We start from the raw sequence: 57,671 nt of genomic DNA, 5'->3' as shown, positions 1-57,671 counted from the left end.
CAGACCCGGGCCGGCAGCCGCCCTGCGGTGCGCCGCGCGGGTTCGTCCGGCGGGCTCGCGCAGCGCCTGGCCGCGCTGAGCCCAGCAGAACGCCTGACGGCGCTCTCGGACCTCGTACGCGCCACCGCGGCCACGGTCCTCGGCTTCGCGGACGGGTCGGCGATCGACCGGCAACGCCAGTTCCAGGAACTCGGCTTCGACTCCCTGACGGCCGTCGAGTTCCGCAACCAGCTCACGGCGGCCACCGGGCTGCCGCTCCCGGCCACGCTCATCTTCGACTACCCGACCGCTGAGACGGTGGCGGAGTTCCTGGCGGACGAACTGTTCGGCGGGCAGGCGGCGCAGGCCGTCGTGGCGGCCACCGTGGTCGACGAGCCGATCGCGATCGTGGGAATGGCCTGTCGCTATCCCGGCGGCGTGCTGTCGCCGGAGGACCTGTGGACGCTGGTCGCACAGGCCCAGGACGCCATCGGGGACTTCCCCGCCGACCGCGGCTGGGACGTCGAAGGAGTGTACGGGCCGGAGCCCGGCACGCCGGGGAAGACCTACACCCGCCAGGGCGGGTTCCTGTATGACGCGGCTGAGTTCGATCCGGGGTTTTTCGGGATTTCGCCGCGTGAGGCGTTGGCGATGGATCCGCAGCAGCGGTTGTTGCTGGAGGCGTCGTGGGAGGCGGTTGAGCGGGCGGGGATTGATCCGGTGGGGTTGCGGGGGAGTCGGACGGGTGTGTTTGCGGGGGTGATGTATCACGATTATGGGTTGGGGACGCCGGCGAATACCAGTGGTGGGAGTTTGGTGTCGGGCCGGGTGTCGTACACGTTGGGGCTTGAGGGTCCGGCGGTGACGGTGGATACGGCGTGTTCGTCGTCGTTGGTGGCGTTGCATTGGGCGGCGCAGGCGTTGCGGTCGGGTGAGTGTGATCTGGCGTTGGCCGGTGGTGTGACGGTGATGTCGACGCCGGGGATGTTCATTGAGTTTTCGCGGCAGCGGGGGTTGGCTGCGGATGGGCGGTGTAAGGCGTTCTCGGCTGGTGCTGATGGCACGGGGTGGGGTGAGGGCGTTGGTGTGTTGTTGGTGGAGCGGTTGTCGGATGCTCGCCGTAACGGTCATCGGGTGCTGGCGGTGGTGCGGGGGAGTGCGGTCAATCAGGATGGTGCGAGTAACGGGATCACGGCTCCGAATGGTCCTTCGCAGCAGCGGGTGATCCGGCAGGCTTTGGCGAACGCCGGCTTGTCGGTCGCCGACGTGGACGTGGTGGAGGCGCACGGCACCGGTACGAAGCTCGGTGACCCGATCGAGGCGCAGGCCATTCTCGCCACGTACGGGCAGGACCGGGAGCAGCCGCTCTGGCTGGGGTCGCTGAAGTCGAACATCGGTCACACGCAGGCCGCCGCCGGTGTGGGCGGGGTCATCAAGATGGTCATGGCGCTGCGCAACGGCATGCTTCCCCAAACCCTGCACGCCGACGAGCCTTCTCCGCACGTGGACTGGTCTGCGGGTGCGGTGAAGCTGCTGACCGAGGCGCAGCCGTGGCAGGAGAACGGGCATGCTCGCCGGGCCGCTGTGTCGTCGTTCGGGATCAGTGGCACGAACGCTCACGTGATCATCGAGCAGGGCCCGGTCACGGAGCCGGAATCGGAACGTCCTGGCGAGCGGCCGGTCGTGCCGCTGCTGGTGTCGGCGAAGAGCCCGGAGGCGCTTGAGGCGCAGGCCGACCGGCTCGCGTCGTGGATCACGGCGCGGCCGGAGCTCGACCCGGCGGATGTGGCGTGGTCGCTGGCGGCGGGCCGGGCGGTGCTGGAGCAGCGTGCGGTGGTGGTGGGTGCTGATCGGGACGAGTTGGTGGCTGGGTTGCGGGCGCTGGCCGGCGATCCCTCCGCTGGGATCTCGGGTGGTGGTTCTGGCGGGAAGCTGGCGTTGTTGTTCGCGGGTCAGGGTAGCCAGCGCATCGGTATGGGGGTTTCCCTCGTCGAGGCGTTCCCGGTGTTCGCGGAGGCGCTGGATGAGATCTGCCGGGTGTTCGAGCCGTTGTTGCCGCATTCGTTGCGTGAGGTGATGTTCGCCGATCCGGACGGTGTGTTGAACGAGACGGGGATGACGCAGCCTGCTCTGTTCGCCTTCGAGGTGGCGCTGTACCGGCTGATCGAGTCGTTGGGTGTGCGGGCGGATGTGCTGGTGGGGCATTCGATCGGGGAGATCGCCGCTGCTCATGTGGCGGGGGTGTTCTCGTTGGAGGGTGCGTGCACGCTGGTGGCTGCTCGTGCTCGGTTGATGCAGGCGTTGCCTTCGGGTGGGGCGATGCTGGCCGTCGCGGCGCCTGAGGCGGAGGTTCTGCCGCTTTTGGCTGGTCGTGAGGACCGGGTGGGGATCGCGGCGGTGAACGGTCCGGCTGCGGTGGTGGTGTCTGGTGATGAGGCGGCGATCGCGGAGATCGAGGGCCGGGCGCAGGTGCGGACGCGCAGGTTGCGGGTGTCGCATGCGTTCCATTCGCCGTTGATGGAGCCGATGCTGGCCGACTTCGCGGAGGCGATCAGCGGGGTCACGTTCTGCGAGCCGAGCCTGCCGATCGTCTCCAACGTGACGGGGCGTCTGGCCGTGCCTGGTCAGCTGACTGACCCTGCTTACTGGGTGGAGCATGTGCGTGGCGCGGTGCGGTTCGCGGATGGGGTGACGGCTGCTGAAGCGACCTGCTTCTTGGAGGTGGGTCCGGATGGGGTGCTGACGGGGCTGGCGCAGCAGAGTGTTGAGGACGCGGTGTTCGTTCCGGCTGTCCGTAAGGACCGGGACGAGGTCCGCGCGCTGGTCGAGGCGCTGGGCCGGCTGCACGTTGAGGGTGTCGCCGTGGACTGGACGGCGGCGCTGGCCCCGGGCCGGCTGGTGGATCTGCCGACGTATGCGTTCCAGCATGAGCGGTTCTGGGTGCCGGCGGTTCTGGAGGCGCAGGACGTGGGCGCGGCCGGGCTGGGCGCCATCGACCATCCGTTGTGGAGCGCGGTGACGGAGGTCGCCGGTGGGGAGTCGGTGGTCTTCTCGGGCCGGTTGTCGCTTGACGGGCAGGCGTGGCTGGTTGATCACCAGGTGGATGGCCGGGTGGTGGTGCCGGGGGCGGCGCTGGTGGAGCTGGCGTTGCGGGCCGGTCAGGAGCTGGGGTGTGCGCGGCTGGTCGAGTTGACCATGCAGGCGCCGTTGGTGGTGCCTGGTGGGCCGGGGGTGGATGTCCAGCTGGTGGCCGGTCCGTGTGACGACGGTGGTGGCCGCCAGGTGGGCCTGTACTCGCGTGAGGGCCAGGCCGAGTGGACGCTGCACGCACAGGGGGTGCTGGCTGAGGAGGGTGAGCAGCCGGTTCCGGTTGCGGGGCAGTGGCCGCCGGCCGGTGCCCGGCCGATCGATGTCGAGCATCTGTATGACGACATGGCGGCGATCGGGCTGGAGTACGGGCCGCTGTTCCAGGGGCTGGTGGCCGCCTGGCAGCACGACGGCACGGTCTACGCCGAGATCGCACTGCCCGAGCAGGGGCACGCCGATGCGGGACGGTTCGGGTTGCACCCGGCGCTGCTGGACGCGTCGCTGCATGCCGCAGCCCTGGGCGATCTGGTGCCGAGAGCGGAAGGGCGGCCGTATCTGCCGTTCGCCTGGAGCGGCGTGTCGCTGCACGCGGCGGGCGCGACCGGCCTGCGGGTCAAGGTCACCCGCGGCTCCTCCGAGACCAGCATCACGTTGAGCATCACCGACGAGACCGGCACCCCCGTGGCCGAGATCGACACGCTGACCCTGCGCGCCCTGTCCACCGAACTCACGGCGGGCAATCTGACGTCCCTGCACCAGCTCGAGTGGACCGCGGCCCCGGCCGCCACCGAGCAGGACGCGGCCCGGTGGGTCGTGCTGGGGACCGACGACCTGGGCACGGGGGCGGGGGTCCACCCGGATCTGGCCTCCATCGACGCGGCGGACGTCCCGGACGCGGTCGTGACCCGCTGCGCGGGTGCGGACCTGCACGCCACGACCCACGCGGCGCTGGCCCTGGTGCAGGAGTGGCTGGCTGACGAGCGCCTGGCGTCGTCGCAGCTGGTGATCGTCACCCGCCAGGCCGTCGCGGCGGCCGGGGACGACGTTCCCGACCCGGCGCAGGCGGCGGTGTGGGGCCTGGTGCGGGCCGTGCAGTCGGAGCAGCCCGGCCGGGTCGTGCTCCTGGACGCCGGCGCCGAGCGGCCGGACGCCGACAGCGAGCGGCAGGACATCAACAGCGAGTGGCTGGACGCCGAGACGGTGGGCCGGGCGCTGGCGACCGGCGAATCCGAGATCGCCGTCCGGGACGGCAGGCTCCTGACACCGAAGTTGAGCCGCGCGACGGACCTGGAGCAGCACGAGCCGGTGTTCGGCGCGGACGGCACGGTGCTGATCACGGGCGGCACGGGCGGGCTGGGCGCGCTGGTGGCCCGTCACCTGGTGACCGAGCACGACGTACGGCACCTGCTGCTGGTCAGCCGGCGCGGCCCGGACGCGCCCGGCGCGGCCGAACTGGCGACCGAGCTGTCCGAGCTGGGCGCCGAGGTGAACGTGGCGGCCTGCGACGTGGCCGACCGCGAGGCGCTCGCCCGGGTGCTGGAGAGTGTGGACGAGCTGGTGGGCGTGGTGCACACGGCCGGCGTCCTGGACGACGGCGTCATCGCCGCCCAGACCGCCGACCGCCTGGACGCCGTACTCCGGCCCAAGGCCGATGCCGCCTGGCACCTGCACGAGCTCACGCAGCATCTCGATCTGAGAGCGTTCGTGTTGTTCTCCTCGCTGGCCGGGGTGCTGGGCACCGCGGGCCAGGCCAACTACGCCGCGGCCAACGCCTACCTGGACGCCCTGGCGCACCACCGCGCGGCGCGGGACCTGGCGGCCACCTCGCTGGCCTGGGGTCTCTGGACGACCAGCGGCATGGCGGGCGAGCTCAACGCAGCGGACCTGCGCCGCATGGAGCGCGCGGGCGTGCGGCCGCTACCCACCGAGGAGGGGCTGGCGCTCTTCGACCTCGGCGTGCGCTCCGGCCGTCCAGTGCTGGTCCCGGCGAAGTTCACCAAGGCCAGGAACCGCACCAGACCCCGCCGTACGCGGCCGGGCCAGGGGCTGGCGGAACGGCTCGCCACGATGGAACCGGCCCGGATCGAGGCGACCCTGTCCGAGGTCGTCAGGGGCCAGGTGGCCGCGGTGCTCGGGTTCGCCGACGAGTCGGCGATCGAGCCGCAACGCCAGTTCCAGGAGCTCGGCTTCGACTCGCTGACCGCGGTGGAGCTGCGCAACCAGCTCAACACCGCCACCGGCCTGCAACTCCCGGCCACGCTCATCTTCGACTATCCGACTCCCCACGACCTGACGCGGTTCGTCCTGGAGCAGCTCTTCCCGGCCGTCGCGGCGGGCACAGCCGAGCCCGCCGACCCACGCAGCGACGCCGAGGTGCGGCAGCTCCTGACGACCATCCCGATCGAACGACTGCGTGCGGCCGGGTTGCTGGACAGCCTCTTCCGCCTGGCCGGCCCGGAGGACGAGGAGACGAACGGCAGGACCGAGGAGATCGACAGCATGGACGCCGACCTCCTGATTCAGCTCGCCCTTGAAGGCGGGAGTTCCTAGTCAAAAGGGAAATGATCATGACTCTGGTTACCACTTGGACGACGCTCAAAGAATCCGGCTCGGGAAACCTCGTCCTCTGCGTCGACTTCACGGAGACCGGCCGGGCGGAGGCCGGCTTCCCGGACCTGCTGGCGAAGATGGACTACGACGGGACGTTCTGGCACGTTTCCCCGCCCGCCGTGACACCTGGCTCGGGTGTCGACGGCGCCGCCTACGTGCGTTCGTGGATGGAACCCCTCAAGGCGAGCGGCCGGAAGGTGCACGCGGTGATGGGCTACTGCATCGGCGCCGTCTACGCGGCCGAGCTCGTGGACCTGCTAGAGAAGGAGCAGGGTGAGGCGCCCCGGCTGATCGTCTTCGACCCGGAGCCCACCAGCCTGGAGAACATCTACTTCCAGTTCGGCAAGGTCTTCGGCATCCTCTCCTCGATCCTCAACGAGGAGGACGTCGCCGAGACCCGCGAGGCCATGGACCGTCCGCTCCAGCAGGAGGGCGTCACGGTCGAGGGCTACGCCGCCGAGCTGTACGCGAAGTTCCGCGACGTCGGGCACCGCGCGTTCGAAAGAGCCGGGCTCGACCCGGAGTACTCGGAAGAGATGTGGGGCACGTTCAGCGCCTTCCTGTCCTTCCTCACCTACGCCGACACCCTGGATCCCTGGGAGGGGTGGCGGCGCGCCACCGCGGTGAGCTCGAACAACCCGAACAACGGCCTGAACCGGCTGCGCGAGTCCGGCCGCGGCCCCGTCGTGGCCGAGGAGCTCAGGTTCGACAAGGGGCACGACGTGTTGCTCACCGACGACGAGATCGCCAGGGCCGTCACCAAGCTGCTGGAGAGATGATCATGGAGCAGATGCTGGGCCGGCGCGCCACCCGCAAGGAGCAGGCGCTGTGGTTGCTGGAAGAGCTCGTCCCCGGCGCCGGGGTGAACAACCTGGCCGTGGCGTTCAGCGTGACGGGCCGGGCGCGGCGCGACCTCATGCTGGAAGCGGTCAACCGCGTGGTGCACCGCCACGAGATCCTGCGCACGGTGTTCAGGATCGAGCCCGAGGGCATGGCGCGTGAGGTCGTGCCCCCGGAGCGGGCCGTGCTGCGGTTCGAGGAGGCCGGCTGGGACGACACGCGCGAGTGGCTGAGGGAGTTCGTCGCGCGGCCGTTCGAGCCGGGCGGCGAGTTGCTGGTGCGCGCCGCGGTCCTGGAAGAGGACGCGGGCGAGGTCTACTGCCTGGCCGTCCACCACTCGATCTTCGACGGGCTGTCGACGGCGCTGCTGACGAACGAGCTCGTCACCCTCTACGACGCGCTGGTGGCGGGAGAGTCGCCGGCGCGCGACGTCGTACCGGCCTGGGAGGAGCCGGAGCCCGACCCGCGCAGCGGCGCGTTCTGGCGCGACAAGCTGGACGGGTTCCACGCCGGCGACCTCGACCTGTGGTGCGAGCAGGCCGAGACCTCCCAGACGACCCTCGTGGGCGACGTGATCAACTGGGAGCTGTCGCCCGCCGCGCGCGACGCGGCCCGGCGGATGCAGCGCGAGCTGCGGGCGCCCGAGTCGGTCATCCTCCTGGCCGCGTACGGCGTGCTGCTGGCCGCCCACGGCGCCGGCCCCGACCTCACGATCGGCTCGCCCGTCAGCGTGCGCACGCCCGAGGCGGCCGCCCGGATCGGCTACCACATCAACGTGCTCACCCTGCGCACGCGGGTCCACTGGGCGAGCACCTTCCGCACGCACGCGCGCAACACCCGCCGCACGTTCATGGAGGCCATGTCGCACGCCGACTACCCGGTGGACGACCTGCTGGAGATCGTGCCCCGCGACGGCTGGCGCAACAACCTGTTCCGGCACACGTTCAACTACGTGCCCGCCGACCTGACGGCCGGGTTCACGCTGGGCGGCCTGCCGGCCGAGCAGCTGGTGATCGAGAACGGCTTCAGCAAGTTCGACCTGGAGTTCTTCGTCACCTCCACCCCGGACAGCATCAAGATCAGGACCGCGTTCTGCGTGGACGTGCTCGACCGGTCCGACGTGGAGCTGCTGCTGGCCCGCTACGACGAGCTGCTCGTCACGCTCGCCGAGCAGCCCGACCTGCCGCTCGCGGACATCCCCGTCTGGTGCTACCAGGACCGCGCGGCCATCGAGATGGCCAACGCCACCGAGCACACCGTGACGCCCGCGACCGTGCTGGAGAAGATCGCCCGCAAGGTGTCCGCCGCGCCGCCTGAGGACGTCGTGGCCGTGGTGGACGGCGACCGGCAGGTCGGCCTGCGCCGGTTGTGGGCCGCCGCCGAGGCCACCCGCGACGCGCTCCAGGCAGCAGGGGTGAGCAGGGGCGACGTCGTCGCGCTGCTCGCGCGGCGCTCGCCCGAGCTGGCCGCGGCGGCGCTCGGCGTGTGGCTGGCCGGGGCGGCGTACCTGCCGCTCGAACCCGACCACCCGCAGCAGCGCCTCGACTACCAGCTCGACGACGCCGGCGCGGCCGTGGTCCTCGCGGGCGACGGCATCACCGTCTCCGGCGAGCGCACGGTCCTCCCGCTCGTGTCCGTCGACGCGGTCACGCCGGTGTCCGGGCAGGTGTCGTCGTTCAGCCCCGTCCGGCCCGAGGACTGCGCGTACCTCATCTACACCAGCGGCTCGACCGGGCTCCCCAAGGGCACCCTGATCGACCACTACAGCCTGGCCAACCTGATCGCGCACTTCGCCCACCAGCTGTCGGCGGGGCCGCGCGACACCGTGCTCTGGCTGACCACGTTCAGCTTCGACATCTCCGCGCTGGAGTTGTTCCTGCCCCTGACGACGGACGCGCGGCTGGCCATCGCGCCGGACGACGCCCGCACCCAGGGCGAGCCGCTCGCCGAAGCCCTGCGGCGCCACGACGTCACCATCGCCCAGGCCACGCCGACCACCTGGCGGCTGGTCGTGGACCAGGCGGCCGGCGAGCTGGCGGGCTGCCGCGTGCTCTGCGGCGGCGAGCCGATGCCGGCCGTCCTGGCCGAGCGGCTGGCCGCCACCGGCTGCGAGCTCTACAACGTGTACGGCCCCACCGAGACCACGATCTGGTCCACCGCCGGACGCATCGACCCCGCCGCGGACCGCATCGACGTGGGCGTGCCCATCGCCAACACGAAGGTGTACGTGGCCGCCCCCGACGGCCGCCCGCTGCCCATCGGCACCCGCGGCGAGCTGTGCATCGCCGGCGACGGCGTGGCCATCGGCTACCACAACCGGCCGGAGCTGACCGCCGAACGGTTCGGCGAGCACCCCGTCTACGGCCGGTACTACCGCACGGGCGACCTGGCCCAGTGGACCTCCGACGGCAAGCTGGAGATCCTCGGCCGGCTCGACCGCCAGATCAAGCTGCGCGGCAACCGGATCGAGCTCGCCGAGGTCGAAGGCGTGCTGCTGGCCCACCCCGACGTGCGGGCCGCCGCCGTCGTGGTGGTCGGCGACCCCAGCGCGGACGCCGTCCTGTGGGCGTTCGTGGTGGCGCCCGATCGGCCTGAGGTCACCTCCGAGCTGTGGGAGCACGCCAGCGCGTCGCTCCCGTACGCGGCGACCCCCCAGGAGTACGTCGCCGTGGACGCCTTCCCGATGACCGGCAACGACAAGGTCGACTACCCGGCCCTGCGCAACCTGGCCATGGAGCTGCGCAGCACCGCCGAGACCACCGCGGACGAGGCCGACCTCCCGGCCGGCACCGGGGACGCGCTGGTCGACTCCCTGGTGGCGCTCTGGAAGGCCATGCTGAACCGTGCCGATCTCGGCCCCGACAGCCACTTCTTCGCGCTCGGCGGGCACTCGCTGCTGGCGGTCAAGCTGCTGCAGGAGATCAAGAAGGCGACCCAGATCCGGCTCAAGCTGAAGGACATCTTCGAGGAGCCGACCCCGGCCGGTCTCGCCCGCAGGCTGCAGGCCGCCGACACGAATTCCTGACGAGGCGCGGCCGGGCAATCCCGCCCGGCCGCCGACACGACGTAAGCGGTACTAGTGGATAGGCGGGTTGTCTCGTGTTGGAGAAAGTCGAGGAAGTACGGGCTGTTCCGTCCGCGCGGCCGGGCCGTTCCCCCGGCGCGCCACCGACCATGGAATCGATGCGCGCCGACATCGCCGCCCAGCTCGACCTCGACCCCTCCGAGGTCACGGACGGCGCCGACCTGATCAGCCTCGGCCTCGACTCGCTTCGCGCGATGCGGCTCGCCGGGCGGTGGCGGCGGGCGGGGGCCCGGATCGTCTTCGCCGAGCTGGCGACGGAGTTCACCCTCGCGGCCTGGTGGTCGCTGGTCCGCTCCCGGCTGACCGAGGCCGCCGCTCCGGAACAGGAGCCGGAGCCGGCCGTGGACGAGACGGCGCCGTTCCCGCTCACCCCCGTCCAGCTGGCCTACTGGATCGGCCGCGGCGACGGGCAGGTCATCGGGGGCGTCGGCTGCCACGCCTACCTGGAGTTCGACGGCTCCGGCGTCGAGCCGGACCGGCTGGAACGGGCCGTACGCGCCCTCATCGCCCGCCACGGGATGTTGCGGGCGATCTTCCACGACGACGGCACCCAGCAGATCATGGACACCAGCCCGTGGCCGGGCTTGACCGTCCACGACCTGTCCGAGCTCGGCGAGGACGCCGCCGAGAACATCAGGGAGCAGCTGTCGCACCGCCGCTTTGACGCCTCCCGCGGCGAGGTGTTCGACGTGCGGCTGTCGCTGCTGCCGGGCGGCCGGTCGAGGGTGCACTTCGAGGTGGACTTCCTCGTCGCCGACGTGCTCGGCCTGCAGATCCTGCTGAAGGACCTGGCCCGGCTCTACCTGGAGCCCGACGCGCCCATGCCCGCCCTGGCCTGCTCGTTCCCCCGCTACCTCGCCGCCAGGGGCGCGGAGCGGGCGGCACGGCGTACCCGCGACCAGGAGTACTGGCGCGGCCGGCTGGACGAGCTGCCCGGCGCGCCACAACTCCCTCTCGCCACCGAACCGGCCATGATCGCCCGGCCCCGCTTCGCCCGCCGCGAGAGGTGGCTGCCGACCAGCGCGTGGCAGCGCATCCAGGAGCAGGCCCGCGTGCACGGGCTGACCCCCGCCATGGTGCTCGCCGCCGCCTACTGCGAGGTGCTGGCCGCGTGGAGCGGCGAACCGCGGTTCCTGCTCAACCTGCCGCTGTTCGACCGGGACGACACCGTCCACCCGGACGTCGCCCATCTGGTCGCCGACTTCACCAACCTGATCCTGGTCGCCGCCGACCTCTCGGAGCCGCAGCCGTTCGCCGAGCGCGCCAGGACCCTGCAGTCCCGCTTCCGCGCCGACGCTCGGCACACCGGATACTCCGGCGTCGAGGTGCTCAGGGACCTGGCCCGCAACGGGGAGCACTCGGGCGCGCCCGTGGTGTTCGCCTGCAACCTGGGGACCGAGCTGATCGTCCCTGAGGTGCGCGAGGCGTTCGGCGAGCCCGGGTGGATGATCACGCAGACCCCGCAGGTCTGGCTCGACCACCAGATCAACGAGTACGACCACGGGCTCCACCTGGCTTGGGACGCGGTGGAGGAGTTGTTCGCGCCGGGGGTGTTGGATGCGATGTTCGGGGCGTATGGGGGGTTGCTGGAGTGGTTGGCGGAGGGGGATTGGTCGGGTGAGGTGCCCGCTTTGTTGCCTGCGGAGCAGGGCGTGGTGCGGGAGCGGGTGAATGACACGGCTGGTTCGGTGCCGGATGGGGTGTTGCATGGTGGGTTCTTCGCGCGGGCGGTGAGTGAGCCGGATCGGGTGGCGCTGATCGCTGGGGGCGGTTGTGTGTCGTATGGGGAGTTGGCGGATCGGGCGTTGGGGGTGGCGGGTCATCTGGTCGGGGTGGGTGTCGGGCCGGGTGATGCGGTGGGTGTGGTGGTGCCGAAGGGTGTGGATCAGGTTGTGGCTGTGTTGGGGGTGTTGGCTGCTGGTGGTGTGTATGTGCCGGTGGGGGTGGATCAGCCGGTGGCGCGTCGGGAGCGGATTTTGGCGCGGGCGGGTGTGTGTCATGTGCTGACGGGGGTGCCGGTGGGGGAGCGGCTGGCGGGTCCGGTTGGGGTGTCGGCGGATATGTCGGCGTATGTGATTTTCACGTCGGGGTCGACGGGTGAGCCGAAGGGCGTGGAGGTCTCGCATCGGGCGGCGTTGAACACGGTCGTGGACGTGAACGAGCGGTTCGGTGTGGGTGATGGGGATCGGGTGCTGGCGGTGTCGGCGCTGGATTTCGATCTTTCGGTGTACGACATTTTCGGCCTGCTGTCGGCCGGCGGCGCGCTCGTGTTGCTGCAGGAGGACGAACGGCGCGACCCCCAGCGCTGGGCGAAGTTGTGCGCCGTCCACGGGGTGACGGTGTGGAACACGGTGCCGACCCTGCTGGACATGCTCCTGGTCACCGCCCAGGAGCTGCCCCCGAGTCTGCGCGTCGCGCTGGTGTCGGGTGACTGGGTGGGGCTGGATCTGCAGGCGCGGCTGGCGGCGCAGAGCGGGGGGCGGTGCCGGTTGGTGGCGTTGGGGGGTGCGACGGAGGCGGCGATCTGGTCGAACGCGTTGGTGGTGGATCGGGTGCCGGCGCACTGGACGTCGGTTCCGTACGGGTTCCCGCTGCGTAATCAGCGGTATCGGGTGGTGGACGGCCGGGGTCGTGACTGTCCGGACTGGGTGGCGGGGGAGTTGTGGATCGGCGGCGCGGGGGTCGCGGTCGGGTATCGGGGTGATCCGGAGACGACGGCGGTCAAGTTCGTGGAGGTTGCGGGGGGTCGCTGGTATCGGACGGGGGACATGGGCCGGTACTGGCCGGACGGCACGCTGGAGTTCCTGGGCCGGGCCGATCACCAGGTGAAGGTCCGCGGGCATCGCATCGAGCTGGGCGAGGTGGAGGCCGCGCTGGAGGCGTTCCCCGGGGTGGGGCGCGCGGTGGCGGTCGCGGTGGGGGATCGGCGGCAGCGGCGGCTGGCCGCGTTCGTCACGCCGGGCGATGTCGACCAAGGCAGGCTGCGCTCGTTCCTGGCCGACCGGTTACCGGGTTATGCCATCCCGCCGGCGATCACCATGCTGGACGAGCTGCCCCTGACCGCCAACGGCAAGATCGACAGATCCGCGCTCACCGCACTCGTCGCCGACATCCAGGAGACCACGGAGCACGAGCCGCCCGTCGGCCCCGCCGAGACCGTGCTCGCCACCATCTGGGCCGACCTGCTCGAACGTCCGGCCGTGCGGCGCAGCGACAACTTCTTCACCCTCGGCGGGGACTCGCTGCTCGCCACCCGCATGATCGCCCGGCTGCGCGCGGAGGGCGTCACCGACGCCAGGCTGAGCGTGCTGTTCCAGACGCCGGTGCTGGCGGACTTCGCGGCCACCCTCACCCTCGGTGAGGCGGCCCCGCCGGTCCCCGCGCTCGCCCCTGACGTGGCGCACCGGCACGACCCGTTCCCGCCCACCGAGGTGCAGCGGGCCTACTGGCTAGGCCGGGCCGAGCACTTCACGCTCGGCGGCGTCGGCTGCCACTTCTACACCGAGTTCGACGGCGACATCGACCTCGACCGGCTGGAAACCGCGTGGAACCTGCTGATCGAGCGGCACGAGATGTTGCGCGCCGTCTTCGACCAGGACGGGCTCCAGCGCATCCTGCCCGAGGTGCCGCGCTTCACCATCGCCGCCGCCGACAGCGTCGAGGCCATGCGCGAGCAGATGTCCCACCAGGTGCTCGACGTGTCGGCGTGGCCGCTGTTCGACGCGCGGGCCGTACGCCACGAAGGCGGGGTGCGGCTCGGCGTCAGCTTCGACAACATCATCGTCGACGCGCTGAGCATGATGGTCTTCTTCGCCGAGCTCGACCAGCTCTACCACGACCCCGGCACCGTCCTGCCGCCGATCGGGGTGTCGTTCCGCGACTACCTGCTCGCGCAGGACCCCGACCCCGCCGTCTTCGAGACGGCCAAGGACTACTGGGCGGCCCGGCTCCCCGAGTTGCCGCCCGCCCCGCAACTGCCGCTCCGCGTCGACCCGGCGCTGATCGACCGGCCCAGGTTCGCCCGGCGCGAGCTCCGGCTGCCCGCCGCCCGGTGGCGGGCGATCACCGACCTGGCCCGCCGGTACGAGCTCACCCCGGCCACCGTGCTGGCGGCGGCGTTCGGCGAGGTCCTGGGCACGTGGAGCGCCCAGCGGGAGCTGACGCTGAACCTCACGCTGTTCGACCGGCGCGATGTGCACCCCGACATCCACCGCGTGCTCGGCGACTTCACCTCGTTGCTGCTCGCCGGCTACCGGCAGGGCGCCGGCTGGCTGGACGGAGCCCGCAAGCTCCAGGAAGAGGTCTGGCGCGGCCTGGAGCACGGCGAGGTCTCGGCGGTCTGGGTGATGCGCGAGCTGGCCAGGCGGAACGCCGCGATCGAGATGACCATGCCGGTGGTGTTCACCAGCACGCTCGGGGTCGGCGGCGAGGGCGTGGCCGGGCCGTCGTTCGCCGACCAGGTCTGGGGCGTCTCGCAGACCCCGCAGGTCTGGCTGGACAGCCAGGTCGGCGAGATCGACGGCGAACTGCTGGTCCGATGGGACGCGGTGGAGGAGTTGTTCGCGCCGGGGGTGTTGGATGCGATGTTCGGGGCGTATGGGGGGTTGCTGGAGTGGTTGGCGGAGGGGGATTGGTCGGGTGAGGTGCCCGTTTTGTTGCCTGCGGAGCAGGGCGTGGTGCGGGAGCGGGTGAATGACACGGCTGGTTCGGTGCCGGATGGGGTGTTGCATGGTGGGTTCTTCGCGCGGGCGGTGAGTGAGCCGGATCGGGTGGCGCTGATCGCTGGGGGCGGTTGTGTGTCGTATGGGGAGTTGGCGGATCGGGCGTTGGGGGTGGCGGGTCATCTGGTCGGGGTGGGTGTCGGGCCGGGTGATGCGGTGGGTGTGGTGGTGCCGAAGGGTGTGGATCAGGTTGTGGCTGTGTTGGGGGTGTTGGCTGCTGGTGGTGTGTATGTGCCGGTGGGGGTGGATCAGCCGGTGGCGCGTCGGGAGCGGATTTTGGCGCGGGCGGGTGTGTGTCATGTGCTGACGGGGGTGCCGGTGGGGGAGCGGCTGGCGGGTCCGGTTGGGGTGTCGGCGGATATGTCGGCGTATGTGATTTTCACGTCGGGGTCGACGGGTGAGCCGAAGGGTGTGGAGGTCTCGCATCGGGCGGCGTTGAACACGGTCGTGGACGTGAACGAGCGGTTCGGTGTGGGTGATGGGGATCGGGTGCTGGCGGTGTCGGCGCTGGATTTCGATCTTTCGGTGTACGACATTTTCGGCCTGCTGTCGGCCGGCGGCGCGCTCGTGTTGCTGCAGGAGGACGAACGGCGCGACCCCCAGCGCTGGGCGGAGTTGTGCGCCGTCCACGGGGTGACGGTGTGGAACACGGTGCCGACCCTGCTGGACATGCTCCTGGTCACCGCCCAGGAGCTGCCCCCGAGTCTGCGCGTCGCGCTGGTGTCGGGTGACTGGGTGGGGCTGGATCTGCAGGCGCGGCTGGCGGCGCAGAGCGGGGGGCGGTGCCGGTTGGTGGCGTTGGGGGGTGCGACGGAGGCGGCGATCTGGTCGAACGCGTTGGTGGTGGATCGGGTGCCGGCGCACTGGACGTCGGTTCCGTACGGGTTCCCGCTGCGTAATCAGCGGTATCGGGTGGTGGACGGCCGGGGTCGTGACTGTCCGGACTGGGTGGCGGGGGAGTTGTGGATCGGCGGCGCGGGGGTCGCGGTCGGGTATCGGGGTGATCCGGAGACGACGGCGGTCAAGTTCGTGGAGGTTGCGGGGGGTCGCTGGTATCGGACGGGGGACATGGGCCGGTACTGGCCGGACGGCACGCTGGAGTTCCTGGGCCGGGCCGATCACCAGGTGAAGGTCCGCGGGCATCGCATCGAGCTGGGCGAGGTGGAGGCCGCGCTGGAGGCGTTCCCCGGGGTGGGGCGTGCGGTGGCGGTCGCGGTGGGGGACCGGCGGCAGCGGCGGCTGGCCGCGTTCGTCACTCCGGGCGACGTCGACCAAGGCAGGCTGCGCTCGTTCCTGGCCGACCGGTTACCGGCGTACGCCATCCCCCCGGCGATCACCATGCTGGACGAGCTGCCTCTGACCGCCAACGGCAAGATCGACAGATCCGCGCTCGCCACGGATACGGAGCCACCACCGGACGGCGACGACCCACCACGCCCAGGCGTGGAGCAGCAGCTCGCCGAGCTGTGGGCCGAGCTCCTGGAGATCCCGCCGCCAGGCCGTGGCCAGAGCTTCTTCGCCCTCGGCGGCGACTCGCTGCTCGCCACCCGCTTCGCCGAGATCGTCCGCCGCAGGCTCGGCGTCGAGCTGTCCCTGCGCCGCTTCTTCACCACTCCCACCATCGCGGACTGCGCCGAGGCGATCGGCCTGACGACAGACGACACCGAAGAGGAGGGCGTGCTGTGACCCAGGCACCGGCCGCACCAGAGCCGACCGTACGAGACCTGATCGCCGACATGGAAGCGGCGGGAATCCGACTGTGGGAGGACGGCGGCGGCCTGCGCTTCCGCGCCCCCAAGGGAGCGCTGACCGAGGAACGCCGGGCGGCGCTGCTCGGCGCCAAGCCCGAGATCATCGCCCACCTGCGTCGCGAGGCCGAGGCCGAGACGGTGCGCCCCGACCCGGGACACCGCCTCGACCCCTTCCCCCTCACCGACGTGCAGCAGGCCTACCTGCTCGGCCGCAACGACGCCTTCGGCTACGGCGGGGTCGCCTGCCACGGCTACGTCGAGGTCGCCTTCCCCGAGCTCGACCCCGAGCGGGTCCAGGCGGCGTGGCGCACGCTGATCGAGCGGCACGACATGCTCCGCGCCGTCATCCATCCCGACGGCCACCAGCAGGTGCTGGCCGAGGTGCCCGCCTACGACGTGCGGGTGAGCGACCTGCGCGGCACCGACCCCGAGGAACGGCTCGCCGCCATCCGCGAGGAGATGGCGCACACGCTCTACCCCGCGGGCAGCTGGCCCCTGTTCGAGCTGCGGATCTCGCTCACCGACCGCGGCGCGCTGCTGCACGCCTCGATCGACCTGCTCATCGCCGACTACGTCAGCATCCAGCTGCTGCTGGCCGAGCTGCACACCCTGCACGAGGACCCCGGCGCCGACCTGCCGCCCGTCCCGGTCGGCTTCCGCGACTGCGTGCTGGCCCTGCGCGCGCAGCGCGAGAGCGGCCGGTACGACCGCGACCGCGCCTACTGGTGGGCCCGCGTCGACGACCTGCCGCCGGCGCCCGAGCTGCCCGCGCTCGACCAGCAGGCGGAGGCCAGGTTCCAGCGGTGGGAGAGCCGGGTCGAGCCGGAACAGTGGAACAGGCTGCGGGCCAGGGCGTCGGCGGCCGGCACCACGCCGTCGCAGGCCGTGCTGGCCGCCTACGCCGAGGTCATCGGGCGGTGGAGCCGCCGGCCCAGGTTCACGCTCAACCTGACGCTGCTCGACCGCCCGCCCCTGCACCCGTCGATCGACCAGGTGGTGGGCGACTTCACCACGCTCAACCTGCTCGCCGTCGACACCACGCCCGACCGGCCGTTCGCCGACCGCGCCCGCGCCATCGGCGAGCAGCTCTTCGCCGACATGGAGCACCGCCGCTGCGGCGGCATCGAGGTCATGCGCGAGCTGGCCAGGAGGCGAGGTCGCGACGCCGCGCTGATGCCGGTGGTGTTCACCAGCGCCATCGGCCTCGGCCAGGACGAGGCGGAGCACGGCAGACCCGAGTACGGCATCAGCCAGACGCCCCAGGTGTGGATCGACTGCCAGGTCAAGGAGCACCGCGGCGCGCTGCTCGTCAACTGGGACGTGCGCGCGGGCGTGCTGCCCGACGGGCTGGTGGACGACATGTTCGCCGCCTTCACCGCGCTTCTCGGCGACCTGTCCGCCGAGGAGTCGTGGGCCTCCGCGTCTCCCGTCGGCCTGCCCGCCGCCCAGGCCGGCAGCCGCGCCCGGGCCAACGACACCGCCGCGCCGCTCCCCGGCGGGCTGCTGCACGACGAGGTCGTGGCCCAGGCCCGCCGCACGCCCGGCCGCACCGCCGTCGTCACCTCCGAGGGCTCGCTCACGTACGGCGAGCTGCTCGGCCGCGCGACGGCGGTGGCGCGGGCGCTCGGCGCGGCCGGTCACCAACCCGGACAGATCGTCGCCGTCGTCATGGACAAGGGCGCCGAGCAGGTCGTGGCCGTGCTCGGCATCCTCATGGCCGGCGGCGCCTACCTGCCCGTCGACACCGGCCAGCCGCCCGCCAGGCGCGACCGCATCCTCGCCGACGCCTCGGCCCGCCTGGTGCTGACGCAGTCGTGGCGCGCGGAGGACGGCTGGATCGCCGTCGACACCCTGCAGCCCGTCGACGCGGCGTCGCCCGAGGCCCGGCGACGGCCAGGCGACCTGGCGTACGTCATCTACACCTCCGGCTCCACCGGAGTGCCCAAGGGCGTGATGATCAGCCATCAGGCCGCCCGCAACACCATCGACGACATCAACACCCGCTTCGGCGTCGGCCAGGACGACCGCGTGCTCGGCCTCGCCAACCTGGGCTTCGACCTGTCCGTCTACGACATCTTCGGGCCGCTCGCGACCGGCGGCGCGCTGGTGCTGCCCGACCCGGGGCGCAGGGGAGACCCCGCGCACTGGGCCGAGCTCGCCGCCCGGCACGCGGTCACCGTGTGGAACTCCGTGCCCGCACAACTCCAGATGCTGCAGCACTACCTGGACGCCGAGCCCGCGGCCGAGCTGCCCGAGCTTCGGCTGGCGATGTTGTCCGGCGACTGGGTCCCCGTGGCGCTGCCCGGCCAGATCCGCCGCCGGCTGCCCGGCCTCGACGTGGTCAGCCTGGGCGGCGCCACCGAGGCCGCCATCTGGTCCATCCACCACCCCATCGGCGACCCGCTGCCCGGCTGGGTGAGCGTCCCGTACGGCAGGCCGCTGGCCAACCAGACCTTCCACGTGCTCGACGCCTCCATGCGGCCCAGCCCCGACTGGGTGCCGGGAGAGTTGTACATCGGCGGCGCCGGGGTGGCCATCGGCTACCTCGGCGACGAGGCCAAGACCGCGGAGCGGTTCGTCCAGCACGCGGGCGAGCGCCTCTACCGCACCGGCGACCTGGGCCGCTACCGGCCCGGCGGCACCATCGAGTTCCTGGGCAGGGAGGACTCCCAGGTCAAGATCCGTGGCCACCGCATCGAGCTGGCCGAGGTGGAGACCGCGCTGCAGGCGCACCCGGCGGTCGCCGCCGGCACCGTGATCGTCGACGGCGACCGGGCCCTCGAACGCCGCCTCGTCGGCTTCGCGCAGGCCGTACGGAAGGAAGAGAGCGGCGGCGACGAGCCGGACGTCGCCGCGGCGGCCGAGGCGGCGGCCCGCGCCGCGCTCGACGGCGTCGACCTGCCGCGCGTGGTGGCGGTCGCGGAGACGCTCGACGAGATCGCGCTCACCTCGATGGCGGCGGCGCTGCGCACGGCCGGGCTGTTCGCCGGCGGCGTCCGCCACGACCTGGCGGAGATCCTGGAGACCGCCCGGGTCGCGCCCGACCACCACCGGCTGGTCCGGCGCTGGCTCGCCGCGCTGCACGAGCGCGGCCGGCTCGGCCGCGACGACGCCGGCCGCTACCACGGCCTGCGCGAGCCCGCCGCCCTCGAACCGCTCTGGCAGCGCGTCGAAAACCTCACGGAAGGGCTCGACTACGGCGCCGAGCTCATCAGGTTCCTGCGCGTCAGCACCACGCACCTGCCCGAGTTGACGCGCGGCGAGCTCGACGCCCGCGAGCTGCTGTTCCCCGAGGGCGAGATGGAGACCGCCGAGGGCGCCTACAAGGACAACGTGCTCAGCAGGTACGTCAACCGCATCGTGCGCGCCGTCATCGGCCGCGTCGCCGAGCGGCACGCGGGCGGGCCGCTGCGCGTCCTGGAGGCCGGGGCGGGCGTCGGCGGCACCAGCGCCGAGCTCATCCCCGAGCTGGCAGGGCACCACGTCGAATACCTGTTCACCGACCTGTCGCGGTTCTTCCTCGGCCAGGCCGCCGAACGGTTCGCCGAGCACCCATGGGTGCGCTACGGCCTGTTCGACATCAACGCCGACTACCGCGCCCAGGGGTACGAGCCCAACTCCTTCGACGTCATCCTCTGCGCCAACGTGCTGCACAACTCGCACGACGCCGCCTCCGTGCTCGCCAGGTTCCGCGAGCTGCTGGCGCCGGGCGGGTGGCTGGTGTTCATCGAGACGACCCGCGAACACGTGCAGATCATGAGCTCGATGGAGTTCCTGATGAACCCGCACGACTACGCCGACGTGCGCCGGGGCCGCGACCGTACGTTCGTCGCGCGCGAGGAGTGGCTCGACCTGCTCGCGGCCGCCGGCGCCACCACCATGGCCTGCCTTCCCGGGCCCGACGACCCGCTCGCCTCGCTGGGGCAGTGCGTGTTCGCCGCCCGCTTCCCCGCCGACCGGGAGCACATCGACCTGGTGGAGTTGCGGGCGTTCCTGGGCGAGCGGCTGCCCGGCTACATGATCCCGACCCACGTCCAGGTGGTCGACGAGCTGCCGCTGACGGACAACGGCAAGATCGACCGGGCCCGGCTGCGCTCCCTGCTGCCGCGTACGGCCGGCGAGAGCACCCCCGCGGGCGAGGAGCCGCGCGACGACCTCGAACGGCGGCTCGCCGCGTTGTGGGCCGAACTCCTCGGCCTCCAGCAGGTCGGCAGGGACCAGGACTTCTTCGCGCTGGGCGGCGACTCCCTGCTGGTCACCCGGCTGGCCGGGCGCATACGTGAGGAGCTGCCCGAGGCGCACAACTTCTACTGGGACAGCCTCGTCCGCCAGCTCGTCAACCAGCCGACCGTCGCCGCGCTCGCCGCTCACCTCCGCCAGGCCCGCGACGACCGCGACCGCGGCCTGTCCAGGACGGACGTCAGCCCGCTGGTGCGCCTGTCCGGCGGAGAAGGCCCGGTGCGGGTGCTGCTCCACGACGGCACCGGCACGCTGACCCCCTACCGGGCGCTCACCCCGGAGCTGTCCGGCGGGCCCCTGCTCGGCCTGGTGATCAACGACGCGGGACACTACCTGGAGCTCGACCCCGCCGCCGCCGTGGAGTCGCTGGCCGGATCATACGCGCAGGCGCTGCTCAAGGAGGACGCGCCCAGCTACCACATCATCGGCTACTGCATGGGCGGGCTGATCGCCACCGAGGTCGCCCGGCGGCTCACCGAGGGCGGCGCCACCGTCGACGAGCTCACCGTCATCAGCAGCTCGCGCTTCCCGTACCGGATCAGCGACGAGCTCATGCTCGAGTACGGCTTCGCCCAGGCGTGCGGGCTCGACCCCGTCCGGCTCGGCTACCCCGAGGAGGACCTGGCCCGCGCCCTGCGGGCCGTGCTGGAGTCCTCGCCGGGACACGTGGGCGAGGGCGCCCTCGCCGCGCTCGCCGGCTCCGCCGACCCGGGCCTCGACGCCATCGGCAGCCGCTTCGCCGAGCTGTCCGCCACCTCGCCCGCCGACCGCCTGGCCGCCGTCGCCCGTGGCCTGGACCACCCGCCCGAGCGCGTCGACCTCGCCTACCGGGTCTTCAGGCAGAGCTTCACCGCGGTCACCTGCTACGACCCCGAGCCGTACGCGGGCGACATCACGTTCCTGCGCCAGCGCGGCGTCACCAACCTCGTACCGACCCTCCAGGACGACATGACGGAGTTCTGGCAGGACCTCTGCCTGGGACGGCTCGCCGTGCGCGACGTCGGGGGCGACCACTTCACCTGCCTCGACCAGGGCCACGCCGCCGGAGTCGCCAAACTGATCACCGGGACGACCGAGTGATCGGCATTCTCGGCGGCTACGGAGCGGTCGGCGCCACCACGGCCCTCCTCCTCACGGACCGCTCCGCGAGCGTGCGGGTGGGCGGGCGCGACGGTGGGGCGGCGCGGCGGTTCGTCGCCGACGCGCTGGGCGGGAAGGGCGAGGCGTGGCAGGCGGACGCCTTCGATCCGGACGCGCTCGCCCGGTTCTGCCGGGGCTGCCAGGTCGTCGTCAACTGCGCGGGCCCCTCGTACCTGCTGCGGGACCGGGTGGCACGGGCCGCCTTCGCAGCGGGAGCCGGCTACGTGGACGCGGCCGGCGACGCCGCGTCCTTCGCCGGGCTGGCCGCGACCGGCACGGGTGGCCGTACAGCGGTGATCTCCGCCGGGATGCTCCCGGGCCTCACCGGCCTGCTGCCCCGCCACCTCGCCGCCCTCGCTTCCGCGCACGGCGGCCCGGCGGAAAGGCTTGACGTCTACACCGGAGGGCTGGACCGGCTCACTCCGGCGGCGGCCGGCGACTTCCTGCTGGCCGGTCAGGAGGAGCAGGGCGCGGCGCTGGCCGGGTGGCGTGACGGCGGCAAGGTCGCGCGCGCCCTCGCTCCCGCGCACGACGTCGAACTGCCCTACTTCCCAGGACCGGTCACCGCCTACCCCTACCTGAGCGCCGAGGCGGAACGGGTCGCCGCCGACCTGGGGCTGGCCGAGGCCCGCTGGTACAACGTGATCACCGGCGACCGCGTCCTCGCCACCGCGAGCACCGCGACGTCGGCCGCCGACCTGGCCCGCGTCGCCGAGCTCGAACTGGCGGGGCGCACGCCGTACTATGTCCTGCTTTTTCAGCTCACCGGACCGCACGGCACCAGCACCCTCGTGGTGCGCACCGCGGACTCCTACGCGCTGACCGCCGCCGTCACCGCCCACGCCGCGCGGGCGGTGCTGGCGGGCGACGTCCCGGACGGGCTGCACCACGCCGACGCCGTGCTCGACCCGGCCGGCATGCTGGCGGACCTCGAGGGCGTGGCGACGGCCGAGATCACGGACGCGGTCGCCCCCATCGACCTGGCCGCGCCGGCGTTCGAGGAGGGCGCGCTGTGAAACGAGTCGTGGTGTGCGGCACCAAGTTCGGCCAGATCTACCTGTCGGCCATGCGGGACGGCCCCTTCGAGCTCACCGGCATCCTGGCCCGCGGCAGCGCCAGGTCCGCCGCGTACGCCAGGGAGCACGGCGTCCCGCTGGTCACCGACCCCGACCAGGTGCCCGAGCTCGCGGACCTGGCCTGCGTGGTCGTACGGTCGGGCGTCGTCGGCGGCGAGGGCAGTGAGCTGGCCGCGGCGCTGCTGTCCCGGGGCGTGCACGTGCTCCAGGAACATCCGGTCCACGCCGACGAGCTGGCCCGCACCCTGCGCACCGCCAGGGCCGCGTCCGCGGTGCACCACGTGAACACCCTGTACGTCCACCTCGACCCCGTACGCCGCTTCATCGAGGCCGCCCGCCGCCTGCGCGAACTCCAGCAGCCGCTCTACGTCGACGCCGCCTGCAGCGTCCACGTGGCCTACGCCCTGTTCGACATCCTCGGCCAGGTCCTGGGCGGTCTGCGCCCCTGGACGTTCACCGCCACGGCCCCGGGCACGCCCTTCTCGTGCGTCACGGGTACGGTCGGAGGAGTGCCCCTCACCCTCCGGGTGCAGAACCAGATCGCGCCCAACGACCCCGACGCCCACCTCCACCTGCTGCACCGCATCACGGTGGGCACGGAGGGCGGCAACCTCACGCTGGTCAACACGCACGGCCCGGTCGTGTGGACCCCGCGGATGTACGTCGCCCGCGACGCCGACGACCGCTTCGACACCGGCGCCGACCACCTGCGCCTGCCGAGCGCCACCACCGTCGGGCCGGAGCAGGCGCCCACGTTCGCCGACATCGTCACCAAGGTGTGGCCGGACGGCGTGCGCCGGGCGCTGACCGGGCTGCGCGAGGCCGCCGAGGACGGCCGCGACCCGCTGCGGCAGGGCCAGTACCACCTGACGCTCAGCCGCCTGTGGCAGGACGCCACCGCGGCGATCGGCCGGCCCGAGCTGCTGGTCCAGACGGCACCCCGCCCCCTGTCCGCCACGGAGTTCACATGACCTGGTTCCACTGCTACCAGCCCAGGCCGTACGCGTCGTTACGGCTGTTCTGCTTCCCCCACGCCGGCGGCTCGGCGAGCTTCTACCGAGGCTGGCACGCGGCGGCGCCGCACTCCGTCGAGGTGCGCGCCGTGCAGTACCCGGGGCGGGGCGATCGCCGCTCCGACCCGTTCGTCGACGACGCCCACCACCTCGCGGGGCTCGTCGCCGACGCGATGGCGCCGCTGCTCGACCGGCCGGTCGCGCTGTTCGGGCACAGCATGGGAGCGCTGATCGCGTACGAGGTGGCGCGCACGCTGGAGGCCAGGGGCAGGGGCGTGACGCACCTGTTCGCCTCCGGCCGGCACGCGCCCCACGAGCACCGTCCCGGCGACACGCACGCCGGCTCCGACGACGAGCTGATCGACGAGATCGTCGGGCTCGGCGGCGTCGAGCCCGAGCTCATGGCCGACCCCGACATCCGCGAGCTGGCGTTGCCGGCCGTCCGCAACGACTACCGGCTCGACGAGACCTACCGGCACCGCCCCGGCGGCGTGCTGGCCTGCCCCGTCACCGCCCTGCTCGGCGGCGACGACCCGGAGGTCACCACGGAGCAGGCGGAGCGGTGGGGCGAGCTGACCAGGGCCCGCTGCACCGTCCGCACGCTGGACGGCGACCACTTCTACCTGGTGCCACGTCAGGACGAGGTGATCGCGGAGCTGTCCCGCGCCGTCACGACGGCCTGGGCGTCCACACCCTGATCCCCTAGGAAGGAAACGATGGACCAAGAGCTGATGCGCATCCTCACCGGAGGATGGGTGGCGCAGGCGACGTTCGTCGCCGTCCGGCTCGGGGTCGTGGACGCGCTCGACGGGCGCCGCCTGACCCCCGACGAGGTCGCCGACGAGGTCGGCGCGCACCCCGAGGCCCTGCACCGCCTGCTCCGCCTGCTCGAAGGGGTGGGGCTGGCCGACGCCGACGACGGCGGGTACGCGCTCACCCCGATGGGGGCGCGGCTGCGCCACGACGACCTGGGGCCGCTCGCCGCCCTCTACGGCGAGGACTTCTTCGCCGCCGCGTGGAACGGCCTGGAGCAGGCCGTACGCACCGGCGAGCCGGCGTTCGAGCACGTCCACGGCGAGCCCGTCTTCGCGCACCTGGCCGCCGATCCCGGCAGGGCGGCGGCGTTCAACGCGGGGATGGCGGCGGGCGCCTCCTTCTTCCGCGGGGTCCCCGAAGCGTACGACTTCTCCGGGCCGCGCCGCGTGGTCGACCTCGCCGGCGGCACGGGCGCCCTGCTCGGCACGATCCTGCGGAGCAACCCCGAGGCCACGGGCGTGCTGTTCGACCTGCCCGAGGTGGTCGCCGCCGCGCCCGGGCACCTGTCGCGGATGGGGGTGCTGGACAGGTGCGAGCTGGCCGCCGGCGACCTGTTCTCCTGCGTGCCGGAGGGCGGCGACGTCTACCTGCTCTCGCGCATCCTGCACGACTGGGACGACGAGCGCTGCGCCGCCCTGCTGGCCACCTGCGCCAAGGCGATGGAGCCCGGCGCCGAGCTGCTCGTCATCGAACGCGTCGTCGGCCGCGGCTCGTACGTGCCGCTCGCCTTCGACCTGCACATGATGGTGATGACCGGCGGGCGGGAGCGCACCGAGGAGGAATACCGCGCGCTGCTTAAGGACGCGGACCTGACCCCTGGCCGGCTGATCGACCTGCCGCTCGGGATGCGGATGCTCACCGCGACCCGCTGAGAGCAGCGAAAAGGCGCCGGGCTCCCTGTTGAGCCCGGCGCCTTTCGCGCGTCCCCCGACGTTTCAGCTCATCACGAGCTCGCCGGCCCGCTCCCGGATCACCTCGACGGTGCCGGCGCTCCCGTCGACGCGGATCCGGTCGCCGTCCCGCAGCAGCATGGTGGCGTTCCTGGTGCCGACCACGGCGGGGATGCCCAGCTCGCGCGCGACGATCGCGGCGTGCGACAGCGGCGCGCCGACGTCGGTGACCACCGCCGCGGCGCGCGGGAAGAGCAACGTCCAGCCCACGTTCGTCACGGTCGTCACCAGGATCTCGCCCTCGCCCAGCCGATCGCCGTCCGCCACGGAGCCGAGCACCCTGGCGGTCCCCTCGACCACGCCCGACGCGCCGGGGAAACCGCTGATGGTCTGCGACGGGGGCACCACCGTGGCGGCGGCGTCGAACACGTCACCGCGCCGGCCCGGGTCGGCGGCCCACCGCTCCGGGTCGAACCGGCCGCGGATGATGCCAGGGTACGGAGGCAACGACCGGTACAGCTCGTACGTCGCCCGCCGCCCGGCCACCCGCGTCAGCGGCCGTCCCGAGCCGCGCAGCACGTCGATGATCTCGTCGATGGTCAGGAAGAACAGGTCGTCGCCGTGCCCGGTCACCTCCCCGGCCCGCACCACGAAGTCGCGCACCATCCAGAAGCCGCGCATCATCTCCGACCGGGTCTCCTCGCGGGAGCGGACGATGGCCTCCCAGCGGTCGATCCTGCGCCGGAACTTCTCGGCCTTCCTCGGATGGTGCTCGCGGAAGCGCCGCCAGGCGGCCTCGCTCTGCTCGATCTGGCGGTCGAGCAGCTCGGCCGGGTCGACGGTGAGCCCGGCGAGCTGGTCGTCGAGCCAGGCCGGGTCCTCCACGGGCCGGGCCACCGAGATCTCGAACTCGTCGGGGCAGCGGTGGCCGTAGGAGCGGACGTACTCGTCGCGGGAGATCTCGCCCCGCTTGAGCCGGGCCAGTCCGAGCAGCGGGCCGAGGCTCTCCAGCCGGCCATCTCCCGACTGGATGCCGGACATCAGCACGGTGGCGTCGGCCTCCCCGACCAGCTCGGCCAGCTGGGCGCCGAGGTAGATGAGCGAGCCGGCGTCCTGGCGGGCCGCGGCGGCGAGCATGCGGTTGCACTCGCTGAACCGCGGCTGGACGTCGCTCTCCCACAGCGCGGCCAGGTCGTCGCTGACGGCGATCGCGGCGCGGATCTCCTCCGTACGCCGCTCCGCGTCCGCGATGTAGGCCGGGATGTGCTCCACGAGCTTCTGGATCTCGCGGCGGCCGCCCAGCATGGGCCGGGCCGCCCTGAGGGTCTGCCAGCGCGTCATCGGCAGCAGCGGCGTCTCGACGCCCTCGGGCAACCTGCCGTAGATCGGCTCCTGGGTGGCCTCGATCTTCTTCGTGATGCCGAGGGCCTTGCCGAGCGAGGCGTTCACGCTCATGTTCATGTAGACGCGGCCGCCGATGTTGCCGCACATCGGGTGGCCGCCGAGGTCGCCGGTGACCATGATCTCGGCGATGAACGCCTTCACGAGCGACCAGGTGCACGGCGTCATGACGCTGGGGATGGCCTCGCCCAGGTTGCCGTTGCTCCACAGATAGTCGCCCTTGACGGAGTCGTTCCACACCTCGCGCCTGCCGGTGATCGGCCGGGCCTGGAGGATGTGGGGACGCCCGTCGTGCAGCGCCCACTCGACGTCCATCGGGCGGCCGTACAGCTCCTCGATCGTCATCCCCAGCTCGGCCAGCCGCTCGGCCTGCGCCCAGGTGAGGACGGGCTCGTCGCGCAGGCCGGGCGGGACGGGATCCTCGCGCGTGCCTTCAGGCGTGCGCACGGTCATGACGGTCTTGGACGCGATCGTCTCGTCGACGACCGTGCGTCCGGCGCGGTCGAGCGTGATCGTGTCGGGCGTGACCAGGCCGCCGACGACCGCCTCGCCCAGGCCCCACGCGGCGTTGATGGTCAGCCGGTCGCGGTCCTCGGTGAAGAGCACGCCCGCGGCGTCGGCGGGAACCAGCTCCTGGACGACGACCGCGATGGCCACCTCGTCGCGCGGGATGCCGTGCCGGTCGCGGTAGGCGATGGCCCGGTCGGTCCACAGGGAGGCCCAGCAGCGCTTGACCGCGTCGAGGAGCTGCACGCCGCCGCGGATGTTGAGGTAGCTGTCCTGCTGGCCGGCGAACGACATCCCCGGCAGGTCCTCCGCGGTCGCCGACGACCGCACCGCGACCGCGGGCTCGTCGCCCAGCCCGGCGTACGCGGCCAGGATGTCGCCGGCGATCTCCGGCGGCAGCTCGTGGGCCGCGAAGAGCGCCTGGATCTGCTCGGCGTCGCCGGTGAGGATCGTGTCGCGCAGGCCGTGGCGGTCCACGAACGCGCGGTAGGCGCCGGTGGTGACGTGGAAGCCGGCAGGCACCGGCAGGCTCGCCCTGGCCAGGTGGGCGAGCGATTCGCCTTTTCCGCCGACGACGTCGAGTTCGGCCCTCGGATCAGCCAGGGCAAGCGTGTTCATACGCGATCTCCATTCCGATTCGGCGGCAGGCCGAAGACGCGAGCCAGGGAAAGGAAAAGCCGGAGGTCAGGCTCTGACCACCCATCTGACTCATCGCTGGGAAAATGGGAAAAGAGGGAACGGCCGCCTCTTCAACGGTAGGAAATCGCCGGCGGGCGGCCCACCCCTAGGCGCCCTTAATCAGCCGTCGGCGCCGGGCCTGAGCAGGCCGGTTTCATAGGCCACCGCGACGGCGGCGGCGCGGTCGTTCACCTCGAGCTTGGCGAAGATGTGCAGCAGGTGGGTCTTCACGGTGGCCTCGGTGATGAACAACTTCCTGGCGACCTCGCGGTTGGTCGCGCCCCGCGAGATCAGCGACAGGACCTCCAGCTCGCGGCGGCTGAGCATCTGCTGCTGCGGCGCGCGGATCTTCTGCGTCAGCACGCCCGCCACGGACGGCGACAACACCGTCTCGCCGCGCGCCGCGGCCTGCACCGCGCTGCGCAACTCGGCGCGCGGGGTGTCCTTCAGCAGGTAGCCGGTCGCGCCCTCCTCGATGGCGGGCAGCACGTCGACGTCGTTGTCGAAGGTGGTCAGCACGAGCACGCGCACGCCGGGCGACTGCTCGCGCAGGCGGCGGATGAGCTCGGCGCCGTTCATCTTCGGCATGCGCAGGTCGGTGAGCACGACGTCGGGGTTGGTGCGCTGGACCACCGCCAGCGCCTCGAAGCCGTCGCCCGCCTCGCCGACCACCTCGAACTCGTCGTCGGTGAAGATGCCCCGCAGTCCGTCGCGGACGACCGGATGGTCGTCCACGATGATCAGGCGAATCGGCATGGTCACCCGGCGTCTCTGAGGCGGTCGGACGGTTCGGACACGGCGTCGGCGGGGATGGCCGGCACGGTCGCGGAGATGCCGGTGCCCTCGCCGGGCGCCGACTCGATCTCGAAGTCGCCGGCCAGCCTGGTCACGCGCTGGCGCATCGCGATGAGCCCGAAGCCGCCGGCCTCGGAGGCGGGCGAGCGGGAGGAGATGTCGGGCGGCCCGGGGACGAATCCGGCTCCGTCGTCGCGTACATCCAGCACCACGACATCTTCCATGTACGACAGGGTGAGAGCAACTCGTCCGGCCGAGGCGTGCTTGGCGACGTTGGACAGCGCCTCCTGCGCCACCCGCAGCAACGTGATCTCGACCTCGGCGTGCAGCGGCCTGGCGTCGCCGTTGACCGACAGGGAGGCGGCCACGCCGGTCGTTTCCGACCACCTGTCGGCGACGTCCCGCACGGCGGCGGGCAGCTGCGAGCCGGCCAGCGGCGCTGGGCGCAACGCCTGCACCGACCTGCGGGCCTCGTTGAGGTTCTCCCTGGCCAGGGTTCGTACGGTGTCGAGGCGGGCGAGCGCGGCCGGTGTGTCGTCGATCGCCTCCTCGGCGGCCTCGATCTGGGTGACGATGGCGGTCAGCCCCTGGGCGATGGTGTCGTGGATCTCCCTGGCCATGCGCTGCCGCTCGCCGAGCACCCCCGCCTCGCGGGCCTGGGTCAGCAGCCGGGCCTGCAGGCTCGCGTTCTCCTCGGCGAGCGCGGCCAGCTTGGCGCCGGTCTCCCGCAGCTGCTCGATCATCACCTTGCGGCTCTCGTTCTGGTCGGAGATGGTCTGGATGACCAGCCCGATCGCGGAGGCGATCAACGCGGCGATCAGGAAGGAGAAGAGCATCTCGCCCGGGCTCCGCCCGGCCTCCGGCCGCATGGAGACCAGCACGCCGGCCGTCGCGGCCACCCCGCCGTAGGCCCACCACCTGGGCAGCAGCCTGAACGACTGGATGAACGCCGCCGGGCCGGTCACCGTGAAGACCGAGTCGATGCCGACCAGCGCCCCGATGGCGGCGAGCAGGACGGCGAAGTAGACGATCGCCACCACCGGGTGCCTGGTCCAGCCGGGGTGCACGCCGATCAGGAACCAGTGCCAGGCCATCGCGAACGACGCTAGCACCAGCGTGTCGAGCCGCCAGTTCTGTGCCAGCGAGAAGGCGGCGGGCAGCAGGATGAACAGGTAGGGGAGCGCGGGCCAGACCCGGTCCCAACGAGAAAGGCCGGGTCCGGTGGAGGCGACCACCGATCCCGACCCTTCACGGCGGGCGCTGCTTACCACCGGAACGCCTTGACCGCGATGCCGGCGGTGACCAGGCAGATCCCCACCATGACCAGCATCGCCACGGGCGAGGCCGCGTGGCCCTCCCAGCCGTTGCGGATGGTCTGCACGGCCGGGGCCATGGGCAGCATGTCGCCGATGGCCCGCATCGAGCCGCCCATCGACTCGCGGGGGATCACCGCGCCGGAGATGAAGACCATCGGGAAGAAAACGCTCAGCCCGAGCACGGTGGCCGTGCGGCCGGAAGGGACGACGGCGCCGAGCAGGAAGCCGATGCCGCTGAGGCTCAGCGCGCCGAGCACCCACGCCAGCACCACGATGCCCGGGTTCGCGGGGGCGGACAGGTCGTAGCCGATGGCGCCGATGGCGATGAGCAGCACCGTGCCGAGAAGGGCCATCAGCATGTGGGCGATCCACTGGGCGCCGAACAGCATGCCGGGGGAGGCGGGGGTGGCGAGCAGCCGCTTCAGCACCCGGCGCTCGCGGTACTGCGCCAGGGTGGCCGGCAGGATGACCAGCGTGGCCAGCCCGATGACGAAGATGCTCAGCATCGGCACGTTGGCGTCGACCGACGGCAGCCCGCCGGGAAGGGGCTTGCCGTTGCGCAGCTTGACCCAGATCATGATCGTGGGGAAGGCCAGCGCGAAGAACGCCGACATCGGATCCCTGATGATCAGCTTGAGCTCGACCGCGATGACCTGCGTGATGCCTTTCATGCCGCCTGCCCTCCCGTCAGCGCGAAGTAAGCGTCCTCGAGCGATTCCGTGCGGCCCTGGGTGATCAGCTCGCCCGGGGTTCCGTGGGTGATGACGCGGCCCTGGTCGATGATCGCCATGCGGTCGCACAGCGCCTGGGCCTCGTCCATGAAGTGGGTGACCAGCACGACGGTCACGCCGCGGTCGCGGACCTCGCGGACCAGGCCCCACGTCATGCGGCGGGCGGACGGGTCGAGGCCGGTGGTGAGCTCGTCGAGGAAGACGACCTCCGGGTTGCCGACCAGGGCCAGCGCGATGAACAGGCGCTGCTTCCAGCCGCCGGACAGGCTCGCGAAGCTGGAACGCTGCCGGTCCGTCAGGCCCCACTCGTCCATGAGCTTGCGCCAGTCGGCCGGCTTGTCGTAGAAGGAGGCGTACATCTTCAGTGCCTCGCCCACCTTCAGCGCGTCCGGCAGGGCGGCCTCCTGGAGCTGGACACCGATGCGGGGAAGCAGCTCGCGACGGTCGCTCTGGGGATCGAGGCCCAGGACCCGCAGGACGCCGCCGTCCCGCTCGCGCAGGCCCGACATGCACTCCACCGTGGTGGTCTTGCCCGCTCCGTTGGGGCCGGCGATGCCGAAGATCTCGCCTCGTTCCACCTGCAGGGATACGTCCGTCAGCACTTGGCGGCCTTTGTAACTTTTACTCATGCCCTCGATTTCGATGACTGTCATGTTTAAAGAATCATCGGGATCAGCCGCATGCGACATCCCCCGAACGGTTGATAGGGGGTCAGCCTCCCGATTCCGGGTCCGACCTGCGGATTGGCTTCCCGACCAGGTGAAACGCTAAATAGGGGTGTCGTACGCGGCGCTGATCCCCAACTCTGAATGCATGAGCGATACAGCGGTGCGCGTGCGTGAGCTGCGCAAGCGATACGGCGACGTGGTCGCCATCGACGGCGTTGACCTGGATATCGCCCGTGGCGAGGTGTTCGCGCTCCTCGGCCCCAACGGCGCAGGCAAGACGACCACTGTTGAGATCCTGGAAGGCCATCGCCGGCGAGACGCCGGCGAGGTCAGCGTGCTCGGCGAGGACCCCGGCGTGGCCGGCCGGGCGTGGCGCTCCCGTCTCGGGATGGTGCTGCAGTCGGCCACCGACGCCGCGGAGATGACCGTGCGCGAGATGGTCCATCACTACGCCCACTACTACCCGAGGCCCCGCGACCCCGAGCACGTGATCGAACTCGTCGGGCTCGCCGGCAAGGCGGACGCTCGCACGCGCAACCTCTCCGGAGGCCAGCGGCGCAGGGTCGACGTGGCGCTGGGCGTGCTCGGCAACCCCGAGCTGCTCTTCCTCGACGAGCCGACCACCGGTTTCGACCCCGAGGCCCGCCGCCAGTTCTGGAGCCTGATCTCCCGGCTGGCCGACGAGGGCACCACCATCCTGCTGACCACGCACTACCTGGACGAGGTCGAAGCGCTGGCCAACCGGGTCGGCGTGATCGTCCAGGGCAAGGTCGTGGCACTGGGCGAGCCGGCCACGCTGGCCGGACGCTCGCAGGCCATGGCGACCGTCAGCTGGACCACCGCCGACGGCGACCACAGCGTGAAGACGGCGACGCCGACGCAGGTCGTCGCCGAGCTCAGCGGCCAGTTCGACGGTGAGATCCCCGAGCTGACCGTGACACGTCCGTCTCTCGAAGACGTCTACCTCGGCCTAATCGGAGATCACTCGTGACCACCACGTTGTCAAGACCACCGACCCGGATGGCCGCCGCGACGGCGGGGCCCCTGCCGAGCGCCGGTCGGCTGGTTCTCAAGCGCGGTGCGCTGGAGCTCAAGAGCTTCTTCCGCACCAAGGGACAGTTCATCGTCATCTTCTCCCTCCCGGCGATCATGCTGATGCTGCTCGGCGCGATGCAGTCAGGCAAGCCGGACTTCAACGGCGTCACCGGCGCCCAGATCCTCACGGCCGGCATGATCGGCGCCGGCATCATGGGCACGACCTTCCAGAACCTCGGGATCAACGTGGCGCTGGAGCGCCACGACGGCACGCTGAAGCGGCTCTACGGCATGCCCATGCCGCGGATCGCCTATTTCGGCGGCAAGGTCATCCAGGTCCTCGTGTGCATGGTCGCCGAGGTCGCCCTCCTGGTCGTGGTCGGGGTGCTGATGTTCGACGTGCAGGTGCCCGGCACGCTCGACCGGTGGCTGACCCTTGCCTGGGTCCTCCTCCTCGGCGGCGTGGCCTGCACCCTCCTCGGCATCGCGGTCGGCAGCCTGCCGAAGTCGGCGCGCGGCGCGAACGCCATCATCACGCTGCCCTTCCTCATCGTGCAGTTCATCTCCGGCGTCTACATGCCCTTCTCCGACGTGCCCGCCTTCCTCCAGTTCATCGCGTCCCTGTTCCCGCTCAAGTGGATGACCCAGGGCATGCGTTCGGTGTTCCTGCCCGAGCACGCGGCGGCGCTCGAACCGGCCGGCTCGTGGCAGCTCCCGCTGATCGCCCTCGTGCTCGCCGCCTGGTGCGTCGGCGCGTTGCTGCTGTGCATGAAGACGTTCCGCTGGACCGCCAAGGACAGCTGACCGTAGTGGCAGGACAGGATTGCGCGGATTTGCTGACGAGGGGAGGGGAGCACGGCGCGGACGAGTCCCGGTGACGGTGGCGGGTCCTTGAGGACGCCACCGTCATCCTCATGTCCGGCCGCATGAACCGGTGGTGATCGTACGCGGTGCGGTGTCCTGGACGGGATGCGGCGCCGCCTTCCGCTGCGTGGACGTGGCCACCGGCCCTGCACGGCCGGCGTGGACGCCTCTGAGACGGGCGCCGGAGAAGGTTTCCAGAAGAGCGCGCCAGACAGGGCCCTCGGACAGGGCCCTCGGACAGGGCCCTCGGACAGGGCCCTCGGACAGGGCGCCGCAGAGGGGCGCGGATCCGCGGAAAGGGCCAGGAGCGAGGCTCTGGCCTGGCGAGGTGGCCCCGGTCGCGAAAGCCGCAGAAGGGCGCGGGGGCGGGATCCGAGGCGGCCGCGGGAGGGCGCGCCTCCCGGCCGGCCGGCCGGGTCAGGCCCTGACGGCGGCCGCGTACGGCGCGTCAGGCCCTGACCGGCTGCGGCACGGGTCGCCTGAGCACCGGGCGGTGGCGGCGCGAGGCATTGCTGGCGGCCATGACGATGGCGGTGAGGAGCAGCCCGTCACGGGCCATGTACTTACCGGTGAAACCCGCCAGCTGCTGCCCGCCCACGTGCGGGCCGGTGACCAGGAGCCGGGCGGAGAAGGCGCCCAGGACGGGGTTGAAGGTCAGGATCGCGTCCTCGAAGTCCAGCCACCGCTTGGCCAGCGGGAACCAGGCCTTGTAGACCGACTCCTTGGCGGAGAACAGCAGGCGGTCCCAGCAGATCTCCGGGTGGTCGGCGGCGAGCGCGCGCAGGGCTTTGCGCTCCTCGGCCAGGGAGACCGCCTCCAGGACGCCGTTCGACAGCGGCTCGTTGGGTTCGGCGTCGATGCCGATCGTGATGGTGTCGCCGCCGGGGCTGACGACGGCTCCGCGGTAACCCGCGCAGTGCGTGATGCTGCCCACGAAGCCCTTGGGCCACTGGGGCTCGCCACGCAGTCCGGGCAGGAGGGGCTGCGGCGGCAGGCCGAGCAGGCTCATGGCCTGCCTGGCGCACATGCGCGCCGTGACGAACTCCTTGCGCCGGGTCTCCACCGATCGGCTGATCACCTCTTCTTCAGCGGGGAAGAGCATCGCGTCGTGGTCGTCGAACGTGTCCACGGCCACCACCCACGGGGGGAGGATGCTCCCGATCAAGGCATTGGTGTTCACCCTTCCAAGCTAGATACGGCCTTGCCGCGAGAGAACGTTCGACCAGGTCTTCTCGGGCCGTCCGGAGCCGGTTGCGGGGTGAACCCGCCCTTAGAAGGGGGTGCGACCAACGCGAAATGTCCCTATTTATGGTCAATTGTCGGATCGTGCCCGCGATGGCGTGATCAGTGAGGCGTCGATCGCGCGGTTGACGGCGTCGATGCGCGACGCGGCCCCCAGCTTGACGAAGATGTTCCGCAGGTGGCGCTTGACCGTGGCCTCGGTGGTGTTGATGCGGGCGGCGATCTGCCGGTTGCTGAGCGCCTGCGCCGCCAGTTCGAGGACCTCGCGCTCCTTGCTCGTCAGCACCTCGGCGGGCGCGCTCTCCATCTGCGCCAGGCTCTCGCGGGAGACGGCCAGGACGATGCGGTCCGGCTCGTCGTGCACGCTCCGGATCGCCGACACCAGCTCGTGCCAGTGGACGCTTTTGAGCAGGTATCCGCGGATGCCGGCGGCGAGGAGCCTGCGCAGCAGCTGCGGGCCGTCGTACATGCTGAGGATGATGATCTGCGTGTTCGGGACCTCACTGCGCAGCCGCGTCACGGTGTCGGTGGCCGAGTCGCCGGGGATCTCCACGTCCAGCAGGAGGATGTCCGGCTTCTTGTCGGCGACCAGGCGGAGGGCGTCGTCGGAGGTGCCCGCCTCGCCGACCACGGCCAGTCCCTCCTGGGCTTCCAGGATCTCCCTGAGTCCTTCGCGGAACAGGGCGTGGTCGTCCACGATGGCGATCGTGGTGGGCGGGTCACTCCTGATCATCGAGGCGCCTCTGGATGGGCACGGCGAGATCGACCCTGGCGCCCCTGCCGGGCTTGCTGGCGATCGTCACCGTGCCGCCGAGTAACTGGGTGCGCTCCCTGATGGACGACAGCCCGAGGCTGCCCTTCGGCGGCTGGCCGTCCGGATCGAAACCGCAGCCGTTGTCGATCACGCACGCGACCAGTTCGTGCGGCGCGACGTCGATCCTGATGAGGATGGCCGACGGCTCCCCGTGGGTGAGCGCGTTGCGCGCCGCCTCACGCAGGATCAGCAGGCACTCCTCGCTGACGGTCGCGGGCGCCCAGGTCTGGTCGCCGTTGACGATCAGCTCGATCTGTACGTCCTCCGTCCCGATGATGTCCAGGTAGCTGAGCAGCCCCTTCTCCAAGGTGCTGCCCCCTGGGGGATGGAGGTCGGAGGTGACCTGGCGCAGGCTGTACATGGTCTCCTGGATGGCCTGCTGCGCCATCTCCAGCTTGGCCAGTGCCTTCGCCGGCTCCCCCGGGCGGTACATGTTCGACAGCTCCAGCTGGCGCTGGGCCACGCTGAGGCTGTGGCCGATGCGGTCGTGCAGCTCCCTGGCGATCCGCCGGCGCTCGGCCATCTGCGCCTCGGTCACCTTGTTGAGCAGGATGCCGGTGTAACTGTTCGCGGCCTCCCTGATGCGCAGGGAGATGCTCTGTTCCAGTGCCGTCACGACGAGCTTGAGCATGTGAGCGGCATGGGTGTCGTCCTGGAGCCGCTGGCTCAGCGTGGCGAACGCCGCGCGGAAGAACACCGAGGCCGCCATCAGCGACTCTCTCGGATGGACGCCCGCCGACGCCCTCGCCACGCCTATGTCCCAGGCCAGGAAACGGGACGTCTCGTCGTCGTCCTGCAGGCGCCCCGCACGCAGTGCCCCCGCCATCTCCGTCAGGATCTGGCCTGCGTTCGTCATGACCTGGGCTTTCGTCACCTGATCATTGATCAACACGCTACCGATGGCCGCAAGTCCCTGCTCGTACTTGCTCAGTATGTCCGCTCGGCACTCCTCGATAAGGCTCGCCGGCCCCGTAGCGTCTTGCTCACCCGTATGCGCAATTTCTCCCACCGTGTCCCCTTGGAGAGTGCACGAATGCTTACATCTTGGGTCAACACTGGTGAGTAGGCAACTGTATGCCGATGACGGGCATACGCGGAGTGTCCTCCGAGCAGCCTCTGTCGGCCCTGTGACCTGCTGAAACGGGGCACGACATGGAAATGTCAATATTCCGTGAACGGCGCGCCGCAGGCCCAGGTTGGCGCGCCAGCTCGCCGGAGTGGCGCGACGGGACGGCGGTCTACATGAGCGTGACTCGTATTAGCGCGATTCACGTTAATGACTCATAACGATACTCGTCAGTAAGGTTTGGGCCTCTTCACCCCCTCCCGCGTGCGCCGGCCGCTGGGGCCGCGGGGCCCGCGGGGCCCTGGGATCCGCCGGCCGCGCGCCGCCCGGCGCGGGCCCGCGATGACTCGGACCAGGGCGTGGTCCGAAAGGTGAAGACCGGCTGGTCCATACGGAGCGACCCGCGTTATTAAGGATAAGCCGTATTGTGAGCCCCCAGAGCCGCACCTAACGTGATGAGCGTCAACCCAGAAACGGGTGCGGAAGGGGTTGAGGTCATGCGGCAAGTGCGACAGTCCAAGACGTCGAAGCCGAGAAAAGAGCAGAAAAGCTCGTTGGACCTCAGAACTCCTTCCGGTCGTAAATTGCCTTTCTAAAAGGGGTGTCCAATCATGGGGCTGTTCGAGAGAGATGCGGCCATGACCTCCATGCACGGCCTCCTCGCCGAGGCCGTTGGCGGCAAGGGCAGGGTCGTGATGGTGACGGGGGTCGTCGCGACCGGCAAGAGTGAGCTTCTGCATGCCTTCGCCGAACAGGCACTCGAACGGGGTGCTCTGCCGCTGGTGGCGTCCGCCACCCAGGCGGAGAGCGATATTCCGCTGGGCGTGCTCGGCCAGCTCTTCCAGAACGCGCCGCTGCGCGAGGACGTGCGCGCGGTCGCGGCCGACCTGCTGCGCGAGGGCGCGGAGATGGCCTCGCCCGCCAAGGGGGACCGCGTCGAGCAGGTGGACGTGCAGATCGTGCACTCGCTCTGCGCGGTCCTGCTCTCGCTGGCCGAGCGCCATCCGCTGGCGATCGTCGTCGACGACGTCCACCTCGCCGACAGGGCCTCGCTGCTCTGCCTGTCCTACCTCGTCCGCAGGTCCAGGTACGCGCCGCTCGTGGCGGTCTTCAGCCAGGCCGAGTACCGCCAGCACATGCACGGCTTCTTCGCCACCGAGATGCTCCGCCAACCCCACTGCACCGCCGTCAGGCTGGCGCCGCTGTCGTACGGCGCCGCGCTCAGCATGACGGCCGAGCGCCTGGGCGAGGCGGCGGCCAAGGAGGTGACGCCGGAGTGGCACGCGCTCAGCGGCGGCAACCCGCTCCTGCTCCGCGGGCTGATCGAGGACCACGAGAGCGGCGGGAGCGCTCCCGCCGAGCGCTACGGCGAGGCCGTGCTGTCGTGCCTGCACCGGGCCGATCCCGGGCTCATGCAGGTCGCCGGCTGGCTCGCGGTGCTGGACGACCCGGCGCTGCTCGAGCGCCTGCTCGGCTCCGACACCGCGACGATGGCGCACGCCATGCACTGGCTGGAGACCGCAGGCCTGCTGGAGTCGGGCCACTACCGGGCCGAGATCGCGAGGAGGACCGTGCTGGCCGAGCTGAGCGACGAGGTGCGCCGCAGCGTGCACCGGCGGGCCGCCGAGCTGCTGCACGAGGAGGGCGCCGGCGACATCGCGATCGCCGAGCACCTGCTCGGCGCCGACGCGACCGACCTGCCGTGGGCCGTGCCCGTGCTGGAGGCGGCGGCGCTGAGCCGGCTGGACGGCGGGTCCGTCACCTCGGCCGTGGACTACCTGAAGCTCGCCTGGCGCGGCTGCACCGACGAGCGGCAGCGCACCACCATCGCCACGGTCCTGATGCGCGCCGAGTGGCGCATCAACCCCAGCACGCCGGCCGAGCACATCGCCGAACTGACCGACGCCCTGCACAACGGGACCCTCCGCGGCAGCGACGCGGTCGTGCTGGCCAGGGCGCTGCTGTGGCACGGCAAGGTCGACGACGCCTGCCAGGTGCTCGAGCACCTGAAGGAGAGCGGCGACACCGAGCCGCAGACCGTGGCCGAGCTCATCGGCACCCGGCTGTGGCTGCGCTGCTCCGCGCCGCCGCTGCTGGCCCACGTCAACAGGTCGACCAGCGAGCAGGCCAGGGAGGCCGTGCTGCCCGTACGCGTGAGCCGGCGGCTGGAGTCGATCAACGCGCTGATCTCGGTGCTCACCCGCGGGCCGCGCGAGCGCGTCCTCGGCACCGTCGAGCGCATCCTGCACAGCTCCCGCCTGGACGAGATGTCCATGGACACGGTCGAGAGCTCCCTGCTCGCGCTCACGTACGGCGGCTGGCCGGACAAGGCCGTGCCCTGGTGCGACGCCTTCATCGAGGAGGCGCAGTCCCGCAGCGCCCCCGCCCGGCGCGCCCGGTTGACCGCGATCCGCGCCGAGATCGCCATGCGCCGCGGCGACCTCGAGACCGCGGCGTCGTGCGCCCGGCAGGCCCTGGAGATCATCCCGCCCGCCAGCTGGGGTGTCACCGTGGGCGGCCCGCTGGCCAACCTGATGCTCGCCAGCACGGCCATGGGGCAGTACGACCAGGCGCTCGCCCAGGTCAACACGCCGGTGCCGGACGCCATGCTGCAGACCCGCTTCGGACTGCACTACCTGCACGCCCGCGGGCGCTACCACCTCGCGGTCGACCACCCGGCGGCGGCGCTGCGCGACTTCCGGTTCTGCGGCGAGCTCATGGCCGAGTGGGAGATGGACACGCCGGGATTCATCGCCTGGCGTACCGACGCGGCCGAGGCGCTCATCCGGATGGGCGAGCAGGCGGAGGCCCGCGCCCTGATCGAGGAGCAGCTCTCCCGGTGCGGCCCGATGGCCTCCCGTACGCACGGGATCGCGCTGCGCCTGCTGGCCGCCACGAGCGAGCTCCGGCACCGGCCCATGCTGCTGCGGCAGTCCACGGACCGCCTGCAGGCCTGCGGTGACCGCTACGAGCTGGCCCGGTCGTTGTTCGACCTCACCGAGGCCTTCCACAGCGTCGGGGAGTTCCGCCGGGCTGGGATCATCGCCAGCCGTACGCGCACCCTCGCCCAGGAGTGCGGCGCCCAGCCGCTGAGCCACGCGCTGGACGGCGACGGCGCCGCCGCCGAGGGGCAGGGCTCCGAGATCAGCAAGGTGGCGGCCATCCTCAGCGACGCGGAGCGACGCGTCGCCGGCCTGGCCGCGGTCGGATACACCAACCGGGAGATCGCCGCCAAGCTGTTCATCACGGTGAGCACGGTCGAGCAGCACCTGACCCGCATCTACCGCAAGCTCGGGATCACTCAGCGCTCCGATCTCCCTCCCAATCTGGAGCTCAGCCCCACCCTGCGCTGACCTCTTGAGCTCCTCGATCTGCCCACCGTGCGGACCCCGCGCGGTGGGCAGTGACATTAACAATGTGTATAACGAAGAGTTGCATACAGTGTCAAGAGCGGATAAAGCGCAATGATGTTTCCTATATTCGCCCGGTGCTCCCGGAGGATAGGGGTTGTGGCGCGAACTTGGCCCACAGATCGTATGTACCAACGGTGAGGGTCAATGGGAGGGAGTGTTGTGGACAGCAGAAGGCTGGGAGACACGGGGCCGATCACCTCGTGTCTGGGCTTCGGATGTCTGGCTCTCTCCGGCGTGTACGGCGAAGCGGACCGCTCGGAGTCGCTGGCGTTGCTCCACAACGTGCTCGACACAGGTGTCACCTTGCTCGACATGTCCGACGACCACGCCCATGGTGAGATCGAACGGCTCGTCGGCGAGGCCGTCAGGCCCTGGCGCGACGACGTTCTGCTCTCGACGCGCACCCTCAGCCGCTCGGGCAACGTGCCGCTGCGGCAGGCCTGCGAAGCCTCGCTGGAACGGCTGGGCGTCGACCACGTCGACCTCTACATCGTCGGCAGGGAGCCGGGCGCCGTGCCCGTCGAGGAGACCGCGGGCCGGCTCGGCGAGCTGGTGGCGGCGGGCAAGGTGCGCTACGCGGGCCTGACAGGGGTGACGGGGGACGAACTGCGCCGGGCGCACGCGGTCCATCCGATCACCGCCCTGGCCATGGAGTACTCCCTGTGGCACCGTGACGCCGAGCTCGACCAGCTGCCGGTGGCGCGCGAGCTCGGCATCGGGCTGATCGCCGGCCGGCCGCTGGGCCGCGGCTTCCTGGCCGGGCGCGGCGGCTCCGCCCGCGAGCTCGACCCGGGAGACGCCCGCCGTGCCGACCCCCGGTTCGACTCGGCCAACCTGCCGGGCAACATCGCCAGGCTCAGGAAACTGGAGGCCGAGGCGGCGACCATGGACGTCAGCACCGGCCGGCTGGCGCTGGCCTGGCTGCTGGCCAGGGGGCCCGACGTGGTGCCCGTGCCCAGCACCCGCGACCCGGTCCACCTGGAGATGAACGCGGGTTCCGTCAGGCTGCTGCTGACCGACGCGACGTGCCGCAGGCTGGAGGCGGCCTTCCCGCACGGCGCGGCCGCCGGAGCACCGCTCCCCGGTTGACCGGTCCTGCTCAGAGGACTCAGACGAGGGTCAGGATGACCAGGCCGTGCAGGGCGTACTGGGTGGCCATGAAGGCGCCGTACGGCTCGCGGCGCCGCCCCTGGACGCACAGGACCGTGATGGCGATCGCACCGGCGACCATGGCGAGAGCGCTGGGCCACAGGGGCAGCTCCAGCAGCAGCACCGCCGCCGTGAACGCGAGTGCCAGGCCGATGGCGACGGCGCAGATCGCCCGCCGCAGGGCGTCCTCGCCGTGCGTGACCGCGAAGGTGGTCCGGCCGGCCTGCGCGTCGCCCTCGATGTCGGGCAGGTCCTTGGTCGTCGACCCCACCAGCGCGGTCCAGAGCGACGCCGCCGGCACGAAGACGATCAGCATCAGGGAGACCCGGAACTCGCTGGCGTAGGAGAGCGCGCCCGCGACGTAGGTGAGCACGGTGGCGGCGCCTCCGGTCAGGACCGTGCCGCCTGAGCTGCGCTTGAGCGGAAACGGCGGGCCCGAGTACAGGTAGCCGAGCACCAGCACGACCGCGAGCAGCAGGCCCATCCGCGGGTCGAGCGCGAAGCCGCTGAGCAGGCTGACCAGCGCCGCGCCCACCGCCACCGCGGTGGCGAAGGCGGGCGGCAGGTCGCCTCTGCAGATAGGCCTGCGCGAGCCGTTGAGGCGGTCCTCGGAAACGTCCATCACGCCGTTGAAGAGATAGACGGAGAAAATCATCAGCACCCATGTCAGGGCGCCCCAGGCCGTTCTGCCGAGATGCCCGTCGGCGCCGGCGACCTGCGCGCACAATGCGGTGCCGGTCAGAAAGCGCAGTAAGAAGATTAACTGCACAGAAGGGCGAGACTCTGCCAGACACAGACCGCCGCGCCGCAGCGCCACGGTTTCGATGGTCGCCATGATCGGATTGTGCGCGACCGCCGGGAGGCGGAGAAGGGGGGTGCGCCTAAAGATACCGGGGTCCGCACTCTCGATACCCGGGCGGATATCTATGGGTAAGGACCGGCACTCTCATGATCCCCGCCCTGTTCGGCGGCGCCCGGCCGATTGTACGTTGTGATCGGAGATCTCCTACAGGCAGACCATGACCAAGGCGAAGGAGATTCAACCATGGTCCCGACCCGCCCCGTAGAGCGCTATTCGGACTTTACTCCGTTGGCCCTGGCCGACCGTACGTGGCCGGACAAGAAGATCGTTTCAGCGCCGCGCTGGCTGTCGACGGACCTGCGCGACGGCAACCAGTCGCTGGCCAATCCCATGTCGCCGGCCAGGAAACTCCAGATGTTCGAGCTGCTCGTCGACATCGGCTACAAGGAGATCGAGGTCGGATTCCCGGTGGCCAGCCAGGACGACTACGACTTCGTACGCCTGCTCATCGAGGAGAACCGCATTCCCGACGACGTGTGGATCTCGGTGCTCGTGCCGGCGCGGGACGAACTGATCGAGCGTTCGGTGAGCGCGCTTTCCGGCGCGCCGCGTGCCACGTTTCACCTCTACAACGCGACCGCGCCGCTGTTCCGGCGCGTGGTGTTCGACATGGACCGCGCGCAGTGCAAGGACCTGGCCGTGCAGGGCACCCGGATGATGATGAAGTACGCCGAGCGCGATCTGGCCGGCTGCGACCTGCGTTACCAGTACTCGCCGGAACTGTTCAACGAGACCGAGGCCGACTTCGCCCTGGAGGTCTGCGAAGCGGTCATGGACGTGTGGGGGGCCGGCCCGGGGCGCCCGATCATCCTGAACTTCCCCACCACCGTGGAGCGTTCCCTGCCGTCGGTGTTCGCGGACCAGGTCGAGTGGCTGGACCGCAACCTGTCCCGCAGGGAGCACGTGTGCCTGTCCATCCACCCGCACAACGACCGTGGCACGGGGGTTGCCGCGGCCGAGCTGGCGATGCTGGCCGGCGCCGAGCGGATCGAGGGCTGCCTGTTCGGCAACGGCGAGCGGGCCGGCAACGTGTGCCTGGTGACGCTGGGCATGAACATGTTCACCCACGGCGTGGACCCCGAGATCGACTTCTCCGACATCGACCGCATCCGCGGCACGGTCGAGCACTGCAACGAGATCCCCGTGCACCCCAGGCACCCGTACGGGGGCGAGCTGGTCTACACCGCCTTCTCCGGCTCGCACCAGGACGCGATCAAGAAGGGGTTCGACGACCTGGAGCGCCGGGCGGCCGGGTCCGGCGTCGGCGCCGACGAGATGCCGTGGACCATGCCGTACCTGCCGGTGGACCCCAAGGACGTCGGGCGCACGTACGAGGCGATCGTGCGGATCAACAGCCAGTCGGGCAAGGGCGGCATCGCGTACATCATGAGCGCCTGGCACGGGATGGAGCTCCCTCGCGAGCTGCAGCGGGAGTTCGCCCGGCTCGTGCAGGAGCGGGCCGACCTGCGGGGCAGCGAGCTCTCGCCCGACCAGGTGTGGGAGCTGTTCCAGGAGGAGTACCTCTCCCGCGACGAGCGGTCCGGCGCGCTGGGCGCGGGCGGCGACCGGATCACCGCGACGCTGCACATGGACGGCCAGCGCGAGCAGGCCGTGCGGGCCATCGGCGCCACGCTGGCGCCCCTGGGCGTGGACGTGCGGGCGGTGCACCGGTCCGGCGGCGCCGAGCAGGTCGCCAGCATGGAGACGACGGTGTACGCCGAATGCAAGGTGGACGGCGAGACGGTCTGGGGGGTCGGCGTCGCCACGAACGTGGTGGACGCGACCCTGACGGCGGTCGGCTCGGCCGCCAGGAGGAGCGGGCGGACGGAGGTCAGGCTCGCGAATGCCAGCTGACGCCCGGCGCGCGACAGAAGCCCGGCAGCGGCCGCCATCAGGCGGCCGCTGCGGCGTTTCCACGGCAGGCCCGACCGCGTGACGATCCCGGATGCCGAAGCGGCGCACGCGGCGGCCGATGGTCCCCGGGCACGACGAAAGCCACCGCTCATTTTCTCGATGAGCGGTGGCTTTTCGTTCTCGGAAGGCCTCGCAAAAGGGGTACGACGTCTAGCTCAATGCCTCACCTCGCCGGCGGGATAAACACCTTCAAAACTGTGTTACCTGTATTCAAGCGCCGCCCGGACGCTTTTCCCACCCCTAGCTCACCCTTAGGGCGAACACGAATTCCCCGGTCAGCTTATTCGCCGCAGACGGCCCGGCTCGGTGGGCCGGGGGCGCCATTCGCGGGGATATCCCAGCGAGACCTCCTCGAACCGCACGCCGTTGTGCCAGGTGGTGCGGGGAATGTGCAGGTGCCCGTAGACGACCGTGCTCGCGTTGAACCGCACGTGCCAGTCGGCGGTGCGCTCGGTGCCGCACCACAGGGCGAAGTCGGGATAGCGCAGGACGTCGGTGGGCCGGCGTACCAGGGGATAGTGGTTGATCAGCACCGTCGGCAGGTCCGCGGGCAGCTCGCCCAGCCGCCGCTCGGTCAGCTCGACCCGGGCCGCGCACCACGCCTGCCGGGACGGGTACGGGTCGGGATGCAGCAACATCTCGTCCGTGCACACCACGCCGCGCTCGTAGGCCTGGGCCAGCGCCTCGGCCCGGGAGTGCACGCCGGGGACCCGGAAGGAATAGTCGTACAACACGAACAGCGGCGCCACGACGAGCGAGCCCTCCCAGACCGGGTAGGGATCTTCGGGCGTGACGATGCCCAGCTCGCCGCAGAGCCGCACCAGATGGTCGTAACGCTCGACGCCGCGCAACCGCACGGGGTCGCTCGGATGGGTCCACAGCTCGTGGTTGCCCGGGGCCCACACGACCTTGGCGAAGCGCCCGCTGAGCAGGCGCAGCGCCCATTCGATGTCGGCCATGAGCTCGGCGACGTCGCCCGCGATCAGCAACCAGTCGGTGGCGGACCGGGGCCGCAGTGCCTCCACGATCTCCCGGTTGTCCGCATAGCCCACGTGGAGATCGCTGATGGCGAGCAACGCCGACATTCCTACTCCGCGATGGCCGTCCGCATGATCCAGGTAAAGACGGGAAGCTCCTGCCCGTCCACGCGCGTTCGCTCACCTCTGTGGAGGAAGTGCTCGTACCCACTGCCGAAAGGCAGTTTGATCTTCTCGCAGCCCGGCGCGACGGTCAAGAACCGCCGTTCGGTCGGCAGGTGGTTCGGTCCCCCGATGAGCATGACTTTGACGTACGACATGGGTCACCTCGTTTCAGAGCGGGATGTTGGAGTGGCAACCGCGGGACTGCGGCGCCCGTGCGAGTGCTTCTGCCAGCCGGAGCCGGGTCTCGGAGGGGGAGATGACCTCGTCCACCACGCCGAGCGCCATGGCCCGCTCCACCCCGCCGGCCGTGCGCTGGTGCTCCTCCACCAGGCGCGCGTGCAGGTCCGGCCGCTCGTGCTCGGGCACCGCGGCCAGCTTCTTGCGGTGCAGGATGCCGACCGCCGCCTCGGCCCCCATCACCGCCACCTCCGCGTCGGGCCAGGCGTACACCGCGGTCGCCCCCAGCGACCTGGAGTTCATGGCGATGTAGGCGCCGCCGTACGACTTGCGGGTGATCAGCGTCACCCGGGGGACGACCGACTCGGCGAAGGCGTGCAGCAGCTTCGCGCCCCGCCTGACCACGCCGCCCCACTCCTGCTGGACGCCGGGCAGGTAGCCGGGAACGTCGACCACGACCACCAGCGGGACGCCGAGCGAGTCGCACATCCGCACGAAACGCGAGGCCTTCTCCGCCGAGAGCGAGTCGAGGCAGCCGCCCTTGCGCAGCGGGTTGTTGGCGATCACGCCGACGGCCCGCCCGCCGAGCCGCCCGAGCCCGACCACCATGTTGGGGGCCCAGCGCGGCTGCAGCTCCAGAAAGTCGGGGTCCAGCACGGCGCGGACCAGCGGCCGGACGTCGTAGGCGCGCCGCGGCATGTCGGGGAGCAGCGCGCGCAGGTCGCGCGGCTCGCTCAGCGCGGCGAAGTCGTAGCCGCCCGGCCGGGTGAAGAACCCCGTCAGCAGGCGGGCGCGGTCGTACGCGGCCTCCTCCGAGTCGACCGTGACGTGCGCGACGCCCGACTTGGGGCCGTGCGCGTCCGGGCCGCCGAGCCCGGCCATGTCGATGTGCTCGCCGGTGACCGTACGGACGACGTCGGGGCCGGTGATGAAGACGCGGCCGGCGTCCGACATGATGATCACGTCGGTCAGCGCGGGTCCGTACGCGGCCGCGCCCGCGGCCGGCCCGAGCACGACCGAGATCTGCGGGATGAGGCCGGAGGCGGCCGTCATGGCGGCGAACATGCGCCCCACGCCGTCCATCGACTCCACGCCGTCGGCCAGCCGGGCGCCGCCGGAGTGCCACAGCCCGATCACCGGGCAGCGCCGGCGGACGGCCAGCTGGATGGCCTCGACGATACGGTTCGCGCCCGCCCAGCCCAGCGCGCCGCCCATGATTGTCGCGTCGGTGCAGTAGGCGATCACGGGCGAGCCGTCGATCAGCCCGTGCACGGCCTGCACGCCACTGCTGTCGTCGCCGTCTATCGGCACCGCCGAGTCGGGATCCAGGAGCCGCGAGAAGCGCACCGATGGAGTCCTCGGATCGAGTATTGCCTCCGTGGGAAAAGCGGTCAGGACCGTCATCGTTGTCCTTTCGCCGGAATCTGTCCTTCGAAATGTCCCGGGCGACCCCTATCGCGAACAACCCCTATCGCCTCGTACCTCTAGCAGGGGAGCCCTCGGACGTAGGGGGTTCGTGGGGTGACCGGTAAATGCACGCCGTGTGACACTCGGCTTGTGTTGTTCGCCGAATTCCAGCGTGCCGGCCGGTGTACGGCAGGCGCAGAAAGGTGCGGAAATCATGAAACGCACACAGCTCAAGAAAACCCGGCAGACCTCACGTAATCCCAAGTTCGAGGCGCCGGACACGCGCACCCCGTCCGGCCGGCTGCTGCGGTTCTAGGAGCACGACATGACTACCGAAATCACCGCACCGGCCATCGGCCTCGCCACACTCCTCGACCAGGACCCGGCCTTCCGCCTGCACGAGGGCGGCAAGCTGGAGACGCGCCCGTCCGTCCAGGTGCGTGACCTGGCCGATCTGTCCCTGGCCTACACGCCGGGGGTGGCCCGCGTCTGCACCGCCATCGCCGAGCGGCCCGAGCTGGCCGACGACTACACCTGGCGCTCCAACGTCGTGGCGGTCGTCACCGACGGCACCGCCGTGCTCGGGCTCGGCGACATCGGGCCCACCGCGGCGATGCCGGTCATGGAGGGCAAGGCGCTGCTGTTCAAGCAGTTCGGCGGCGTGGACTCGGTGCCCATCTGCCTGGACTGCACGGACGTCGACGAGCTCGTGGAGACGATCGTCCGGATGGCCCCGTCGTTCGGCGGCATCAACCTCGAGGACATCAGCGCGCCGCGCTGCTTCGAGGTGGAGCGCCGGCTCAGGGAGGTGCTGGACATCCCCGTCTTCCACGACGACCAGCACGGCACCGCCATCGTGGTGCTGGCCGCCCTGCGCAACGCGGCACGGGTGACCGGCCGGCGGTTGTGGGATCTCCGCGCCGTCGTGGCGGGGGCGGGCGCCTCCGGCCTCTCCGTCGCGAGCATGCTGATGAACGCCGGCATCGGCGAGGTCGCCGTGTCGGACAGCAAGGGCGTCCTCCACACCGGCCGCGACGACCTCAACCCCTACAAGGCCATCATCGCGGGCTGCACCAACCAGTCCGGCCACACCGGCACGACCGAGGAGGCCCTGGCCGGGGCCGACGTCTTCATCGGCCTGTCGGGCTCGACGATCAGCGAGCAGGCCATCGCCTCCATGGCGCCCGGCTCCATCGTCTTCGCGCTGTCCAACCCCGAGCCGGAGATCCACCCCGGGATCGCCCAGGAGCACGCCGCCGTCGTGGCCACCGGGCGCAGCGACTTCCCCAACCAGATCAACAACGTGCTGGCCTTCCCCGGCGTCTTCAGGGGCGCCCTGTCGGCCCGCGCCTCGGCCATCACCGAGAACATGAAGATCGCCGCCGCTCACGCCCTGGCCGCCGTGGTCGAGGAGGAACTGTCGGCCGACCGGATCATCCCGGAACCGTTCGACCCCCGGGTCGTGCCCGCCGTCGCCGCCGCAGTGGCCGACCAGGCCCGCCGCGACGGCGTGGCCCGGCTCCCCGGCCTCTGAACCGCCTCTCCCCGCTGGTCAGCGGTAGTAGCCCTCGACCGGTACGCGGGCCTCGGCGTAGAGGGCGGGCCCCTCGCCGGGCGGGTCGGTGAAGGCGGTGCCGGGCGGCTTGAGCCCGTCGAGCTGCTCGCCGGACAGCGCGTAGACGACCCGGCCCAGGCCCGAGCGCGCGATGGCGCCCGCGCACATGCCGCACGGCTGGCAGCTCGTGTACATGGTCGTGGCGGCCGCGGTGGCCGGGTCGAGCTCGCGGCCGGCCCAGCGGGCCAGCTTGAGCTCGGGGTGGGCGGTGATGTCGCGGTCGGTGAGCGAGGAGTTGCGCTCCTCGGCCAGCACGGTCCCGTCGGGCCCGGCCAGCAGCGAGCCGAACGGCGGATTGCCGCCGGCGCGGGCCTCTGCGGCCAGCGCGATGGCGCGGCGCAGGAGTTCTTCTTCGTCGGGTGTCATGGTTTCTCCTCGGACCTTCGCCTACGACTCCTGCAGGCGGCGGATCACGGCCTGCTTGGCCGTGGTGAACTCCTCGTCGGTCAGCACGCCGGCGCGGTGCAGCTCGCCGAGCTCGGCCAGGCGGCGCAGCACGGCGTCGTGCACGTCGCCGGAAGCGGGCGCCGGCGGAGGCGGCAGCTCGGGCACGTCGCGCGGCAGGTGGGCGAGCACGGCGGCGGCCACCAGGGCCGTCGCGCCGCCGTAGCGCTGGATGCCCCAGGACACGCAGCGCGGGTCCTTCTGCGGCGGCTGGTGTGCCGGCCGCTCGCCCTTGAGCCGGAAGCGCAGCGTGCCGTAGCCCATGCCGGACTGGGGCTTCCACTCCACCCCGGCGATGTCGGACAGCGGGAACTCCTGCGGCCCCGACTTCTCCTTGTCGGTGCTCGCGAAGCCGGTCCACTCCAGGCGCACCCGCTCGCCGTCGAACAGCGCGGTGCCGTCGCCGGCGGTGGCGGAGATGGGCACCGGCGGGGCCGGCAGCAGGTAGTCGTCACAGGGGCCGCTCGGCGTCTGGTAGACGAGCAGGGTGTCGCGGATCTCGTCGGCGAAGTATTCGCCCGCGCCCGCGCGGTTCTTCGGCACCGCCAGGCGGTAGGGGTCGGCGGGCGGGCCCAGCAGGCCGGCGACGACGTCGGACAGCGCGTCGGCGCCCTTGCGCAGGCGCAGGCGTACGTGCCCGCCCTTGCGCCCCGGCTCGTACGTCACGCCCGCGATCGCCGTCATCGGGACCACGACCTCGCCCAGTGTCCTGCGCAGCTCGTGGACGTCCTTGTCGCTGCCGGGCACGATGCGCAGGACTTCTCCGTTGAACGTCCACGACCCGTCGGGGACGGCGATCTCGGCCATAGTGTTCAGCCTAGGACACCTCGGGGCACGGCCATATCGAGAGGAACGGGATGGAGACCTTCACGAGCTGGACGTCCTGGAGGCAGGCGGAGGGGCCTCTCGGTGAGGCGCTCCCGCCGGAGACCGTGGGCGCCCTGCGCGACGCGGTGACGTTCGCGCGGCGGTGCCACGGGGCGCAGCAGCGGCCCACCGGGCGGCCCTACCTCGACCATCTGCTGGAGGCGCTGGAGGTGGCGGTGGTGGGCGCCGGGGTGGACGACAGAGACGTGCTGGTCGCGATCGTGCTGCACGACGTGCTGGAGGACACGTCGTGCACCGAGGCGGAGATCGCGGGCAGGTTCGGGCCCCGCGTGGCCGCGCTCGTGCGCTGGGTGACCAAACCGCGCGGGGGAAGGAAGGCCGACTACCTGGCTTCTCTCGTCAAGGCCCCGCCGCAGGCCGTGCTGGTGAAGCTGGCCGACCGGGCGAGCAACGTGCAGGAGCTGCAGCGGATGCCGTGGCGCTTCCAGCGGAGCTACTACCTGGAGACGGTCGCCTACGTCATGCCGCTGGCCGGGTCTCATCCCTGGTTCGCGAGGTGGTACGCGGACTGGCGCGAGCGCTGGCGCCGCGTGGAGCGCTGGCCCGCGCACTGACCCCGCAGGTCCGCCCCTGGTTCTGCGTGCTCGTGGTCGATGCGGCTAGTGCCGCAGGTGTACCTGCACTACGACCTCTGCACCCCGCGCACAACAGATGACGGCCACGGCTGCCGGCCTCGGCAGCGACCGCTGGACGTGCCCGATCACGGCTTGACCGTCAGTCGGTCGACGAGGGCGCGGGCGATGGCCTGCTGACCGTCGAGTGTCGGGTGTACGCCGTCCGGGCCGTAGTGGTTCTCCGTGCTGAGAACGGCTCTCAGGTCGAGCACGGGCTCGTCGAAGGCAGTGACGGCCTCCGCGAGCGCGTGGACGTCGGCGTTGCGCCAGGAGAAGCCGCCCTGACGGAACGGCGCAAAGGCGGCGACCCGCTGCTCAAGCACTGGCGGCGGGGTGATCCACACCCACGACGCGTCGGTGAGCGCCACCGCGATTCTGCGCATCTCGGTCAGGTTGGCCACGCTCTCGGCCAGGCTCACCAGGGTTTTGGCGGGCTCGGGGCCGATGCGCACGACGTCGTTCCCGCCTAGCCCGCAAATGATCCAGTCCGGCCGCCGGGCCAGGACTGACGGCCAGTTGCGCAGGATCATCGCACTGGTGTGGCCGGTGGCTCCCTTGTTGATCACCTCTACGTCGCGTTCCCGCAAGTCAAGGAGGTTACGCAGGATTTCGGCCCACGACTGCAGGTCATCGGTGAGGCTGTCCCCGACGGCCAGCACCGACTGACCCGGCCGGAAGGGCAGCGCGTCGACCTTGGCGGCGAAGGCGTCGTCTGACAGGAGCTCCATCGCAGCCTGGCGGGCGCGGCGGGCCAAGCGTTCGGTGATTTCGCCATAGCGCGCGGGGTCGAGCCCGAAAAGCGCGGGAAGGGCGCCGGGCATCCCCGGCAGATAGCCGAGCAGCTTGTCGGGATGGGTGTACTGGATCATCTTCTCGAGCATCTGGTCGTTCTGGGACATGGCTGGCCTGGACCTTCCGCGGATGGTAGATTAATTGGACAGATCGTAAATCCAATCAATGGAGTTGGCAAGCGCATGAGCCCGCGCACATACCGATCCGCAAGGCGCCAGGCGGCAGCGGAGGAGACGCGCCGGCGCGCTCTGGCGGCCGCCAGAGAGCTACTGGCCGGGGACGCCTTCACTAAGATCACCGTCGACACCGTGGCCAAGGCGGCCGACGTGTCACGCCAGACGATCTACAACGTGTTCGGGGCCAAGTCGGGGCTGCTCGAGGCGCTTTTCGACGCTTTGGCCACGCAGGGTGGCATGGATCTGACCGAAGCCTTCACGGCCCCCGGCGAGGAGGCGGCGCTGGCCGCATTCGCCGAGACGTTCTGTGGCTTCTGGGCCTCCGACCGGCTGGTGATCAGGCGATTGCGGGGAATGGCGGTCCTCGACCCCGACCTCGGCCGCCTGCTACGGGAGCGGGATGAGATGCGGCGATCCGGCCTGAAGGCTCTGTTCAGCCGCTTCGAGGGGACCACGCCGGAGAACATCGACGTGATCTGGCAGCTGACCGCCTTCGAAACCTACGATGCGCTCGCGGAAGGCGACAGGGACACGAGCTGTGTGGCCGGCCTGATCACCGCTGCCGCTCTGGCGATCCTCCATGGCTCCCGTCCAGGCGCTTAGCTTGTCACTCAGAGGCCCGTACGCTCGACCGGCGACGGTGGCGGGCTCTCCGGCGCGGTGAGGCGGAACATCGTCGGCGCCATCCCGTGGATCGCGCGCAATCTGCGGGAGAAGTGGTGCTCGCGGCTGATCAACGAGTTAGCTGGCCGCCCTGTCCGGCATGTGGTGGGCCTGGACGCGGGAACCGCTCCGGGGACCGGTCCTGTTACTTTCTCCCGTCGGCACTCGTCATGGGTGCGACGACCGAATACGAAAGCGGACCGCGTGCTGGGCTCGCACGCCGACGCCGAGGATGTGGTCCAGGAAGCCTGGATGCGCCTGGTCCGCCAGGACGACGCGACCATCGGCAACCTGGCGGGGTTTGCTGACCACCGTGGTGGGCCGGATCAGCCTGGAGCTGCTGAGATCCCGCCAAGCCCACCCCGAAACCGCCTACGGGCAAGAGTGTGCGGACCTCGTGGTGACGTCCGACGCCGACCCTGCGCCGGATGAGCAGGTGGCGCTGGCCATCTGATCTGGAGACAGCTTTTTAGCCGCTGATCCTGCCCACGCGGTTGCGTACGCCCTTGAAGTGGGCGTGTACGGCGGCCACCGCGGCGCCCCGGTCGCCCGCGAGCACGGCGGTGTAGATGTCGCGGTGCCGTGTGACCACGTCGTCGGGCGACTCGTCCGGCGCCCCGAGCTGGTCGCGCAGCTGGTAGTAGACATCCCAGAACGCGCCGAGCAGCTGGCTGACGAGCGGGTTGCCGAGCGGCCGGTAGAGGAGGTCGTGGAAGAGGCGGTCGGTCTCCGGCGAGACGGGCCCGGCCTCCGCCTCGGCCTCCATCCTGAGGATGACGTCGGCCACGGGGGTCAGGTCGGCGGCGGGGTCGAGCTCGATGAGGCGTTCGACGAGGCCGCTCTCCAGGATCTCGCGGATCTCGATGAGGTTCGCCAGGTGGTTCTTGCCGTTCTGCAGCGTGATGCGGCTGTGGAAGGTCAGTTCGTTGACGAGCCCCGCGAGCGACATCCGTCCCACGAACATGCCGAACCCGTGCCGGATGTCCACGATGCCGACCGCCTGCAGGGCTTTCAGCGCCTCTCTGATCGAGTTGCGGCTGACCTGCAGCTCTTCCATGAGCTCCGACTCGGTGGGCAGGGGATCGCCCGCCACCAGCCCGCGCCTCACGATGAGGTCCTTCACGCCCTCCTGGGCCTCCACGGCCCTGCTCGGACGTACCGGGCGCGGGACTGTCGTCATGAAGAGTCACCTTCTCATAGCCACTTACGTAACATTACGGAAATCTTTGGTTGACCTCAGGCCGGATTGCCATCTAGCGTCCCACTTACGCAAAAGATAGGACATGGGACGTCCCATGTTCTACCCCTCAGGAGGCATCCGTGAGCTCTGACTTCAGCCGCCGCGACTTCCTGCGTTACAGCGGAGCGACGGGTGCGGCGGCGTTCATCGCGGCCACCCTCTCCGCCTGTTCCGGAGGCCCGGCGTCGACCGGCTCGGTCGGCGCCGGAACCAACAAGGACCTGATCACCGCCGTCATCGGCTACGGCAACGACCAGAGCTGGGACCCGACGCAGACCGCGTCCGCCTTCGCGATGGCGGGGATCAGCCACGTCTACGAAGGGCTGCTCGACACCGACCCGATCACCCGCGAGCCGTACGCCGCGCTCGCCACCGAGCTGCCGTCCGACCTGGACGCGACCTCGTGGAAGTTCACCCTCCGGGAGGGCGCCACGTGGCACGACGGGAAGCCGGTCACCGCCGACGACGTCGTCTTCACCTTCGAACGGGTCCTCGACCCCGAGGCCAACGTGCTGATCGGCAACTTCTTCAGGTCCTGGCTGAAGGAGGTGAAGAAGATCGATGACCGGAACGTCGAGCTGGTCTTCAAGTTCCCCTTCGCCGACGCCGCTCCCCGGCTGACCATCGCCAAGATCATGCCCAAGCACGTGTTCGGCCAGGCCGGCGCCTGGGACCAGGCCAAGGGCGGCAAGGCCGTGGGCTCGGGGCCGTACAAGCTGGCCGCGCACAACCCCAAGTCCAACACCTCCTTCGAGGCGTACGACGGCTACAACGGCCCGCGCCCCGCCACGGTCAAGAAGATGAACTGGCTGACGATCGTCGACGCCGCCGCCCGCGTGGCCAAGATCTCCGGCGGCTCGGCCGAGGCGCAGATCGCCGACAACATCCCCTACGCCAACGTCGACCAGCTCAAGCAGCAGGGGCTGACGGTCGAGGGCGGCAAGGGCATGAACCACATGTTCCTGATGTTCAACACGGGCACTAAGCCGTTCGACGACGTACGGGTGCGCCAGGCGCTGCACTACGCGATCGACAAGCAGAAGATGATCGACGTGGCGCTCAAGGGCCACGGCACGGCCTCCAGCTCCTTCCTCAACGAGGGCCACCCCGACCACGAGCGGGCCTCCGTCGTCTACGACTACGACCCCGACAAGGCGAAGGCGCTGCTGAAGGAGGCGGGCGTCAGCAACCTGACGGTCAACCTGATGGCCGTCAACGTGAGCTGGATCGCCGACTGCCTGCCGACCATCGCCGCCTCGTGGGAGGCGGTCGGCATCAAGACCACGCTGGAGCCGCAGGACACGGCGGCGTTGTTCACCAAGATGGACCAGGGCCAGGACTACCAGGTGGTCGCCGCGGCCTCGAACCCCAACCAGTTCGGCATGGACGCCGACCTGATCTGCCGCTACAACTTCGTCGAAGGCGGCCTGTGGATGAAGTACGCGGGCTACGACGGCAGCAAGGACGCCGAGGCGCTGTTCGCCCTGATGGACGAGGCCACCGAGGAGCCGGACAAGGAGAAGAAGAAGGCGACGGTCCACAGATATCTGGACATGATCGCTGAGCAGGCCGTGCTCTACCCGGTCGTTCACACCGAGCTCATGACCGCCTGGGACGCGAAGAAGTTGTCCGGCGTCGAGGCCCAGCCGTACCCCGGCATCAACCTCCTCCAGGCCAAGAGGACATGACGCTCGTCGCCCGGATGCTGCTGCGGCGGCTCCTCATCCTGATCCCGCTGGTGCTCGGCGTGATCGCGTTCGTGTTCATCGTGATGCGCTTCTCCAACAACAAGCCGGAGTACGCGTACTTCCAGGGCGCGAACCCGACCGCCGAGCAGATCCGCCAGTTCCAGCTCGAGAACGGGCTGCTGGACCCGCTCCCGGTGCGCTACGTCCGCTTCGTCCTGGATCTGGCGCAGGGCGACATGGGCACCAGCGTGCTCACCAGGAAGCCGGTCATCGAGTCGGTGACGACGGCCCTGCCGCTGACGCTGCAGCTGACGCTTCTCGGCCTGGTCGTGGGGCTCGTGCTGTCGTTCGCGTTCGGCGTGGTCGCGGCGCTGTACCGCGACCGCTGGCCGGACCAGCTCGTCCGCCTGGTGTCGCTGATCGGGGTGGCGGCGCCGTCGTTCTGGCTGGCGCTGCTGATGATCCAGTGGCTGGCGGTCGGTGAGGGGTTGTTCCCCACCAGCGGCTACATCAACCCGGCCGACTCGTTCGCCGGCTGGCTGCGGTCGATGACGCTGCCCGCCCTGTCGTTGTCGTTGCCGATCGCCGCCCAGCTCACCCGCATCATCCGCACGTCGGTGGTGGAGGAGCTGGACCGCGACTACGTACGCACCGCGTACGGCAGCGGCCTGCCGCCCATCGTGGTCATCGGCAGGAACGTGCTGCGCAACGCGCTGATCAACCCGCTGACCGTGCTCGGCCTGCGCATCGGCTACCTGATCGGCGGCACCGTGGTCATCGAGACGATCTACGGGCTGCCCGGCATGGGACAGCTCATGATCAACGCCGTGCGCGACGGCGACCCCGCCGTCGTCCAGGGCGTGGTGCTGACCATCGCCGTCGGCTTCATGATCGTCAACCTGGCCGTCGACGTCCTCTACCTGCTGGTCAACCCCCGCCTCAGGAGCGCCTCATGAGACGTGGACTCACCGACCGCCTGGCCCGGCCGGGCGTGACGTTCCGCAGGCTGAAGCCGCTGTCGTGGATTTCGCTCGGCCTCATCGCCGCCGTCGTGCTGGCGGCGGTGCTGGCGCCGCTCATCGCGCCGCACTCGCCGTTCTTCCAGGAGGCGTCCGGCGGCGGCCCGTCGGCCGAGCACTGGATGGGGCTCGACAGCGCCAACCGCGACATCCTGTCCAGGCTCCTGTACGGCGCTCGCTGGTCGCTCATCATCGGTCTCGGCGCGACCGGGCTCGCGCTGGTGGCCGGCGCGGCCATCGGCGCCGTCGCGGCCACCTCGCGCAGGGCCGTCGACGAGACGATCATGCGGCTGCTCGACGTCATCATGGCGTTCCCCGGCATCGCGCTGGCGGCCGTGCTGGTGGCCGTGTTCGGCGGCAGCATCCCCGTCCTGGTCATGGCCATCGCCTTCCTCTACATGCCGTCCGTGGCCAGGGTCGTACGCGCCAACGTCCTCGCCCAGTACGGCGAGGACTACGTCGCGGCCGAGCGCATCATCGGCGCCCGCACCCCGCACATCGTCATCAAACACGTCGCGATCAACTGCGCGGCGCCGGTGCTGGTGTTCTGCACGGTGATGGTGGCCGACGCGATCGTGTTCGAGGCGTCGCTGTCGTTCATCGGCGCCGGCGTGCGGCCGCCGGACCCGTCGTGGGGCAGCGTCATCGCCGACGGCAAGAACCTGGTGCTGCTCGGCGGCTGGTGGGGCACGGTCTTCCCCGGCCTGCTGATCCTGCTGACCGTGCTCGCCCTGAACATCCTCTCCGAAGGCATCTCCGACGCCTGGGCCGCGCCCGCCGCCCGCAAGGCGCCGGTCAGGAAGGACGAGGACGCCTTCGAGCGGGCCCAGCCGGGCTCCGGCGAGGTCGTCGAGCTGCCCGGGCTGGCCGAGGCCGCGCGCCGGCTGGCCGAACGCGCCCGCCCGCTGCCCCAGGGGCCGCCGATCCTCACGGTGGAGCGGCTGCGCATCGGGTTCGCCGAGGGAGTGGACATCGTCGACGGCATCGGCTTCGAGGTGCGCCCCGGCGAGGTGCTCGGCCTGGTGGGCGAGTCGGGCTGCGGCAAGTCGCTGACCGCGCTGACCATCATGGGCCTGCAGCCCCGCGACGCCCGCGTCAGCGGCCACGTGCGCTTCGACCAGCGGGAGCTGCTGTCGCTGCCGCGCCGCGCCCGCCGCCGGCTGCTCGGGCACGACATGGCGATGATCTACCAGGACGCGCTGTCCTCGCTCAACCCCGCCATGACCATCAACGCCCAGCTCAAGCAGCTCACCCGCCGCGGCGGCCGGCGTACCCCCACCGAGCTGCTCGAACTCGTCGGCCTCGACGCCCGCCGCACCCTGTCGTCCTACCCGCACGAGCTGTCGGGCGGGCAGCGGCAGCGGGTGCTGATCGCGATGGCGCTGTCGCGCGAGCCCAAGCTGATCGTCGCCGACGAGCCCACCACCGCGCTCGACGTGACCGTCCAGGCGCAGGTCATCGAGCTGCTACTGACGTTGCGCGAGGAGCTCGGGTTCGCGCTGATCCTCGTCTCGCACGACCTCGCGCTGGTCGCCGACGTGACCGACCGCGTGGTCGTCATGTACGGCGGCCAGATCGTCGAGACCGGCGCCACGCCCTCCCTCGTCGGCACGCCCGCCCACCACTACGCCCGCGGCCTGCTGGGCTCGGTGTTGTCGCTGGAGTCAGGGGCCGAGCGGCTCACGCAGATCCGCGGCGTCGTGCCCGCCCCCGCCGACTTCCCCGACGGCTGCCGGTTCGCCGACCGGTGCCCGATGGCCACCGACGTGTGCCGTACCGAGGCCCCCGTCCTGCGGGGCCCGCTCAACGGGGACGCCACGCACGCCGTGGCCTGCCACCACCCGGTGGCCGCCGAAACGGAACCGGACCGCGAGACGAGGAGTGAGCAGCGTGCTTGAGCTCGACGACGTGCACGTCGTGCACAAGGCCCGCTCCGGCGGCCTGTTCACGCGGGACCGCGTCTACGCCCTGACCGGCGCGAACCTCACCGTCGCCGCCGGCGAGACCGTCGGCATCGTCGGCGAGTCGGGATGCGGCAAGTCGACGCTGGCCAAGGTGCTGGTCGGCCTGCAGCGGCCGACCTCCGGCACCGTGACCTTCCGCG

At 71.0% G+C, this 57,671-nt stretch carries 38 protein-coding genes and 1 pseudogene (2 of these 39 cut by a window edge); 23 read left to right on the top strand and 16 right to left on the bottom strand.

Features of this window, described 5'->3' with window-relative positions:
• From ABGB01_RS24890 to ABGB01_RS24850, 9 genes are all read left to right on the top strand, one after another.
• A protein-coding gene (locus ABGB01_RS24890) for an SDR family NAD(P)-dependent oxidoreductase (RefSeq protein ID WP_347775947.1) crosses the window boundary here: on the top strand, positions 1–5,616 show its end. The gene continues 17,859 nt to the left of window position 1, outside the view; 5,616 of the gene's 23,475 nt are visible here — the last part of the coding sequence; its start codon lies beyond the left edge, outside the window; its stop codon occupies positions 5,614–5,616.
• Between the two features lie 17 nt (positions 5,617–5,633).
• Positions 5,634–6,455 (top strand): hypothetical protein, encoded by an 822-nt coding sequence (locus tag ABGB01_RS24885; protein ID WP_347775946.1) that lies wholly within the window; start codon positions 5,634–5,636, stop codon positions 6,453–6,455.
• Between the two features lie 2 nt (positions 6,456–6,457).
• Positions 6,458–9,541: an amino acid adenylation domain-containing protein gene (locus ABGB01_RS24880; RefSeq protein WP_347775945.1), complete on the top strand. Its 3,084-nt coding sequence runs from the start codon at positions 6,458–6,460 to the stop codon at positions 9,539–9,541.
• Positions 9,542–9,699: 158 nt separating this feature from the next.
• Entirely contained in the window at positions 9,700–16,008 is a 6,309-nt protein-coding gene (locus tag ABGB01_RS24875; RefSeq protein ID WP_347775944.1) for an AMP-binding protein, read from the top strand.
• Entirely contained in the window at positions 16,005–21,392 is a 5,388-nt protein-coding gene (locus ABGB01_RS24870) for an amino acid adenylation domain-containing protein (RefSeq protein WP_347775943.1), read from the top strand. Before ABGB01_RS24875 ends, ABGB01_RS24870 begins: the two co-directional genes overlap by 4 nt.
• Positions 21,389–22,468 carry a saccharopine dehydrogenase NADP-binding domain-containing protein gene (locus ABGB01_RS24865; protein WP_347775942.1) on the top strand — a complete coding sequence of 360 codons (1,080 nt, stop codon included), beginning with the start codon at positions 21,389–21,391 and terminating at the stop codon, positions 22,466–22,468. The genes ABGB01_RS24870 and ABGB01_RS24865 overlap by 4 nt, the downstream gene beginning before the upstream one ends.
• Entirely contained in the window at positions 22,465–23,499 is a 1,035-nt protein-coding gene (locus ABGB01_RS24860) for a Gfo/Idh/MocA family oxidoreductase (RefSeq protein WP_347775941.1), read from the top strand. The genes ABGB01_RS24865 and ABGB01_RS24860 overlap by 4 nt, the downstream gene beginning before the upstream one ends.
• Positions 23,496–24,239 carry an alpha/beta fold hydrolase gene (locus ABGB01_RS24855; RefSeq protein WP_347775940.1) on the top strand — a complete coding sequence of 248 codons (744 nt, stop codon included), beginning with the start codon at positions 23,496–23,498 and terminating at the stop codon, positions 24,237–24,239. Before ABGB01_RS24860 ends, ABGB01_RS24855 begins: the two co-directional genes overlap by 4 nt.
• 18 nt (positions 24,240–24,257) lie before the next feature.
• Positions 24,258–25,229, top strand: coding sequence for a methyltransferase (locus tag ABGB01_RS24850; RefSeq protein ID WP_347775939.1), 972 nt, complete (start codon positions 24,258–24,260; stop codon positions 25,227–25,229).
• A gap of 63 nt (positions 25,230–25,292) precedes the next feature.
• Here ABGB01_RS24850 and ABGB01_RS24845 read toward each other — a convergent pair whose 3' ends face one another.
• The 5 genes from ABGB01_RS24845 to ABGB01_RS24825 form a co-directional block, all read right to left on the bottom strand.
• Positions 25,293–27,773 carry a PEP/pyruvate-binding domain-containing protein gene (locus ABGB01_RS24845; RefSeq protein WP_347775938.1) on the bottom strand — a complete coding sequence of 827 codons (2,481 nt, stop codon included), beginning with the start codon at positions 27,771–27,773 and terminating at the stop codon, positions 25,293–25,295.
• Between the two features lie 180 nt (positions 27,774–27,953).
• Complete coding sequence (locus tag ABGB01_RS24840; protein ID WP_347775951.1) at positions 27,954–28,589, bottom strand: response regulator transcription factor; 636 nt, start codon at positions 28,587–28,589, stop codon at positions 27,954–27,956.
• Positions 28,590–28,591: 2 nt separating this feature from the next.
• Positions 28,592–29,899, bottom strand: a complete 1,308-nt coding sequence (locus tag ABGB01_RS24835; RefSeq protein ID WP_347775937.1) for a sensor histidine kinase — start codon at positions 29,897–29,899, stop codon at positions 28,592–28,594.
• Positions 29,893–30,615: an ABC transporter permease gene (locus ABGB01_RS24830; RefSeq protein ID WP_347647012.1), complete on the bottom strand. Its 723-nt coding sequence runs from the start codon at positions 30,613–30,615 to the stop codon at positions 29,893–29,895. The genes ABGB01_RS24835 and ABGB01_RS24830 overlap by 7 nt, the downstream gene beginning before the upstream one ends.
• Positions 30,612–31,328 (bottom strand): ABC transporter ATP-binding protein, encoded by a 717-nt coding sequence (locus ABGB01_RS24825; RefSeq protein WP_347775936.1) that lies wholly within the window; start codon positions 31,326–31,328, stop codon positions 30,612–30,614. The genes ABGB01_RS24830 and ABGB01_RS24825 overlap by 4 nt, the downstream gene beginning before the upstream one ends.
• A 160-nt stretch (positions 31,329–31,488) precedes the next feature.
• Between ABGB01_RS24825 and ABGB01_RS24820 the strand changes: the two genes are divergently transcribed.
• Positions 31,489–32,334, top strand: coding sequence for an ABC transporter ATP-binding protein (locus ABGB01_RS24820; RefSeq protein ID WP_347618623.1), 846 nt, complete (start codon positions 31,489–31,491; stop codon positions 32,332–32,334).
• Positions 32,331–33,182, top strand: a complete 852-nt coding sequence (locus tag ABGB01_RS24815; protein WP_347775935.1) for an ABC transporter permease — start codon at positions 32,331–32,333, stop codon at positions 33,180–33,182. Before ABGB01_RS24820 ends, ABGB01_RS24815 begins: the two co-directional genes overlap by 4 nt.
• Before the next feature lie 508 nt (positions 33,183–33,690).
• Here ABGB01_RS24815 and ABGB01_RS24810 read toward each other — a convergent pair.
• The 3 genes from ABGB01_RS24810 to ABGB01_RS24800 all read right to left on the bottom strand — a co-directional run bounded on the left by ABGB01_RS24810 (position 33,691) and on the right by ABGB01_RS24800 (position 36,154).
• Complete coding sequence (locus tag ABGB01_RS24810) at positions 33,691–34,422, bottom strand: 4'-phosphopantetheinyl transferase superfamily protein (protein ID WP_347775934.1); 732 nt, start codon at positions 34,420–34,422, stop codon at positions 33,691–33,693.
• 132 nt (positions 34,423–34,554) lie between these two features.
• A complete protein-coding gene (locus ABGB01_RS24805) occupies positions 34,555–35,217 on the bottom strand; it encodes a response regulator transcription factor (protein WP_347618626.1) in 663 nt (220 codons plus the stop codon).
• On the bottom strand, positions 35,204–36,154 hold the full coding sequence (locus ABGB01_RS24800; RefSeq protein ID WP_347775933.1) for a sensor histidine kinase: 951 nt from the start codon (positions 36,152–36,154) through the stop codon (positions 35,204–35,206). Before ABGB01_RS24800 ends, ABGB01_RS24805 begins: the two co-directional genes overlap by 14 nt.
• An 821-nt stretch (positions 36,155–36,975) precedes the next feature.
• Here ABGB01_RS24800 and ABGB01_RS24795 point away from each other — a divergent pair.
• Positions 36,976–39,717, top strand: a complete 2,742-nt coding sequence (locus tag ABGB01_RS24795; RefSeq protein ID WP_347775932.1) for an AAA family ATPase — start codon at positions 36,976–36,978, stop codon at positions 39,715–39,717.
• Positions 39,718–39,936: 219 nt separating this feature from the next.
• The gene (locus tag ABGB01_RS24790) at positions 39,937–40,866 is read left to right on the top strand and encodes an aldo/keto reductase (protein ID WP_347775931.1); all 930 of its coding nucleotides are present in this window, start codon (positions 39,937–39,939) and stop codon (positions 40,864–40,866) included.
• Between the two features lie 19 nt (positions 40,867–40,885).
• Here ABGB01_RS24790 and ABGB01_RS24785 read toward each other — a convergent pair whose 3' ends face one another.
• Positions 40,886–41,761, bottom strand: coding sequence for a UbiA family prenyltransferase (locus tag ABGB01_RS24785; protein WP_347775930.1), 876 nt, complete (start codon positions 41,759–41,761; stop codon positions 40,886–40,888).
• 210 nt (positions 41,762–41,971) lie between these two features.
• Here ABGB01_RS24785 and ABGB01_RS24780 point away from each other — a divergent pair, with 210 nt between their 5' ends.
• On the top strand, positions 41,972–43,642 hold the full coding sequence (locus ABGB01_RS24780; protein WP_347775929.1) for a 2-isopropylmalate synthase: 1,671 nt from the start codon (positions 41,972–41,974) through the stop codon (positions 43,640–43,642).
• A gap of 335 nt (positions 43,643–43,977) precedes the next feature.
• Here ABGB01_RS24780 and ABGB01_RS24775 read toward each other — a convergent pair whose 3' ends face one another.
• The 3 genes from ABGB01_RS24775 to ABGB01_RS24765 are packed head-to-tail and all read right to left on the bottom strand — an operon-like array spanning position 43,978 to position 46,425.
• Positions 43,978–44,787 (bottom strand): metallophosphoesterase, encoded by an 810-nt coding sequence (locus ABGB01_RS24775; RefSeq protein ID WP_347775928.1) that lies wholly within the window; start codon positions 44,785–44,787, stop codon positions 43,978–43,980.
• A 2-nt stretch (positions 44,788–44,789) separates the two neighbouring features.
• Positions 44,790–44,999 carry a DUF5988 family protein gene (locus ABGB01_RS24770; protein ID WP_347775927.1) on the bottom strand — a complete coding sequence of 70 codons (210 nt, stop codon included), beginning with the start codon at positions 44,997–44,999 and terminating at the stop codon, positions 44,790–44,792.
• A gap of 13 nt (positions 45,000–45,012) precedes the next feature.
• On the bottom strand, positions 45,013–46,425 hold the full coding sequence (locus tag ABGB01_RS24765) for a carboxyl transferase domain-containing protein (protein WP_347775926.1): 1,413 nt from the start codon (positions 46,423–46,425) through the stop codon (positions 45,013–45,015).
• Positions 46,426–46,753: 328 nt separating this feature from the next.
• On the opposite strand from ABGB01_RS24765, the gene ABGB01_RS24760 reads away from it, so the two are divergent.
• Complete coding sequence (locus ABGB01_RS24760; RefSeq protein ID WP_347775925.1) at positions 46,754–47,962, top strand: NADP-dependent malic enzyme; 1,209 nt, start codon at positions 46,754–46,756, stop codon at positions 47,960–47,962.
• Positions 47,963–47,980: 18 nt separating this feature from the next.
• Here ABGB01_RS24760 and ABGB01_RS24755 read toward each other — a convergent pair whose 3' ends face one another.
• Complete coding sequence (locus ABGB01_RS24755) at positions 47,981–48,409, bottom strand: nucleoside deaminase (RefSeq protein WP_347647026.1); 429 nt, start codon at positions 48,407–48,409, stop codon at positions 47,981–47,983.
• A gap of 21 nt (positions 48,410–48,430) precedes the next feature.
• Positions 48,431–49,294: a DUF4429 domain-containing protein gene (locus ABGB01_RS24750; protein ID WP_347775924.1), complete on the bottom strand. Its 864-nt coding sequence runs from the start codon at positions 49,292–49,294 to the stop codon at positions 48,431–48,433.
• A gap of 50 nt (positions 49,295–49,344) precedes the next feature.
• Here ABGB01_RS24750 and ABGB01_RS24745 point away from each other — a divergent pair, with 50 nt between their 5' ends.
• Positions 49,345–49,929 (top strand): HD domain-containing protein, encoded by a 585-nt coding sequence (locus ABGB01_RS24745; RefSeq protein ID WP_347775923.1) that lies wholly within the window; start codon positions 49,345–49,347, stop codon positions 49,927–49,929.
• Between the two features lie 146 nt (positions 49,930–50,075).
• Here ABGB01_RS24745 and ABGB01_RS24740 read toward each other — a convergent pair whose 3' ends face one another.
• The gene (locus tag ABGB01_RS24740) at positions 50,076–50,888 is read right to left on the bottom strand and encodes an SGNH/GDSL hydrolase family protein (protein WP_347775922.1); all 813 of its coding nucleotides are present in this window, start codon (positions 50,886–50,888) and stop codon (positions 50,076–50,078) included.
• Here ABGB01_RS24740 and ABGB01_RS24735 point away from each other — a divergent pair.
• The 3 genes and pseudogenes from ABGB01_RS24735 to ABGB01_RS24725 all read left to right on the top strand — a co-directional run bounded on the left by ABGB01_RS24735 (position 50,841) and on the right by ABGB01_RS24725 (position 52,074).
• Positions 50,841–51,560 carry a TetR/AcrR family transcriptional regulator gene (locus tag ABGB01_RS24735; protein WP_347775921.1) on the top strand — a complete coding sequence of 240 codons (720 nt, stop codon included), beginning with the start codon at positions 50,841–50,843 and terminating at the stop codon, positions 51,558–51,560. The genes ABGB01_RS24740 and ABGB01_RS24735 overlap by 48 nt on opposite strands.
• Before the next feature lie 57 nt (positions 51,561–51,617).
• Positions 51,618–51,856: pseudogene (locus ABGB01_RS24730) on the top strand (hypothetical protein); the annotation flags it as partial.
• Between the two features lie 65 nt (positions 51,857–51,921).
• Positions 51,922–52,074 (top strand): hypothetical protein, encoded by a 153-nt coding sequence (locus tag ABGB01_RS24725; RefSeq protein ID WP_347775952.1) that lies wholly within the window; start codon positions 51,922–51,924, stop codon positions 52,072–52,074.
• A gap of 15 nt (positions 52,075–52,089) precedes the next feature.
• On the opposite strand, the gene ABGB01_RS24720 is transcribed toward ABGB01_RS24725, so the two are convergent.
• Positions 52,090–52,800 (bottom strand): FCD domain-containing protein, encoded by a 711-nt coding sequence (locus ABGB01_RS24720; protein ID WP_347775920.1) that lies wholly within the window; start codon positions 52,798–52,800, stop codon positions 52,090–52,092.
• Between the two features lie 140 nt (positions 52,801–52,940).
• On the opposite strand from ABGB01_RS24720, the gene ABGB01_RS24715 reads away from it, so the two are divergent.
• The 4 genes in view from ABGB01_RS24715 to ABGB01_RS24700 are tightly spaced (each overlapping or abutting the next) and all read left to right on the top strand, a layout consistent with a single transcriptional unit that may run on beyond the window.
• Positions 52,941–54,548 carry an ABC transporter substrate-binding protein gene (locus ABGB01_RS24715; RefSeq protein WP_347775919.1) on the top strand — a complete coding sequence of 536 codons (1,608 nt, stop codon included), beginning with the start codon at positions 52,941–52,943 and terminating at the stop codon, positions 54,546–54,548.
• The gene (locus tag ABGB01_RS24710) at positions 54,545–55,504 is read left to right on the top strand and encodes an ABC transporter permease (RefSeq protein WP_347775918.1); all 960 of its coding nucleotides are present in this window, start codon (positions 54,545–54,547) and stop codon (positions 55,502–55,504) included. The genes ABGB01_RS24715 and ABGB01_RS24710 overlap by 4 nt, the downstream gene beginning before the upstream one ends.
• Positions 55,501–57,465, top strand: coding sequence for a dipeptide/oligopeptide/nickel ABC transporter permease/ATP-binding protein (locus tag ABGB01_RS24705; RefSeq protein ID WP_347775917.1), 1,965 nt, complete (start codon positions 55,501–55,503; stop codon positions 57,463–57,465). Before ABGB01_RS24710 ends, ABGB01_RS24705 begins: the two co-directional genes overlap by 4 nt.
• Positions 57,458–57,671: the beginning of an ABC transporter ATP-binding protein gene (locus tag ABGB01_RS24700; RefSeq protein WP_347775916.1), read on the top strand. 776 nt of this gene lie beyond the right edge of the window; the window shows 214 of its 990 coding nt (coding positions 1–214); the start codon lies at positions 57,458–57,460; the stop codon falls past the right edge of the window. Before ABGB01_RS24705 ends, ABGB01_RS24700 begins: the two co-directional genes overlap by 8 nt.

Origin of the sequence: Nonomuraea sp. B5E05 (genome assembly GCF_039880665.1) — a bacterium.
In the GTDB taxonomy this organism is placed as follows: Bacteria; Actinomycetota; Actinomycetes; order Streptosporangiales; family Streptosporangiaceae; genus Nonomuraea.
This window is presented reverse-complemented; position numbering and strand designations above follow the sequence as displayed.

Excerpts from the sequence above, each read along its gene's own strand:
- ABGB01_RS24750 (WP_347775924.1), bottom strand. The coding sequence starts at position 49,294 with ATGGCCGAGATCGCCGTCCCCGACGGGTCGTGGACGTTCAACGGAGAA.
- ABGB01_RS24845 (WP_347775938.1), bottom strand. The coding sequence starts at position 27,773 with ATGAACACGCTTGCCCTGGCTGATCCGAGGGCCGAACTCGACGTCGTC.
- ABGB01_RS24755 (WP_347647026.1), bottom strand. The coding sequence starts at position 48,409 with ATGACACCCGACGAAGAAGAACTCCTGCGCCGCGCCATCGCGCTGGCC.
- ABGB01_RS24775 (WP_347775928.1), bottom strand. The coding sequence starts at position 44,787 with ATGTCGGCGTTGCTCGCCATCAGCGATCTCCACGTGGGCTATGCGGAC.
- ABGB01_RS24795 (WP_347775932.1), top strand. The coding sequence starts at position 36,976 with ATGGGGCTGTTCGAGAGAGATGCGGCCATGACCTCCATGCACGGCCTC.
- ABGB01_RS24720 (WP_347775920.1), bottom strand. The coding sequence starts at position 52,800 with ATGACGACAGTCCCGCGCCCGGTACGTCCGAGCAGGGCCGTGGAGGCC.
- ABGB01_RS24765 (WP_347775926.1), bottom strand. The coding sequence starts at position 46,425 with ATGACGGTCCTGACCGCTTTTCCCACGGAGGCAATACTCGATCCGAGG.
- ABGB01_RS24820 (WP_347618623.1), top strand. The coding sequence starts at position 31,489 with ATGAGCGATACAGCGGTGCGCGTGCGTGAGCTGCGCAAGCGATACGGC.
- ABGB01_RS24705 (WP_347775917.1), top strand. The coding sequence starts at position 55,501 with ATGAGACGTGGACTCACCGACCGCCTGGCCCGGCCGGGCGTGACGTTC.
- ABGB01_RS24770 (WP_347775927.1), bottom strand. The coding sequence starts at position 44,999 with ATGTCGTACGTCAAAGTCATGCTCATCGGGGGACCGAACCACCTGCCG.
- ABGB01_RS24760 (WP_347775925.1), top strand. The coding sequence starts at position 46,754 with ATGACTACCGAAATCACCGCACCGGCCATCGGCCTCGCCACACTCCTC.
- ABGB01_RS24805 (WP_347618626.1), bottom strand. The coding sequence starts at position 35,217 with ATGATCAGGAGTGACCCGCCCACCACGATCGCCATCGTGGACGACCAC.
- ABGB01_RS24830 (WP_347647012.1), bottom strand. The coding sequence starts at position 30,615 with ATGAAAGGCATCACGCAGGTCATCGCGGTCGAGCTCAAGCTGATCATC.
- ABGB01_RS24850 (WP_347775939.1), top strand. The coding sequence starts at position 24,258 with ATGGACCAAGAGCTGATGCGCATCCTCACCGGAGGATGGGTGGCGCAG.
- ABGB01_RS24875 (WP_347775944.1), top strand. The coding sequence starts at position 9,700 with ATGCGCGCCGACATCGCCGCCCAGCTCGACCTCGACCCCTCCGAGGTC.
- ABGB01_RS24880 (WP_347775945.1), top strand. The coding sequence starts at position 6,458 with ATGGAGCAGATGCTGGGCCGGCGCGCCACCCGCAAGGAGCAGGCGCTG.
- ABGB01_RS24710 (WP_347775918.1), top strand. The coding sequence starts at position 54,545 with ATGACGCTCGTCGCCCGGATGCTGCTGCGGCGGCTCCTCATCCTGATC.
- ABGB01_RS24785 (WP_347775930.1), bottom strand. The coding sequence starts at position 41,761 with ATGGCGACCATCGAAACCGTGGCGCTGCGGCGCGGCGGTCTGTGTCTG.
- ABGB01_RS24735 (WP_347775921.1), top strand. The coding sequence starts at position 50,841 with ATGGGTGTACTGGATCATCTTCTCGAGCATCTGGTCGTTCTGGGACAT.
- ABGB01_RS24825 (WP_347775936.1), bottom strand. The coding sequence starts at position 31,328 with ATGACAGTCATCGAAATCGAGGGCATGAGTAAAAGTTACAAAGGCCGC.
- ABGB01_RS24745 (WP_347775923.1), top strand. The coding sequence starts at position 49,345 with ATGGAGACCTTCACGAGCTGGACGTCCTGGAGGCAGGCGGAGGGGCCT.
- ABGB01_RS24840 (WP_347775951.1), bottom strand. The coding sequence starts at position 28,589 with ATGCCGATTCGCCTGATCATCGTGGACGACCATCCGGTCGTCCGCGAC.
- ABGB01_RS24780 (WP_347775929.1), top strand. The coding sequence starts at position 41,972 with ATGGTCCCGACCCGCCCCGTAGAGCGCTATTCGGACTTTACTCCGTTG.
- ABGB01_RS24800 (WP_347775933.1), bottom strand. The coding sequence starts at position 36,154 with ATGACGAACGCAGGCCAGATCCTGACGGAGATGGCGGGGGCACTGCGT.
- ABGB01_RS24885 (WP_347775946.1), top strand. The coding sequence starts at position 5,634 with ATGACTCTGGTTACCACTTGGACGACGCTCAAAGAATCCGGCTCGGGA.
- ABGB01_RS24855 (WP_347775940.1), top strand. The coding sequence starts at position 23,496 with ATGACCTGGTTCCACTGCTACCAGCCCAGGCCGTACGCGTCGTTACGG.
- ABGB01_RS24740 (WP_347775922.1), bottom strand. The coding sequence starts at position 50,888 with ATGTCCCAGAACGACCAGATGCTCGAGAAGATGATCCAGTACACCCAT.